49 protein-coding genes and 1 tRNA gene (1 of these 50 running past the window's edge) are annotated in these 57,671 nt (G+C 62.2%); 35 read left to right on the top strand and 15 right to left on the bottom strand.

The window, feature by feature from the left end; all coding sequences use genetic code 11:
* Positions 1-590 carry the 5' portion of a DMT family transporter gene (locus BGP02_RS04845; RefSeq protein ID WP_017231862.1) on the bottom strand. The gene continues 265 nt to the left of window position 1, outside the view, so only the first 590 of its 855 coding nucleotides appear in the window; it begins with the start codon at positions 588-590; its stop codon lies beyond the left edge, outside the window.
* A 270-nt stretch (positions 591-860) separates the two neighbouring features.
* Entirely contained in the window at positions 861-1,976 is a 1,116-nt protein-coding gene (locus BGP02_RS04840) for an aromatic ring-hydroxylating oxygenase subunit alpha (protein ID WP_017231861.1), read from the bottom strand.
* 228 nt (positions 1,977-2,204) lie between these two features.
* Between BGP02_RS04840 and BGP02_RS04835 the strand changes: the two genes are divergently transcribed.
* The 4 genes from BGP02_RS04835 (at position 2,205) to folE2 (ending at position 6,639) form a co-directional block, all read left to right on the top strand.
* On the top strand, positions 2,205-2,474 hold the full coding sequence (locus tag BGP02_RS04835; protein WP_017231860.1) for an exodeoxyribonuclease VII small subunit: 270 nt from the start codon (positions 2,205-2,207) through the stop codon (positions 2,472-2,474).
* Between the two features lie 135 nt (positions 2,475-2,609).
* Positions 2,610-3,515: a polyprenyl synthetase family protein gene (locus tag BGP02_RS04830; RefSeq protein ID WP_150562762.1), complete on the top strand. Its 906-nt coding sequence runs from the start codon at positions 2,610-2,612 to the stop codon at positions 3,513-3,515.
* A 198-nt stretch (positions 3,516-3,713) separates the two neighbouring features.
* Complete coding sequence (dxs, locus tag BGP02_RS04825) at positions 3,714-5,630, top strand: 1-deoxy-D-xylulose-5-phosphate synthase (protein WP_286798019.1); 1,917 nt, start codon at positions 3,714-3,716, stop codon at positions 5,628-5,630.
* A gap of 199 nt (positions 5,631-5,829) precedes the next feature.
* Positions 5,830-6,639, top strand: coding sequence for a GTP cyclohydrolase FolE2 (gene folE2, locus BGP02_RS04820; protein ID WP_017231857.1), 810 nt, complete (start codon positions 5,830-5,832; stop codon positions 6,637-6,639).
* Between the two features lie 82 nt (positions 6,640-6,721).
* Here folE2 and tsaD read toward each other — a convergent pair whose 3' ends face one another.
* On the bottom strand, positions 6,722-7,753 hold the full coding sequence (gene tsaD / locus BGP02_RS04815) for a tRNA (adenosine(37)-N6)-threonylcarbamoyltransferase complex transferase subunit TsaD (protein WP_017231856.1): 1,032 nt from the start codon (positions 7,751-7,753) through the stop codon (positions 6,722-6,724).
* Between the two features lie 91 nt (positions 7,754-7,844).
* Here tsaD and BGP02_RS04810 point away from each other — a divergent pair, with 91 nt between their 5' ends.
* From BGP02_RS04810 to dnaG, 3 genes are all read left to right on the top strand, one after another.
* A complete protein-coding gene (locus BGP02_RS04810; protein WP_286798015.1) occupies positions 7,845-9,095 on the top strand; it encodes a BaiN/RdsA family NAD(P)/FAD-dependent oxidoreductase in 1,251 nt (416 codons plus the stop codon).
* A gap of 260 nt (positions 9,096-9,355) precedes the next feature.
* Complete coding sequence (locus tag BGP02_RS04805) at positions 9,356-9,802, top strand: GatB/YqeY domain-containing protein (protein WP_261938313.1); 447 nt, start codon at positions 9,356-9,358, stop codon at positions 9,800-9,802.
* Between the two features lie 67 nt (positions 9,803-9,869).
* Entirely contained in the window at positions 9,870-11,753 is a 1,884-nt protein-coding gene (gene dnaG, locus BGP02_RS04800) for a DNA primase (RefSeq protein ID WP_026131579.1), read from the top strand.
* 14 nt (positions 11,754-11,767) lie between these two features.
* Here dnaG and BGP02_RS22380 read toward each other — a convergent pair whose 3' ends face one another.
* Positions 11,768-12,247, bottom strand: coding sequence for a hypothetical protein (locus BGP02_RS22380; protein ID WP_254440935.1), 480 nt, complete (start codon positions 12,245-12,247; stop codon positions 11,768-11,770).
* A gap of 97 nt (positions 12,248-12,344) precedes the next feature.
* On the opposite strand from BGP02_RS22380, the gene rpoD reads away from it, so the two are divergent.
* Together rpoD and BGP02_RS04790 are read left to right on the top strand one after the other, a co-directional pair.
* Positions 12,345-14,447, top strand: a complete 2,103-nt coding sequence (rpoD, locus tag BGP02_RS04795) for an RNA polymerase sigma factor RpoD (protein WP_017231851.1) — start codon at positions 12,345-12,347, stop codon at positions 14,445-14,447.
* A gap of 28 nt (positions 14,448-14,475) precedes the next feature.
* Positions 14,476-14,551 (top strand) — tRNA-Ile (locus BGP02_RS04790).
* Between the two features lie 132 nt (positions 14,552-14,683).
* On the opposite strand, the gene BGP02_RS04785 is transcribed toward BGP02_RS04790, so the two are convergent.
* The gene (locus BGP02_RS04785) at positions 14,684-15,403 is read right to left on the bottom strand and encodes a response regulator (protein ID WP_286798187.1); all 720 of its coding nucleotides are present in this window, start codon (positions 15,401-15,403) and stop codon (positions 14,684-14,686) included.
* Between the two features lie 234 nt (positions 15,404-15,637).
* Here BGP02_RS04785 and BGP02_RS04780 point away from each other — a divergent pair, with 234 nt between their 5' ends.
* From BGP02_RS04780 to BGP02_RS04750, 7 genes are read left to right on the top strand one after another with little or no spacing between them, the layout of a single operon-like run.
* Positions 15,638-16,276 (top strand): energy transducer TonB, encoded by a 639-nt coding sequence (locus BGP02_RS04780; protein ID WP_286798013.1) that lies wholly within the window; start codon positions 15,638-15,640, stop codon positions 16,274-16,276.
* Positions 16,277-16,329: 53 nt separating this feature from the next.
* A complete protein-coding gene (locus BGP02_RS04775; RefSeq protein WP_502688463.1) occupies positions 16,330-17,151 on the top strand; it encodes a MotA/TolQ/ExbB proton channel family protein in 822 nt (273 codons plus the stop codon).
* A 4-nt stretch (positions 17,152-17,155) separates the two neighbouring features.
* On the top strand, positions 17,156-17,590 hold the full coding sequence (locus BGP02_RS04770; protein ID WP_026131600.1) for an ExbD/TolR family protein: 435 nt from the start codon (positions 17,156-17,158) through the stop codon (positions 17,588-17,590).
* Between the two features lie 31 nt (positions 17,591-17,621).
* On the top strand, positions 17,622-18,050 hold the full coding sequence (locus BGP02_RS04765; RefSeq protein ID WP_286798010.1) for an ExbD/TolR family protein: 429 nt from the start codon (positions 17,622-17,624) through the stop codon (positions 18,048-18,050).
* Between the two features lie 56 nt (positions 18,051-18,106).
* The gene (locus tag BGP02_RS04760; RefSeq protein WP_286798009.1) at positions 18,107-19,459 is read left to right on the top strand and encodes an MFS transporter; all 1,353 of its coding nucleotides are present in this window, start codon (positions 18,107-18,109) and stop codon (positions 19,457-19,459) included.
* A 6-nt stretch (positions 19,460-19,465) separates the two neighbouring features.
* Positions 19,466-20,482: a dipeptide epimerase gene (locus BGP02_RS04755; RefSeq protein WP_286798008.1), complete on the top strand. Its 1,017-nt coding sequence runs from the start codon at positions 19,466-19,468 to the stop codon at positions 20,480-20,482.
* A complete protein-coding gene (locus BGP02_RS04750) occupies positions 20,469-22,181 on the top strand; it encodes a serine hydrolase domain-containing protein (protein WP_286798006.1) in 1,713 nt (570 codons plus the stop codon). Before BGP02_RS04755 ends, BGP02_RS04750 begins: the two co-directional genes overlap by 14 nt.
* Before the next feature lie 77 nt (positions 22,182-22,258).
* Here BGP02_RS04750 and BGP02_RS04745 read toward each other — a convergent pair whose 3' ends face one another.
* The gene (locus BGP02_RS04745) at positions 22,259-23,890 is read right to left on the bottom strand and encodes a serine hydrolase domain-containing protein (protein ID WP_286798004.1); all 1,632 of its coding nucleotides are present in this window, start codon (positions 23,888-23,890) and stop codon (positions 22,259-22,261) included.
* 30 nt (positions 23,891-23,920) lie between these two features.
* Complete coding sequence (locus tag BGP02_RS04740) at positions 23,921-26,050, bottom strand: TonB-dependent receptor (protein ID WP_017231938.1); 2,130 nt, start codon at positions 26,048-26,050, stop codon at positions 23,921-23,923.
* A gap of 516 nt (positions 26,051-26,566) precedes the next feature.
* Between BGP02_RS04740 and BGP02_RS04730 the strand changes: the two genes are divergently transcribed.
* Both BGP02_RS04730 and BGP02_RS04725 read left to right on the top strand, forming a co-directional pair.
* Entirely contained in the window at positions 26,567-27,598 is a 1,032-nt protein-coding gene (locus tag BGP02_RS04730) for an ATP-binding protein (RefSeq protein ID WP_017231939.1), read from the top strand.
* A 124-nt stretch (positions 27,599-27,722) separates the two neighbouring features.
* A complete protein-coding gene (locus BGP02_RS04725; RefSeq protein ID WP_261938322.1) occupies positions 27,723-29,180 on the top strand; it encodes a M81 family metallopeptidase in 1,458 nt (485 codons plus the stop codon).
* A 180-nt stretch (positions 29,181-29,360) separates the two neighbouring features.
* Here BGP02_RS04725 and BGP02_RS04720 read toward each other — a convergent pair whose 3' ends face one another.
* Positions 29,361-30,593, bottom strand: coding sequence for an NAD(P)/FAD-dependent oxidoreductase (locus BGP02_RS04720; RefSeq protein WP_286798001.1), 1,233 nt, complete (start codon positions 30,591-30,593; stop codon positions 29,361-29,363).
* 147 nt (positions 30,594-30,740) lie between these two features.
* Positions 30,741-31,094 (bottom strand): RidA family protein, encoded by a 354-nt coding sequence (locus tag BGP02_RS04715; protein WP_017231942.1) that lies wholly within the window; start codon positions 31,092-31,094, stop codon positions 30,741-30,743.
* Between the two features lie 185 nt (positions 31,095-31,279).
* On the opposite strand from BGP02_RS04715, the gene BGP02_RS04710 reads away from it, so the two are divergent.
* Positions 31,280-31,936: a helix-turn-helix domain-containing protein gene (locus tag BGP02_RS04710; RefSeq protein ID WP_286797998.1), complete on the top strand. Its 657-nt coding sequence runs from the start codon at positions 31,280-31,282 to the stop codon at positions 31,934-31,936.
* A gap of 232 nt (positions 31,937-32,168) precedes the next feature.
* On the opposite strand, the gene BGP02_RS04705 is transcribed toward BGP02_RS04710, so the two are convergent.
* The 3 genes from BGP02_RS04705 to BGP02_RS04695 form a co-directional block, all read right to left on the bottom strand.
* On the bottom strand, positions 32,169-32,399 hold the full coding sequence (locus tag BGP02_RS04705) for a hypothetical protein (protein ID WP_017231944.1): 231 nt from the start codon (positions 32,397-32,399) through the stop codon (positions 32,169-32,171).
* A 202-nt stretch (positions 32,400-32,601) separates the two neighbouring features.
* On the bottom strand, positions 32,602-32,805 hold the full coding sequence (locus tag BGP02_RS04700; protein ID WP_017231945.1) for a cold-shock protein: 204 nt from the start codon (positions 32,803-32,805) through the stop codon (positions 32,602-32,604).
* A gap of 318 nt (positions 32,806-33,123) precedes the next feature.
* On the bottom strand, positions 33,124-33,834 hold the full coding sequence (locus BGP02_RS04695) for an IclR family transcriptional regulator (protein WP_017231946.1): 711 nt from the start codon (positions 33,832-33,834) through the stop codon (positions 33,124-33,126).
* Positions 33,835-33,995: 161 nt separating this feature from the next.
* Between BGP02_RS04695 and BGP02_RS04690 the strand changes: the two genes are divergently transcribed.
* The 10 genes from BGP02_RS04690 to BGP02_RS04645 all read left to right on the top strand — a co-directional run bounded on the left by BGP02_RS04690 (position 33,996) and on the right by BGP02_RS04645 (position 44,193).
* Entirely contained in the window at positions 33,996-34,694 is a 699-nt protein-coding gene (locus BGP02_RS04690) for an RraA family protein (RefSeq protein WP_017231947.1), read from the top strand.
* Entirely contained in the window at positions 34,694-35,641 is a 948-nt protein-coding gene (locus tag BGP02_RS04685; protein WP_261938324.1) for an NAD(P)-dependent oxidoreductase, read from the top strand. The genes BGP02_RS04690 and BGP02_RS04685 overlap by 1 nt, the downstream gene beginning before the upstream one ends.
* Positions 35,642-35,664: 23 nt before the next feature.
* Positions 35,665-36,594 (top strand): SMP-30/gluconolactonase/LRE family protein, encoded by a 930-nt coding sequence (locus BGP02_RS04680; protein WP_286797994.1) that lies wholly within the window; start codon positions 35,665-35,667, stop codon positions 36,592-36,594.
* A 77-nt stretch (positions 36,595-36,671) separates the two neighbouring features.
* Positions 36,672-38,090: an MFS transporter gene (locus BGP02_RS04675; protein ID WP_286797992.1), complete on the top strand. Its 1,419-nt coding sequence runs from the start codon at positions 36,672-36,674 to the stop codon at positions 38,088-38,090.
* A 13-nt stretch (positions 38,091-38,103) separates the two neighbouring features.
* Entirely contained in the window at positions 38,104-39,150 is a 1,047-nt protein-coding gene (locus BGP02_RS04670; RefSeq protein ID WP_286797990.1) for an amidohydrolase family protein, read from the top strand.
* Complete coding sequence (locus tag BGP02_RS04665) at positions 39,147-40,427, top strand: MFS transporter (protein ID WP_268566532.1); 1,281 nt, start codon at positions 39,147-39,149, stop codon at positions 40,425-40,427. Before BGP02_RS04670 ends, BGP02_RS04665 begins: the two co-directional genes overlap by 4 nt.
* 148 nt (positions 40,428-40,575) lie before the next feature.
* Positions 40,576-41,901 (top strand): MFS transporter, encoded by a 1,326-nt coding sequence (locus tag BGP02_RS04660; RefSeq protein WP_286797987.1) that lies wholly within the window; start codon positions 40,576-40,578, stop codon positions 41,899-41,901.
* 118 nt (positions 41,902-42,019) lie between these two features.
* Positions 42,020-42,169: a hypothetical protein gene (locus BGP02_RS04655; RefSeq protein ID WP_017231954.1), complete on the top strand. Its 150-nt coding sequence runs from the start codon at positions 42,020-42,022 to the stop codon at positions 42,167-42,169.
* A 251-nt stretch (positions 42,170-42,420) separates the two neighbouring features.
* A complete protein-coding gene (locus BGP02_RS04650; protein ID WP_268566530.1) occupies positions 42,421-43,431 on the top strand; it encodes an asparaginase in 1,011 nt (336 codons plus the stop codon).
* Between the two features lie 18 nt (positions 43,432-43,449).
* Positions 43,450-44,193, top strand: a complete 744-nt coding sequence (locus BGP02_RS04645; RefSeq protein WP_286797984.1) for a GntR family transcriptional regulator — start codon at positions 43,450-43,452, stop codon at positions 44,191-44,193.
* Between the two features lie 334 nt (positions 44,194-44,527).
* Here the strand turns inward: BGP02_RS04645 and scpC are convergent, their stop codons facing one another.
* Positions 44,528-46,024, bottom strand: a complete 1,497-nt coding sequence (gene scpC / locus BGP02_RS04640) for a succinyl-CoA:acetate CoA-transferase ScpC (protein ID WP_017231957.1) — start codon at positions 46,022-46,024, stop codon at positions 44,528-44,530.
* Between the two features lie 195 nt (positions 46,025-46,219).
* On the opposite strand from scpC, the gene BGP02_RS04635 reads away from it, so the two are divergent.
* Positions 46,220-47,137 carry a LysR family transcriptional regulator gene (locus tag BGP02_RS04635; RefSeq protein WP_017231958.1) on the top strand — a complete coding sequence of 306 codons (918 nt, stop codon included), beginning with the start codon at positions 46,220-46,222 and terminating at the stop codon, positions 47,135-47,137.
* A 34-nt stretch (positions 47,138-47,171) separates the two neighbouring features.
* Here the strand turns inward: BGP02_RS04635 and BGP02_RS04630 are convergent, their stop codons facing one another.
* Positions 47,172-47,585: a hypothetical protein gene (locus BGP02_RS04630; RefSeq protein ID WP_017231959.1), complete on the bottom strand. Its 414-nt coding sequence runs from the start codon at positions 47,583-47,585 to the stop codon at positions 47,172-47,174.
* A 1,290-nt stretch (positions 47,586-48,875) separates the two neighbouring features.
* Here BGP02_RS04630 and BGP02_RS04625 point away from each other — a divergent pair.
* Both BGP02_RS04625 and BGP02_RS04620 read left to right on the top strand, forming a co-directional pair.
* A complete protein-coding gene (locus BGP02_RS04625) occupies positions 48,876-50,231 on the top strand; it encodes an MFS transporter (RefSeq protein WP_017231961.1) in 1,356 nt (451 codons plus the stop codon).
* Positions 50,232-50,406: 175 nt separating this feature from the next.
* The gene (locus BGP02_RS04620; protein ID WP_286797979.1) at positions 50,407-51,621 is read left to right on the top strand and encodes a multidrug effflux MFS transporter; all 1,215 of its coding nucleotides are present in this window, start codon (positions 50,407-50,409) and stop codon (positions 51,619-51,621) included.
* A gap of 34 nt (positions 51,622-51,655) precedes the next feature.
* On the opposite strand, the gene BGP02_RS04615 is transcribed toward BGP02_RS04620, so the two are convergent.
* Complete coding sequence (locus tag BGP02_RS04615; protein WP_017231963.1) at positions 51,656-54,010, bottom strand: cytochrome P450/oxidoreductase; 2,355 nt, start codon at positions 54,008-54,010, stop codon at positions 51,656-51,658.
* A 230-nt stretch (positions 54,011-54,240) separates the two neighbouring features.
* Here BGP02_RS04615 and BGP02_RS04610 point away from each other — a divergent pair, with 230 nt between their 5' ends.
* The 3 genes from BGP02_RS04610 (at position 54,241) to BGP02_RS04600 (ending at position 57,435) form a co-directional block, all read left to right on the top strand.
* Positions 54,241-55,164, top strand: coding sequence for an IclR family transcriptional regulator (locus BGP02_RS04610; RefSeq protein WP_261938328.1), 924 nt, complete (start codon positions 54,241-54,243; stop codon positions 55,162-55,164).
* A 150-nt stretch (positions 55,165-55,314) separates the two neighbouring features.
* Entirely contained in the window at positions 55,315-56,919 is a 1,605-nt protein-coding gene (locus BGP02_RS04605; protein WP_261938329.1) for an ABC transporter substrate-binding protein, read from the top strand.
* 390 nt (positions 56,920-57,309) lie between these two features.
* On the top strand, positions 57,310-57,435 hold the full coding sequence (locus BGP02_RS04600) for a hypothetical protein (protein WP_017231966.1): 126 nt from the start codon (positions 57,310-57,312) through the stop codon (positions 57,433-57,435).
* The last annotated feature ends 236 nt before the right edge of the window (positions 57,436-57,671 follow it).

Below are 57,671 nucleotides of genomic sequence, written 5' to 3'. Positions count from 1 at the left end.
CCGTCGATGGCGACCCAGCCGAGGCCTAGCAGTACCCCGCCCAGCGAGAAATAGAAGACGATGCGCCAATCGGGTTCCCCCGCCGCGCCAAGGTCCTTGACCTGCATGTACGCGATGGCCGAGAACACGCCCGAGACGACGCCCGCCACGCCGGCAGTCCACGCCTGGCTGTCGATGGTCGGCTGGAGCAACAGGGCAACACCGACGAATCCCGCAAAGATCGCGGCGACCAGGCGGAAGTCGGCTCGCAGGCTGCCGCGCATGGCCGCCGTCGCCATCACGATCAGGGAGATCCAGATCGGCGACATGTAATTGAGGGTCATCGCCGTGGAAAGCGGCAGTTGCGTCAGGGAATAGAACCACAGGCCGAGTGAGATCACGCCGGCAGTACTGCGTTTGACGTGCGCGCCGAGGTGGCGTGTTCGAATCGAATGACCGCGTGCGCGCGCCAACACCAGCAAAACGATGACACCGATAAGGCTGCGGTAGAGAATGATTTCGCCGGTGTTGTATTCGTTTGCCGCCAGCTTGATGAATAGCCCCATCAACGTGAACATGAAGGCGGAGACCAACATCCAGAGCGATTGCATGGCGAATGGGGGCCGATTGACGGCGAAGAAGCGAGCTGAAGCGCGGTGAACCGAGCGCGGGCGACGCGTGCGGCAGATGGAGTGCCCGCGCGGTCATGTCGAGAACGTTGCGACGATTCTAACGAAAACGGCGGGCCGATGGCCCGCCGTTCTCCGAAATTTCGGCAAATATTTAATTCAGTCTCGCGGGCGCCACATTGGCCGCTCGGTGGTGTCTCAGTCAGACACGCTAACCGTCTCAACCCGTGAGACGTGCTGGCGTGCCAGCGCTCAGAAATCGCCCATCTGGCGGCGCAAGAACTCATGGAAGTGCTGCATGCCGTCTTCCATCGGGCTTTGATACGGACCGACTTCCGACACGCCGCGATCGAACAAGGCACGGCGGCCGGCATCCATGCGCTCGGCGATCTCGTCGTCTTCGCGGGCGGTTTCCATATACGCGGCCCGCTCGGCCTCGATGAATTCGCGTTCGAAGAGCGCGATTTCCTCGGGGTAATAGAATTCGACGATGTTCGTCGTTTTCTGCGGTCCGCGCGGAATCAGCCAGGACACCACCAGCACGTGCGGATACCACTCGATCATCAGATGCGGGTAGTAAACCATCCAGATCGCGCCGAAGTCCGGCGGCACGCCTTCGCGGTACCGCATCAGCACGTCGTGCCACTGTCGATAGATCGGGCTGCCCGGTTTGGCAAGACCTTCGTGCACGCCGACTGTCTGAACGCTATACCAGTCGCCGAATTCCCAGCTCAGGTCTTCGCAGGAAACGAAGCTGCCCAGCCCGGGATGGAACGGCACGACGTGATAGTCCTCGAGATAGACCTCGATGAACGTCTTCCAGTTGTAATTGCATTCATGCACTTCAACGTGATCGAACATGAAGTTCGAAAAGTCGAGATGATGCTTGACGCCCAGACGGGCAAGATCGGCCTGGACGTCGCGGCCCTGCGCTTCGAACAGCAGTCCGTTCCAGCGTTGCAGCGGGAACTTGCCGAGGTTCAGGCAGGGCTTCTCCGGGAAGTGCGGCGCGCCGAGCAGTTCGCCCTTCGTGTCGTAAGTCCAGCGGTGGAGCGGGCACACGATGTTGCGTGCATTGCCACGGCCGCCCAGCATGATCGCCTGACGATGACGGCAGACGTTCGAGAGCAGTTCGATGCCGCCATGCTGGCCCGCGCCATTGCGCACCAGCATGCGACCTTCCTGTTCGGCAGGCAGCGCAAAATAGTCGCCGGCGTCGGGCACCATCAGCTCGTGGCCTACGTAGCGGGGACCATGTTCGAAGAGGACTTCACGTTCGCGGGCGAGGAGCGCCTCGTCGAAATACGTGTAGACCGGCAGTTGGCTCGAGGCCGGTTTGAGTTGCAAAGCGCTGCTTAGATTGGACATTCCCACTCCCGACTAGCTTGAAAGCAGTGAACAACCCAACCATCGAAAAATCGATTTAGGGGAACCGAGAATTATACCTTGTCTGGGCTCATGAGGGCCGCTAAGTCCATGATTTGCGTTAAATAATGTCCGAAAATTGTCAGTGCGATCGGTTTTGAGGCAATTTACGCTCTGCGAGCCGATGCGCTTTTGCCGTAAAATGGAACATTCGACCCGAATTTTGCGTTTATGGCCAAGACTGCAAAGTCGCAAGACGCGGCGCCCGACGTGCCGCAGGACCTGCCCGAGACCTATGAGGCTGCGCTCGCCGAGCTGGAAAAGCTCGTGGGGCGCATGGAAGGCGGTGAGCTGGGGCTGGAGGAGTCGCTTGGCGCCTACCGGCGTGGTGCCGTGCTGGTGAAATACTGCCAGGGCCTGCTCGAGAAGGTGGAGCAGCAGGTCAAGGTGCTCGAGGGAGAGACGCTCAAGCCGCTCGAGCCGGTGCGCGACGAGTTCTGAGCGGCGCCGGGTGATGCGGCAAGCCGACCTGCGACACGCGACACGCGACACTCGACACGCGACGCATGAGCGTAGACGTCCCAACGCGGCGCGGGGCGACTCAATAACACGCACGGCCCAATGGGCACGTGCAGGATGAAGACGATGGCGGATCAGAATATCAAGGCCTGGATGCAGGCAGTGCAGGCCCGTGTGGAACAATCGCTCGACGCCGTGCTGCCCAAGGCCGCCGATGGCGGCTCGGCACGACTGAATGAATCGATGCGCTACGCCGTGCTCGGCGGCGGCAAGCGTGTGCGTCCGCTGTTGTGCTTTGCCGCTGGCGAGGTGACCCAGGCAAGCGAGACGGCCCTGGATCGTGCCGCGTGCGCCGTGGAAATGATCCACGCCTATTCGCTGGTGCATGACGATCTGCCGTGCATGGACGACGACGATCTGCGCCGCGGCAAGCCGACGGTGCATGTGCAATACGACGAAGCGACCGGCCTGCTCGCGGGCGACGCGCTGCAAACGCAAGCGTTTGTGCTGCTCGGCGAAGCCACGGGCGATCTGAGCGCCGCACAGTCGCTCGCGCTGGTGCGCGAACTGGCGCTGGCCTCGGGGGCGCTGGGCATGGCCGGCGGGCAGGCGATCGATCTGGAGAGCGTCGGCATCAAGCTGAATCAGTCGCAACTGGAAAACATGCATCGACTGAAGACGGGGGCCCTGTTGCGCGCGTCGCTGCGCATGGGCGCCATCTGCGGCCGTGCATTGTCGGACGATGAAACGCGCGCGCTGGACACCTACGCGGCGGCTGTCGGCCTGGCCTTCCAGGTCGTGGACGACATTCTCGATACCACGGCCGATTCGGCCACGCTTGGCAAGACGGCCGGCAAGGACGCGGCCAACGACAAGCCGACCTACGTATCGCTGATGGGCCTCGACGGCGCGCGCGGCTATGCGGAGAAGCTGCGGGCCGATGCTCACGCGGCGAGTGCGACGCTTGGCAATGCGGATCGGCTGCGTGCCCTGGCCGATTACGTGGTCGATCGCATCAACTGACCGGCGAATCGCCTGACAGGCAAATTTCGAGGCGACCCAGGCGGCAAAGGATCGCGTGATCCGGGGGCGTTTGCAGTAGAAACAGGCAAGGGGCAATGAGGGTCGGCGCGGATCTCCCCACAGAACGCACCGGCAGGAGATCGGGACCGGCTCGCCAGGCAGGGCTGCCCGACCAGAACGCCTACATATGGAATGACGATGTACGAACTGCTAAATACCATCGATGACCCGGCCGCGTTGCGGCGTTTGGAGCGTCGCCAACTCTCACCGTTGGCCGAAGAGCTGCGTGCCTTCGTGCTCGAGAGCGTGTCGCGCACGGGCGGTCACCTGTCGTCCAATCTCGGTACGGTCGAGCTGACGATTGCACTGCACTACGTGTTCAACACACCGGAGGATCGCATTGTCTGGGACGTGGGGCACCAGAGCTATCCGCACAAGATCCTGACCGGTCGCCGCGACGCCATGGCGTCGCTGCGTCAGCTCGGCGGTATTTCGGGCTTCCCGAAGCGCGATGAGTCGCCGTATGACACGTTCGGCACGGCGCATTCGAGCACATCGATTTCAGCGGCGCTGGGCATGGCGCTTGGTGCGCGCACGAAGGGCGAGCATCGCTTCGGCATCGCGGTGATCGGCGATGGCGCCATGACCGCCGGTATGGCGTTCGAGGCGATGAACAATGCGGGGGTGCATGAAGACGTGCCGTTGCTGGTCATCCTCAACGACAACGACATGTCGATCTCGCCGCCGGTCGGTGCCCTCAATCGCTATCTTGCCCGCTTGATGTCGGGTCGCTTCTACGCGGCGGCGAAGAAGGGCGTGGAGAAGGTGCTGAGTGTGGCGCCGCCGGTGCTGGAGTTGGCGCGCAAGTTCGAAGAGCATGCCAAGGGCATGGTCGTGCCGGCGACGATGTTCGAAGAGTTCGGCTTCAACTACATCGGCCCGATCGACGGACACGACCTCGACTCGCTGATTCCGACGCTCGAGAACATCAAGAATCTGAAGGGGCCGCAATTCCTGCACGTGGTCACGCGCAAGGGGTACGGCTACAAGTTGGCCGAAGCCGATCCGGTGCTGTATCACGGTCCGGGCAAGTTCAACCCGGCCGAAGGGATCAAGCCGAGCACGAGCAGCAAGAAGACCTACACGCAAGTGTTCGGCGACTGGCTATGCGATATGGCCGAAGCCGACAAGCGTGTCGTGGGGATCACGCCGGCCATGCGCGAAGGCTCGGGCATGGTGGAGTTCGAGAAGCGATTCCCGACGCGTTACTACGACGTGGGCATTGCCGAGCAACACGCCGTGACGTTCGCCGGCGGTATGGCGACCGAGGGCCTCAAGCCCGTGGTCGCGATCTACTCGACGTTCCTGCAGCGCGGTTACGATCAACTGATTCACGACATTGCGCTGCAAAATCTGCCGGTCGTGTTTGCGCTCGATCGGTCGGGTCTGGTCGGTGCAGACGGTGCAACGCACGCGGGCGCATACGACATCGCCTATTTGCGCTGCATTCCGAATATGGTGGTGATGGCGCCGTCGGACGAGAACGAATGCCGTCAGATGCTCTATACCGGTGTGCAGATCGACGGCCCGTCGGCCGTGCGTTATCCGCGCGGTGCCGGCACGGGCGCGGCGATCGAATCGACGATGAGCGCACTGCCGATCGGCAAGGGTGTTGTGCGACGCGAGGGACAAGCCGAGGCGGGACGCCGTGTGGCAATTCTTGCGTTCGGCAGCATGGTGGCCCCGGCGCTTGCCGCAGCCGAGGAACTCGACGCCACCGTGGCCGACATGCGCTTCGTCAAGCCGATCGACGAGGCATTGATCTCACGGCTGGCGCAAACGCACGATTATCTGGTCACGGCGGAAGAGGGCAGCATCATGGGCGGTGCGGGGTCGGCCGTGGCGGAATCCCTGCTTGCCGGTGGGGAGATTCGGCCTGTACTACAATTGGGCCTGCCCGATCGCTTTATCGACCATGGCGACCCGGCGCTGCTGCTGGCCGCCGTGGGGCTCGATGCCGCGGGTATCGCGAAGTCCATCCGTGCCCGCTTCGACCTGCCGCTGATGCAGGCGTCGCAGGGCGCTGGCAAGGTCACGACCAAGCTCGTCGCCTGAGCGTCCGGTAGTCCTGAACCTCCGAACGATCCGGCTTGCATGCCGGATCGTTTCGTTTTGAATCGCCCTTTCCCGATACCGTGCCGGGGGCTCCGGCACGATTCCGACGACAACCGTCAGCGGCTGGCGAGCCAGGCGTCGGATACGTTTGCCTATTGCCTCCCCCAAGTCGGCTTGCCGGCAAAGAAGGAAGAATTAGATGAATCAGATGAACCCCGCTTTCGTCATGCCCGACGTGCAAAGCACCGTCGATACCCGGCAGATCCCGATTCAGCGCGTGGGTGTGCGCGGTGTGCGTCATCCGCTGTCGGTGCGTCTGGCCGATGGGGAGGCGCAGGCCACCGTGGGCTTGTTCAATCTCGACGTGCATCTGCCTGCCGATCAGAAAGGTACGCATATGTCGCGCTTCGTGGCGTTGCTGGACGCGCATCGCGCGCCGATCGACGTGGCGGGTTTTCGCGCCATGCTCGACAGCATGCTGGAAAAACTCGAAGCCGACGCCGGTCGAATTGAAGTGACGTTTCCGTATTTCATCAACAAGACGGCACCGGTCTCAGGCGTGCAAAGCTTGCTGGACTACGAAGTGACGCTCACCGGCGACGTGCGCAACGGCCAGACGCGCGTGTGGCTCAAGGTGCTCGTGCCGGTCACGAGCCTTTGTCCGTGCTCGAAGAAGATCTCGCAGTACGGCGCGCACAATCAGCGCTCGCACATCACGATCGACGCCGAAATCGCGGGCGATATCGCCGTCGAGGAACTGGTGCGCATGGCTGAGGAGGAGGCGTCCTGCGAGTTGTGGGGGCTGCTCAAGCGCCCGGATGAGAAGTACGTAACCGAGCGGGCGTATGAGAACCCGAAGTTCGTCGAGGATCTGGTGCGCGATGTGGCAACGCGACTTAACAATGAGCCGCGCGTCGTGGCCTACGCGCTTCAAGCGGAGAATTTCGAGTCGATCCATAATCACAGCGCTTACGCCGTGATCGAACGCGACAAGCGCGTGGTGGCCTGATCTTGCTGCGCCTCGCGCGGCGCATGCAATGAAAAACCGCTCCTCGGAGCGGTTTTTTCTTGGGCGCGTGCCGGGCGAGGCGCTAGACGCCGCGCACGATGTCGGCGAGATCCCAGCGCGGGCGGACCGTGTAGGCGTATTCGCTGTCCGCTTCATCTGGCCAGTACTTGAGCCGCATGGCGCCGGCGAAGGCGATCATGGCGCCGTTATCCGTGCAGAAAGCCAGGTCCGGATAGTGCACGCGATAGCCACGGCGGCGAGCGGCTTCATTGAGTCCTTCGCGAAGCTGCGTGTTGGCACCCACGCCCCCTGCCACGACGAGCGTTTTCATGCCAGTCTGCTTGAGCGCGGCCATCGACTTGGCGACGAGCACGTCGACGATGGCATCGACGAAGCCTCGCGCGAGATCGGCCTTTTCCTGGTCGCATACGTTGCCGCCGAGATTGCGCACCTGCGTGAGCACGGCGGTTTTCAATCCGCTGAAACTGAAGTCAAGGTTGCCCGAATGCTTCATCGGACGCGGCAAGTCGTAGCGTCCCGGCGTACCGAACTCGGCCAGGCGCGAGATGGCCGGCCCGCCCGGGTAGCCGAGTCCCAGCAGCTTGGCGGTCTTGTCGAAGGCTTCGCCGGCAGCGTCATCCAGTGTTTCGCCGAGCATGGCGTACTGGCCGAAGGCGCGGACTTCCATCAACTGCGTGTGGCCGCCGGAGACCAGCAAAGCGACGAACGGGAAATCGGGAGCATCCGGTGCGAGCAGCGGAGAGAGCAGATGGCCCTCCAGATGGTGCACGCCCACGACTGGACGCCCGAGCGCAAACGCGAGGGCGTTCGCGACGCTGGCGCCCACCAGCAGCGCCCCGGCGAGTCCGGGGCCTTGCGTGTAGGCGATTGCATCGACCGCGCTGAGTGGCTTGCCAGCTTGCGCAAGCACGGCTTCTGTCAGGGGCAGCGCGCGGCGGATGTGGTCGCGCGACGCCAGTTCGGGCACCACGCCACCGTATTCGCGGTGCATGGCAATCTGCGAATGCAGCGCGTGCGAAAGCAGGCCGGCCTCGGTGTCGTAAAGGGCGAGCCCGGTTTCGTCGCAGGAGCTTTCAATGCCTAAAACCAGCATGGCGGAAGGGGGAGACGTGCGGCGTCAAGGTAACGAGATAACCAAGAAGTATACCAGTCGCCCCTAACCCCTGCCGGGTACAATGCGCGCCATGGAAAAGTTCGATGTAGCAATCGTTGGGGCTGGCGCGGCCGGCCTGATGTGCGCGGCGGTGGCCGGGCAACTTGGGCTGCGCGTGGTGCTCATCGATCACGCGACGCGTCTGGCGGAGAAGATCCGGATTTCAGGTGGCGGGCGCTGCAATTTCACCAATATCAACGCCGGACCGGCCAACTACCTGTCAGAAAACCCGAGATTCTGCCGCTCGGCCCTGGCGCGCTATACGCCGCGCGATTTTCTGGATCTGCTGGGGCGTCACCGCATTGCCTGGCACGAAAAGCATCGCGGACAGCTGTTTTGCGACAACAGTGCCGAGGACATCATCGACATGCTCCGCAAGGAGTGTGCGGCGGGGCACGTGCATTGGCGCATGCCATGCACTGTACACACCGTTGCCCATACGTCCTCGGGCGGCGCGCATCCTTATCACTTGACGACAGATGCGGGGCATATCGCGGCCAAACGACTGGTGATCGCCACGGGCGGCCTGTCGATTCCCAAAATCGGCGCGACGGACTGGGGCTATCGGATCGCACGTCAATTCGGACTGGAGATCGTCGAGCCGCGTCCGGCGCTGGTGCCGCTCATGTTCGACGCGTCGACCTGGGCGCCCTTTGCGGGGCTATCGGGTTTGTCGCTGGAAGTCGAGGTGAGCGCGGGCAAGGGAAAGGACGGCGGTCGTTTCGTTGAGGATCTCTTGTTTACGCACCGCGGGTTGTCCGGTCCGGCCATCCTGCAAATTTCCAGCTTCTGGGCGCCTGGGCAGTCAATTGTCCTGAATCTGTCGCCATCGTCGGACATCGAGGCGGCATTGTTCGAGGCGAAGGCGACGTCGAAGCGGCAGTTGGCCAACCTGTTGGCGCAATGGGTGCCGGCCCGTTTGGCCGACGCCTGGGTTGCGAACAGCGGGCTTTCGCCGCAGGCGCGCGTGCAGGAATTGCCGGACAAGGCGTTGCGCTCGCTTGCCCAGGCGTTTTCCAGTTGGACGCTCAAGCCGTGCGGGTCTGAAGGCTGGCGCAAGGCCGAAGTCACGCGGGGTGGGGTCGATACGAAGGCACTGTCTTCCGCCACCCTGGAGGCACGCGAACAACCGGGGCTGCATTTTGTCGGGGAAGTGGTCGACGTGACCGGGTGGCTCGGCGGCTATAACTTTCAGTGGGCGTGGGCGTCGGCCGTGGCTTGCGCGCAAGCAATGTCCGAAAGCGTGAAGGCGGAGCGGACGGGGAGCGGCGCGTTGTCGTAGACGGCGACTTCCGTGCTGTGATAATCTCTCCCCTTCGTGGAGACGACGCACCGAGGGCGGAGCCGAGTCTCCTGCGGCCCGCTTGTGATCGCGCGTGTGATCGTTTCCTCAAGCGGGTTTTTGTGCTTTCTGCGCTCGCTAATGTCAGCGCCGAGCCGTCGGCTGCGGCCGCACGCGGCAAGTGCCTGACGACAGTCGTCCTTTCCTTTGGGGCGGCATGCACTACACTGAAACGTATTCGAAATCCGGAACCCCTGCTCATGAGTCTGAAAGAACGCATTACCGAAGATATGAAGACGGCCATGCGTGCCAAGGCCGCGGAACGACTGGGGACCATCCGGCTGCTGCTCGCGGCAATAAAACAAAGGGAAGTCGACGAGCGCATCACTCTCGATGACACGGCGATCGTGGCCGTCGTCGACAAGCTGATCAAACAACGCAAGGATTCCATCAGCCAGTTCCAGGCGGCCGGTCGCACCGATCTGGCCGACAAGGAGGCCGCCGAACTCGACGTGCTCATGGTCTATATGCCCCAGCAACTCTCGGCTGACGAGGTCGAGCGGGCGGTCAAGGCAGCCGTGGCGCAAACGGGCGCAGCGGGTCCGCAGGACATGGGCAAGGTGATGGGCGTGCTCAAAGGCCAGTTGGCCGGCCGCGCCGACATGACGGCCGTGTCCGCGCAGGTGAAGGCGGCGTTGGCTGCGTAATTGAGTGGTGCGGTGAGTTGCCGTCGCAAGCGACGGCACGGTGCCGTGCCGCGATGGTATCGATCCAGTGATCCCCCAGTCGTTCCTGCAGGACTTGCTCAACCGCGTCGATATCGTCGAGGTGGTGGGCCGCTACGTGCAGTTGAAGAAAGGCGGGGCGAACTTCATGGGGCTGTGCCCCTTTCATAACGAGAAGTCGCCCTCATTTACCGTAAGTCCCACGAAGCAGTTCTATCACTGCTTCGGGTGTGGCGCGCACGGCAGCGCGATCAGCTTCCTGATGGAGCATGCCGGACTCGGATTTGTCGAAGCTGTCGAGGACTTGGCCCGCAATGTTGGGCTGGATGTGCCGCGTGAGGCGCCGTTGCCGGGCGCGCCGGCACCTGCCGCGCAGCGTGCGCAAACCCTCGGCCTGGTCGACGTCATGACGCGTGCCTGCGACTACTACCGCAAGCAATTGCGTAGTGCGCCGACCGCCATCGAATATTTGAAGCGACGAGGATTGACGGGCGAAATCGCCGCGCATTTTGGACTCGGCTACGCCCCCGATGGGTGGCAGAACCTCGACGCGGCGTTTCAGGACTATCGCGACGATCAGTTGCTCGACGCGGGTCTCGTCATCGAGAGCGAGAAGGGCGAGGCGGGCAGCACGAAGCGTCGTTATGACCGTTTTCGCGACCGGATCATGTTCCCGATCCGAAACACGAAAGGGCAGGTGATCGCGTTCGGCGGACGTGTGCTGGACAAGGGCGAGCCCAAGTATCTGAATTCGCCCGAGACGCCGCTGTTCAGCAAGGGCAGCGAACTGTATGGGCTGTTCGAGGCGCGCACGGGGATTCGCGACGCGGGCTATGTGCTCGTGGTCGAAGGGTATATGGATGTGGTGGCGCTGGCGCAGCTCGGCTTTCCACAGGCGGTGGCCACGTTGGGCACTGCCTGCACGCCGATGCACGTGCAGAAGCTGTTGCGCCAGACCGAGACGGTGGTGTTCAGCTTTGACGGCGACGCGGCCGGCCGGCGGGCGGCCCGCCGAGCGCTTGAGGCATGTTTGCCGCATGCGGACGACAACCGGAGCTTCAAGTTCCTGTTCTTGCCGAGCGAGCACGATCCGGACAGCTATGTGCGTGAGCACGGCGCTGACGCGTTTGCCGATGAGGTATCGCGCGCCATGCCGCTGTCGCAGTTCCTGATCGGAGAAGTGACGGCAGGTAAGGAGATGCATCAGCCCGAAGGGCGTGCGCGTGCGCTGTTTGAGGCGAAGCCGTTGTTGCAGCAGATGCCGGCAAACGCGTTGCGAGGGCAGATCTTGCATGCACTGGCCGAGCGGGTGGAAAGTTCGGTCGAAGAAGTGGCCGGGTTGTGCGAGTTGTCGATCGGCGCGGCACGCCGTCAGAACACATGGGATAAGGCGCCGGCCAAGCGCGAGAAGCGCCGCGTAGTGGGAACCGAGCATCGAGCGCTGCAGAACTTGCTCATGTTTCCGGCACTAGGGAATGAATTAACCGAAGAAGAAGTCAAGATTTTGCAGGAAGGGCCCCATCACGCCGAGATTTTCTCGGAAGTGCTGGCGCATTGCCGCGAAATGGGGGCGCAGGCCGACTTTCGTTTCATGTCGGATCGGCTGCGGGTGTCGCCGAACTGGGCGAGTTTCGACGACATTCTTCGCGAAATTCTCTCGTTCGAAGAGAACGCCCGCGACCTGTTGTTGTTCGACCCGGAGGATGAGACCCAGGTCGAGCGTCGGGAGGAGCAGATCGCGCTGCGGCTTGCGGAACTGAGAAGCGCGATTCGGCGCTTGCAGTACGACGGTCTGTGCGACGCCCTGGAGACGATTTTCAAGCGGACGTCGCTGACGTCCGATGAATTGCGCCACGCTCAAGCGCTGTCGCGGCAACGCGACGAATTGAAGCGGCTGCTGGCTCCGGCCGGCACAGGGGGCACGCGAAGTTGAGGTAAGCCCGCGTGCTACAATGGAAGGTTTTCAGTGGGCTGTTTTCTGGCAAGCGAGATCGCTATGGCAAAGATGACAACGACCAGCGGAAAAAAGACGGTTATCCCTGCACCGAAGGCAAAGCGCGCGACCAGCGCGGCGGCGGCATCCGGTGGGAGGGGGGCGTCTCGTTCTGCAAAAGCTGGCGTTGCCGTGAAAGCCGATGCGGTGGGTCGAGCTACGAAGAAAACGGCCAGCCAGGCAAGTTCGGCGAAACGTACCACGCAAGTAAAGGCAGCCGCCGGCGCATCGAAGACGACCGGCAAGACGGCTGCGAAGGTGACCGATGTCACCAAGCGCAAGAGTGCGACCGCCGCTACGGTGGGGGCTGCGAAGGCAGCCAGGCCGACGGTGAAGTCCGAGGCGCCCGTCAGGGCGACGAAGGCGGAAACGACCGTGAAGGCGACGGCCGGTGGGAAACCGCAGGCCCGACAACCCGCTGAAAAAAGCGCCAAGAGCGCAACTACCGCCAAGGCATCGACCCTGGCGGGCCGCAGTAAACCTGCGACGCAAGCCCCACGCAAGACAGGGGCTTCCAGCAAACCCGAGGCTGTGGAGGTCGTGTCGGCAGCAAGCGAGCCGCTCGTCCCCAGGACGCGCGGCAAGGCCGCGAAGACCGCCGCCTCGGTGGCGCAGAGCGTCGCAGCGGATACTAGTGATCAACCCGTGAACGAAGATCAGACCAAAGTGGAAAAGCAGAAGGCGCGTGATCGCCGGGCAAAAGAGAAAGCACTGCTCAAGGACGCATTTTCCTCGCACCAGCCCGGTACGGCCGAGGAACTTGAGGAACGTCGTGGCAAGCTGCGGGCACTGATCAAGCTGGGTAAGGAACGAGGTTTCCTGACCTTTGCAGAGATCAACGACCACCTGCCCGACGACGTGGTGGAGGGCGACGCGCTGGAAGGCGTGATCGCTACGTTTAACGACATGGGCGTTGCCGTGTACGAGCAGGCACCCGATGCCGAAACGCTGTTGCTCAACGACAATGCGCCGAACGCCGCAACGGACGACGAAGTCGAGGAGCAAGCGGAAGCGGCCCTGTCGACGGTCGACTCCGAGTTTGGCCGCACGACCGATCCGGTGCGTATGTACATGCGCGAGATGGGCACGGTCGAGTTGCTGACGCGCGAGGGCGAAATCGAGATCGCCAAGCGGATCGAGGAAGGCCTGAAGCACATGGTGCAGGCGATTTCCGCGTGCCCGACGACGATTGCCGAAATTCTGGCGATGGCCGAGAAGGTCGAGCGTGAAGAAATGCGCATCGACGAGGTGGTCGACGGCCTGATCGATCCGAATGCCGAGGCGGTTGCGGCAGCGGCGGCAGCGGCTGCGGAAGACGAAGACTTCGACGCCGACGCGGAAGCGGAAGAGGAAGAAGCAGAAGAAGCGGCTGACGAGGACGACGACAGCAGCGGCGGCGGGGCTTCGGCCGCGCAGGTCGAGCAGCTCAAGCGTGACGCGTTGGCCAAGTTCGCCGAGATCGCCGACTGGTTTGGCAAGATGCGTCGTGCGTTCGAGAAGGAAGGCTACCAGTCGAAGTCGTACGTGAAGGCGGGTGAGTCGATCCAGGCGGAACTGATGACGATCCGCTTCACGGCGCGCACGGTTGAGCGTCTGTGCGACACGTTGCGTTCGCAAGTCGATGAAGTGCGCAACATCGAGCGAGCGATCCTGAATATCGTGGTCGACAAGTGCGGCATGCCGCGTGCGGATTTCGTGTCGCGTTTCCCGGGCAACGAAACCAATCTCGACTGGATCTACACGGTCGTGGCGGACAACAAGGCGTACAGCTCGGTGGTTGAGCGTAACGTCCCGGCGGTGCGTGAATTGCAGCAGAAACTGATCGACTTGCAGGCGCGCGTGGTGTTGCCGCTTACCGAGTTGAAGGACGTCAATCGCAAGATGTCGGAAGGCGAGCGCCGTGCACGCAAGGCCAAGCGCGAGATGACCGAAGCGAACTTGCGTCTGGTGATTTCGATTGCGAAGAAGTACACGAACCGTGGCCTGCAGTTCCTGGATCTGATTCAGGAAGGCAACATTGGCCTGATGAAGGCGGTGGACAAGTTCGAATACCGTCGTGGTTACAAGTTCTCGACGTACGCGACGTGGTGGATTCGTCAGGCCATCACGCGTTCGATCGCGGACCAGGCACGTACCATCCGTATTCCGGTGCACATGATCGAGACGATCAACAAGATGAACCGGATTTCGCGTCAGATTCTGCAGGAGACCGGTGTCGAGCCGGATCCGGCGACGCTGGCCGAGAAGATGGAGATGCCGGAGGACAAGATCCGCAAGATCATGAAGATCGCGAAGGAGCCGATCTCCATGGAAACGCCGATCGGTGACGACGACGATTCGCATCTGGGCGATTTCATCGAAGATACGGGCACGGTAGCCCCTGCGGACGCCGCGTTGCATGGTAGTATGCGCGACGTCGTGAAGGACGTGCTTGATTCGCTGACGCCGCGCGAGGCCAAGGTGTTGCGCATGCGTTTTGGCATTGAGATGAGCACGGACCATACGCTCGAGGAAGTGGGCAAGCAATTTGACGTGACGCGTGAGCGTATTCGTCAGATTGAGGCCAAGGCGCTGCGCAAGCTGCGTCACCCGAGCCGTTCCGACAAGCTCAAGTCGTTCCTCGAAGGCAATTGATTGCGGCTGAGCGAGCGCCGGTAGTTGAGGGCCGTTAGCTCAGTGGTTAGAGCAGGGGACTCATAATCCCTTGGTCGCTGGTTCGAACCCAGCACGGCCTACCAAAGAAGTAAAAAGCCCCTGACGGTGACGTCAGGGGCTTTTTGTTTTGAGTGAGGTCATCCCGATGACTTCTGGGGGCAGGGAGGGGCGATGGAGCGTTGCAACGAACAGAAACGCGCCTGTCTCAGGACAACCTATCCTTCGATATCTGATCGTGCGCGAACGTCAAGCATGTAGCCTTCTCCGCGTATCGTCCGTAGCAATCGTGGCTCCTTGATGTCCTCTCGCAACTTTTGCCGCAGCCTTGATATCTGTACGTCGATGCTGCGATCAAATGCATCGATCGACTTCCCTCGGGCCGTATCCATCAAATACTCACGACTCAGCACGCGCCCGGGTGCGGAAAGAAATGCGTTCAGCAGTCTGAATTCCGCGTTCGAGAGCGGAATGACGGTGTTGTCGGGCGCAATGAGATGGCGACCGATCAAACTCAGGCGCCATCCCGCGAATCGCCGCTCGTCCTTTGGCTCAGGTGTCGACCTCGTTTGCGCTCGGGTACGACGAAGAATGGTTTGAATTCGTGCCACCAACTCGCGCGGCTCAAACGGCTTTACGACATAGTCGTCGGCACCCAGTTCGAGGCCAACAATTCGGTCAGTCATTTCGCCGCGCGCGGTGAGCATGATGATGGGAATTTCCGACGACGTGCGCAATTCTCTGCATAGCGTAAGGCCGTCGCTGTCCGGAAGCATCAAATCGAGTACGACGATGTCGATATCGTTGTGCTCGAGCACGTCGTGCATCTCCTCGCCGCTCGCCGCCTGCATACAGGTTATGCCAAAGCCGGCAAGGCACTCGCAAAGCAGACTACGTATCTGTGCATCGTCGTCGACTACAAGTACGCGCGTTGCCATGGTCATGTTCCTCTCTTGGTCTCTCGCCAGGTCGAATCGAATCTCCCGATTTCCGGATTATCCGCGACAAACGTGCCGACAATCTTGCGCAATTGTTGCAGTCTCGAAACATTCGGTGCCCGTGCACCGCATCTCCTATGTATCAAACCCGATACAAAGTCGAGATGAAACAGAAATACCCGAGCCGTAACGTGACTCCACACAAGACATATGCAAGCAGGAGCCACGTAGTCCATGAATTACGCCCAACCCAAACCGCCCGCGCGGCGACTGCTCGGAATCGGCGTTGCACTGCTCGTGCACGCAGTCATTCTGTATGCCTTGCTCAGTGGGCTGGCAACCCGTGTCGCGACGATCATCCAGGCGCCCATTGAGACACGAATCATCGAGGAGATCAAACCTCCCCCCCCTCCGCCGCCGCCCCCTCCGGTAAAGAAGATCGCGCCGCCTCCACGCCCCGTGGTCCAACCGAAGGCTTACGTGCCACCGCCTGAAGTTCAGGTACAGGCGGCGCCACAACCCAATGCGATTGCCGTTCAATCCGACAAGCCCGTCGCCACGACACCGGTGGCGCCACCTGCGCCTCCCGTAAGCAAGCCGGTGGCGGGCAACGTCGGCGTCGTTTGCCCGAACTCCGCGCAAGTCCGGGCCGCCATCCGGTACCCGCGCGAAGCGCTTCGCGACAACATCACGGGCAACGTGCTCGTCGAGTTTGTTGTCGGGACCGACGGGCAGATCAAACAACTTCGTGTCGGCCGATCGGCTGCCCCGGCGCTGGACCGAGCGGCCGAGAACGCGGTCCGGCAGTTTCATTGCGTCGCGCAGGGCCAGGAGGTACGCGTTCAGGTTCCATTCGATTTTCAACTCAATTGAGGCTGTCCTCGGCAGCCCATATGCAACCCTGCATTCACGTCAAGGAGACGATCATGTTTCAGTTCCAATCTCGTGCCACAACGCGTGCGCGCGGCTCGGCGGTCTCGATGGCCGTCGTATCGATGATCGCGGCGTTCGCCTCGCTCAACGCCCATGCGGCCTCGACGGTCACCAACCCGTACGGGCTGCAAGCCCTGTGGGAAGGCGGCGACATGATCGCTCGCGGAACCCTGCTCATCCTCGTGGTCATGTCCATGGGGAGTTGGTACATCATCGTTGCCAAACTGCTCGAACAAGCGAAGGTCCTGCGTCGGGCGCGCGCCGCGGAAAAAAAGTTCTGGAACGCCGCTTCCCTGTCCGAAGGCGTCCGGTCACTCGATGCGGAAAGCCCGTTTCGCTACATTGCCGAGACCGGGCTATCGGCCCGTGATCATCACAAGGGGGCAATGCTTGACCAGGCCGATTTGAATACCTGGGTCGCGAGCGCCATCGAACGTGCCATGACCGGCGTATCGAATCGGCTCCAGGATGGGTTGTCCTTCTTGGGTACCGTCGGTTCGACGGCCCCCTTCGTCGGACTTTTCGGTACCGTTTGGGGCATCTATCACGCGCTCACCGCCATCGGTATTGCCGGGCAAGCCTCCATCGACAAGGTCGCAGGGCCTGTGGGCGAAGCGCTGATCATGACGGCCATCGGCCTGGCGGTCGCCGTGCCTGCCGTGCTCGGATACAACTGGCTTGTCCGTCGCAACAAGGCCGTCATGGAACGCGTGCGTGATTTCGGAAGTGAACTGCACAACGTGCTGCTCACCGGAAAAACGACAGCGTCCGCCGTCGTGGCGACCCGCACCTCGCAAGTCGCTCGCGTGGGGTGATGCCATGGCAATGACCGTACCTGGCGGGAGTGGCGGCGCAGAGCACGACGAGGTCATGGCGACCATCAACACGACGCCGCTGGTCGACGTGATGCTGGTCCTACTCATCATCTTCCTGATCACCATTCCTGTGGTCTCGCACACCGTTCCCGTCACTCTGCCGAAGGAAGCGGTTCAACCCCTGCAGACCACGCCTCAGAACGTTGTCCTCGCCGTCACGCGAGACGGTGAGGTCTATTGGGACGAGCGACGCATTCCCGATGCGTCAACGTTGCTGGAGAAACTCAAGACGGTCGCCGTATTGACACCCCAACCCGAAGTGCAGATTCGCGGCGACCTCGATGCTCGCTACGCCGCGATCGGACGCGTTGTCCTGGCATGCCAGCGTGCAGGCATCGCCAAGGTCGACTTCATTACGGAAGCGCCACCGCGCCAATAGCGCTCGATGCGCACCACATCAGGAGACTGCCATGGCAATGACCATGCCATCGGGCGCTGGCGAGAACAGCGACATTTTGGTGGAGATCAACACGACACCACTCATCGACGTCATGTTGGTGCTTCTGATCATGTTGATTCTCACCATCCCGATCCAGACGCATGCCGTAAAACTCGACATGCCCACGCCCTCCAACGCCGCCCCCACGATCCCGCCGCTCGTCGTGCAGATCGACGTCGATGCGAGCAGTGTCGTCGCATGGAACGGCTTGCCGCTCAGCGACCGTGGTCAATTGGAAACCCATCTCACCGAAGCCGCGACGTCAACGCCGCCGACGGAGCTGCACCTGCGTGCCGACGCGCAAGCCCCCTATCGGTCGGTCGCCATGGTCATGGCGTCCGCGCAACGGCTGGGGGTGACACGCATTGGACTGGTTGGCAACGAGCGCTTCGCAAAATGACACCTTGTCTCCCTGCCAGTGTCCTCGCGCGCTGACGCACTAAAACTGGACTTCCAATGTTCGATTCGAATACCGAAATTCCGCCGTATGCAACGACGGCACGCCGCGAAGGATATGCGCGTGTCGGGGCGTGGCTAGGGCTTTTGGCCCTCGTCATCGTGACCTTCTTCGCCAACGTTGATCGCCAGATGCTGGTGCTGTTGGCCGAACTCATCCGCACAGAGTTCGGCCTTGCCGACATTCAGGTGGGGCTTTTGCAAGGTGCCGGTATCGCGCTGTTTGCCGGTGCGGCGGCCATACCGATCGGATGGCTCGCGGACCGAGTGGACCGCCGTGTCATTCTGGCGCTTTGCATCCTTCTCTGGAGCGCCGCGACTGCCGCTTGCGGTTTGGCGACCGGATTCTGGACACTCTTCATCGCATCGATCGGCCTGGGCATCGGCGAAGCGGGACTCATGCCGATTATCTACGGCTTGCTTCCCGACCTTTTCCCCGCACGTCAGCGCATCCTCGCCAACTCCGTCTTTGCCCTGGTCAATCTATTGAGCGCCGGTGCAGGCATGGCACTTGGCGGGTTGCTGATCCAGGGGATCGACACGATGCATGGCGCATTACCGTTCCATCTGGGAAGCGTGTCCACGTGGCGTATTGCATTCTTCGCCGTCGCGGTACCTGCGCCGTTGCTGGTGCTGATCGTCGCGCTGATCCGACCGCGCTACGCGCATTCGGACATCAAGGGCGCGACGGACAACGCGCTGGCACCCGGACTCGCGGCTCGGGAATACTTCCGCCGGGAGATGCCGATGATGATCCGCTTCTTTGGTGCGATCGCATTGGTCAACATGGCCTTCGCGGGCATTACGAGCTGGATGCCGGTCGTTGCCGTCCGCTTCTTTGGCGCAACGCCGGCAACGGCCGGCGCCGGACTGGGCGGCGCCGCGATGATCGGTAGCGTCATCGGATGCTTTCTCGGCTGGCTGCTCGCTCGCCGCCTTGGCACACGACTCGGCGTGCTCGCCCCGCTGCGCGTATGCGAGTGGGGCGCCCTCGGGGCCTGCGTCGTCAGCCTCGGCTATTTGATCGCGCCATCCGTGTCGTATGTCTACGTCCTGTTTGGCGCCCAGTTCATGTGCGTCGTGGCGGGCATGATCATGTTTCCCGGCTTGATGCAGAGCATTTGCCCGCCGCATCTGCGATCGAGAGTGGCGGCCATCGGGGTCCTGGCAACGGTGCTGATGCAGTCCGGCAGTCCTGTGGCCATCGGCCTGATATCGGATCACCTGCACCGCACCGCCTCTGGTCTGATATGGGCCATCGTTGCCGTGGCGTTGACCGGATTCATCGTGGCCTGTCTCTTGATGCGCAGTGCGGCCAATGCCGTGCGTGTTGCCATCGAACGCTACGCCTGAGTTCACATGACGATTCTCTGCACACTTTCCGTCTGCATCGAACAGTGGCCGCTGGTCACGCCCTTTCACATCGCGGGTCACACGGTCGACGCGGCCCGCGTGTTAGTCGTGTCTTTGAGATCCGGCCAGTATGAAGGCCGAGGGGAGGCCGCCGGCGTCTACTACCGAGGCGAAACGCCGGACGCAATGGCCGAGCAGATTGCCGCCGTGCGCCCCGAAATTGAGCGCGGCATCTCGCGGGAGGACCTCATCAAGCTGCTGCCCGCTGGCGGTGCAAGAAATGCCGTCGATGCGGCGCTATGGTCTCTGGCCGCTCAGCGTTGTGATACGACGGTCGCGCGATTGGCCGGACGCTCACGCCTGGGCCCGTTGCGGACCTCATTCACGGTCGGTGTGGATACAGCGCGAGCCATGGCCGAGGCGGCCCGCGGTTACGAGGGCGCCGTTGCATTGAAGATCAAACTGGACGGTAGCCCGCTCGACGCAGATCGACTCCTCGCGATTCGAGCGGCTTGCCCTGGCGTCGAACTGTCTGTCGACGCCAATCAGGGATGGACACAAGCCTACATGATGCAAATGCTGCCGGTCATGCAGCGAGTTGGCGTCGACCTGCTCGAACAACCCTTGCCGGTCGGCGAGGACGAATGCCTTGAATCGATGCAGTACCCGATTCGCATGGCCGCGGATGAATCGTTTCAGGATCTGGACGATCTCGCCACCGTCGCCCGCAGGTATGACGTTGTCAACGTCAAGCTCGACAAATGCGGCGGCCTCACGCGAGCGCTTTCGCTGGTTACGCCCATTCGAGACCTCGGACTCTCGGTAATGGTTGGATGCATGCCCTGCACCTCGCTCGGCGTCGCCCCGGCCTACCTTCTGGGACAGTTGTGTGACCGGGTCGATCTCGATGGGCCCTGCTTTCTGGCAAAAGATCGCAATCCCTCGTTCCAATACCGGAATGGGTATCTGCTAAGCCCCGATAGCCACTGGGGCCGCGAGGATGCGCAGCATGAGAAAAATTGATTCAGGCGGATATGCCGTGTCGACTCGGGAGCGATTTGACGGCGAAGCGCTGACGGCGCTGTTTGATCCGTTCAACCAAAGCGATGCGCCGGGCGTCGTCGTTGCCGCCGCGATTGACGGCGAGGTCGTGTTACGCCGTGCGTTCGGCATGGCGAACACGGGATTAGGGGTTGGATTGGATGTGCGAACCCGGCTGCGTATCGGATCGACGACCAAGCACATGACGTGCCTCGCCGCCTTGCTGCTCCAGGAAGCGAATGCGCTGGACATTGATGCACCGATCCGCCGCTATTTACCGGAACTGACAGGTATCGCTGGCGAGCCGTCCCTGCGCTCGCTCATGTTTCACACAAGCGGACAGCGTTGCGCGCTCGACATCTCGCTTCTCACCAACGGATTGGCGGCGCCGCAGGCCGGCTACATGCTTGACATTCAGCGCCGGCAGACAAGTGTCAACTTTCCAGCGGGCGAGCGGATGATGTACTGCAACGGCGGATATCACCTGATTTCGTTGGCGATTGAGCGTGTCAGCGCGCAATCGTTCGCATCGTTCCTCGCTTCCGAAATCTTCGCACCGTTGGGCATGAACGATACGTTCTGCCTGTCCGACGATTTTCAGCTCCAAAGCCATATGGCCGCTAGCCACGTCAAAACCGGCGAACGATCTTACAACCGGGGAATATTTCCTTTGCGTGAGATTCTTGGCGAAGGCAGCGTCGTCTCGTGCGTGGACGACATGCTCAAATGGTGCGCCCATTTGCGCGGGGAAAAATTGGTGGGAAGCCGCGCCACTTGGGAAATGATGTTCTCGTCGCCAACGTTCTCCAGCGGCCTGCGCAGCGATTACATGATGGGGTTGAAGCGCACGCAATATCGCGGGTGCGAACTGGTCCATCACGCAGGCGGTGTCGTCGGGGGAACATGCCAAATGCTGTGCGTTCCCGAGCACGGCGTCGATGTCGTTTTGCTTAGTAATGGAGCCGTCTCAGCGCCAACTACGCTCTCACTTCGCATACTGGATGTCTTGTTGGCCGACGAGATGAAGGGCGACCCCGCGCCGAGACCTGCCAGAATGGTTCCCGCACTCGGACGAGGCGGGACCTATCGCGAAGCGAGCGGGGACATCGTGTACGACATCACCGAGCGCGACGGAATCATGACGCTCAGCGGTCCGCTGGAACCGAGCGCTCCCACGCTATATGAACGCGATTCCACCGAAACCGATACGGGCGAATTTGCACTGGAGTCGAGCGGTGACGGCACATTCCTGTTCCACTGGGAACCCGCGATCGAGCCGGACGAAGTAGAGCAGTTGTGCATCTCTCATTGCGGCCACGCGACACCCTATCGCCGCGTCGAGATGCCAGCGTCGGTGAGCATCGAGGACATCGACGTCCTAAGCGGCGCCTACGCCAGCGAAGAAGCAGATGCTCGCGCTACGCTACGCCGTTCGGAGGCGGGACAAGCTGTTCGCGGCGACGCTTGCGCGATCATGTCACTCGAGATCGTGGGCAGAGCGGGCAAATGCCGTTACGACGTCTTTCCCGTGGACATCGATCTTTTCCGCTTTTCGCCACGAGGGCCGAACGCCATCACAGGGGGAACGATTTCTATCGTCAGGCGCCCAGGCACTCGGAATGTCGACGGATTTTCGATCAATACCCCCCGGACGCGAAACCTTCTATTCGCGAAATCCTGAGCGTAAGCGTCGCCCCGCCCGCCACGCATCGGCAGGCGGCGGGAACTCACGTTTGGAGTTCCCGCCTCACGGCGACGTTATCCGATACGAGAGAACTGCAGGGCCCGCGTGCGGGACGTGTACAGGGAAAAAGCGGTAGCCTTGTCCTCGCGACGCTCAACAAGCGCAGTGCCCGAAGATAATGCCGAGGCATCGGCAGGCTCGAAGGTCCAGGCATCCCGGGTTAGCGGACTCAGGCGATAACGCGCACCTCCCGCAGCGCCACGAATGGACAGCGTCAGAAGCCCATCCTCAATCGAGACGACGGCATGTGCGTCGGCATCGTGGCTGAAGTATTGACCACAGAGCCCTTCCATCTCCAACCCAACCGGTGGGGCACCTTCATGGCGGCTCAGTGTGACGGCATATCCGCATTCGATGTAATCGATTGCCGTCACTTCGCCCGACGCCGCACGTGCATGGGGTATGACGCGAGTCTGCGCGCCTGCACCGTCTTCGATACAGTACCCACTCTCGAGCGCGATTAGCGGCTGAGGAGGATGTTGCTGGTTGTGCGTTACTGCGTGCAGACGCCCGTCCTGCTCAACGATATCCACCAACTGAAGGGGGGCGACGGACAGATACCTCCCGAGCAACCCGGGATTCTCCGAAGCCAGTTGCGCTACCGGTCGGGGCGACCCAAGCAATTCATCACCAAGGACGATATCCACAATCTCGGTCGCAAGCGCCGTGGGATCGACCGGTGCGCCGTTGCTCATCAGAATGATATCCAATGCGTGCGAGGGAACCGTCAGCATCTGGCATGTTCCGCCGAAAACGCCGCCCGCGTGATGAATGGTTTCGACATTACGATACCGTGAACGCATCAACCCCAGGGCGTAGACGCCGACTTCCCCGCTCGAATATTGAGGCATCGTCAGCATTTCACGCCACGTTTCGGGACTTCCCAGTTTGACCGGATGACGAAGATGGCCGGCCCACTTCAACATATCGTCGATCGTGGAAACGATACCGCCTTCGCCCAAGACATCGACGGTCGGAAACAACCCACGGATATACCCGCCAGCGCCGTCGGGAACATGCTGTGTGGCCATGCGCGGCCGGATTCGCAAGTCGTCGCTGACGGATTCGGTGTCGTTCATGCCCATGACGCGGAAGATCCGCTGCTCAAGAAACTGCTCGAACGACGTGCCGCTCACGCGGGCGATGATATGCGACAGCAACTGATATCCACCGTTGCAATAGAGCATGCGCTCCCCGGGGGGGAAATTGACGTCTCGTTGCCGTAGCTCGACCGCCAGCGGCACGCCCGGCCCAATCATGGAAACGCCTTGCGTGATCACCGACAAATCCAGATAACAGCGATAGCCGCTGGTGTGCGTCATCAACTGGCGCAGCGTGGGTTCACCCGCCAACTCGGGCAGTTCCGGCATATACGTGCGAACACCCGCATCGATATCCAACTTGCCGTCCTCGGCAAGAAGCAGGGCGGCAAGGCAAGTGAAATGCTTGCTGGTCGAGCCAATCCGCATCCGGGTCGCCGGCGTGTTGGCGACGCCATGTTCGAGGCTCGTCATGCCGAACCCCTTGCGGTACAGTGCCCGTCCTTCACGGGCGACCCCGACCACGAGGCCCGGCGCGTCGCTCCGATTGAACCGCGCCAGATGCGCGTCGAGGCGAGCGTGCAAGTCTTTCTGCTGCAAAGTCATTTGAAGTTCTCCAATAGTCACTAACGCGTATCAGAACGGAACGGTGAGCACCGCGCCGATCGTGCGCGGCCGTTCCACGCTGACCAGTGCCGGCCCGCCAAGCGGCATCAACGCAGTCCCCGCGGCCAGAAGGGCGCGGCGGTCAAACAGATTGCGCACGTAGAAGTTCAGACTCGCCTTGCCGAAGTCGATCCCCGCCAGGAGGTCGGTCACTGCATAGCCAGGGAGCGGATAATCCGGCCGTCCGTTGCTGGTGCCGAACCCTGCGTGGCGACGGCCGACGAATCGTTGCGCAATACCCACGTATGAGGCATACGTGCCGAGCGAAAAGTGGTACGTCCCAGTTAGCGTGGCCGAGAACTTCGCGGAGTTCGGCAGGGGATCACCCGATTGCGTCCCGGTGGCAGCATTTCCCTGCGTCAACTTGGCGTCGATGTAGGAAAACCCCGCGCCAAAATCCCAATGCCGATCGGGACGGAAGCTACTTGCCAACTCGAACCCTTTGATGCGCGCGTCCCCCGCATTGATCACCTGATTGACACCTTCCAGAGCGCCAAGCTGCTGGATGTTTTTCCACTCGATGTCATAGGCGGTTGCAGACAACGAAAGCCGCTTATCGAACAAATCTGCCTTGTAGCCTGCCTCATAGGTCCAAAGCGTATCGGGCTGAAACGTCGCACTCCCATTGCCGGGGCGCCCCGTGATGGGACTGACGAGCAGCGCGTTCGGCCCGCCCGGTCGATAGCCGCTTGCCGCGCGGACGTAGACGTTGCTGTTATCGGTCAATCCATAGCTGGCGGTCAGCATGTAGGTCTTGCTGGTATCGGACGACGGTGCGGAAATCGATTGAGGCGGTCCGCCCAGAAGGCCCGATGTGCTTTGGTTGTAACTCTGTTGGTTGTGGGCGATGCGAATACCGCCCGTGAGCGCCAGACGCTGTGTCACGTGATAGGTCAGATCTCCATATGCGGCGTATTCGGTATAGGTGCTGGGCGCCGTCAGTGCAGAGAGCGAAGGCGTGGTCCCGTCGGCAAATGCACCCACAATGCCCTGATCCGCCTCACTGCGCTCTCGGGTAAAGAAAAGCCCCCCGAGCCATTCAAGACGGCGGTTCGCGGGTGACGTCATGCGAAATTCCTGCGTCACCTTGTTCGTTGTCGCCAGGTTCATCGCGACAACCGAGTTCAGATTGAGCCCTTGCGCGGCCAGCGCCGGCACGTAGACCACTGACAGATCCTGAGGCTGGTCTGTCTTCACCGACTGATACGATGTGATCGAGTTGAAGCGCGACCATCCGAAGTCGTACTCCAAGCCGAGCGAGTAAAGTTCGACGTTTTGATGGAACGGTTCCGGCGCATAAATTCGCGTTGTCAGATCGCCATCGACGGGTTGGCCGCTCTTGTCGTATGCAACGTAATTGGGGGCGTTTCGATTGATGTTTTGCGTGATCGCGCTCAGACGCACGGTGAACTGACTCGTCGGCGTCAAGAGCAACGACGCGCGCGCGCCGTAGGTATCGCCTCTGTCGATTCGGCTACCCGCCTGCGGTCCGATGGCATCGACGTAACCTGCGTCGTGTTGGCTGAAAGCCGAAACGCGCACGGCAGCCACATCGTTCTTGATGGGAATATTCAGAACCGCGCTGGCAGTATTGCCAATACCGCCGTGCTTGGTTGCCGACATTCCCGCGCTCGCCTGGCCGGAGAATTCCTCCGTATCCGGCTCGTTGGTGACGTACTTCAGCAATCCGCCCATCGCCCCTGCGCCGTATAGCGTGCCCTGCGGCCCACGCAGCACTTCGATGTGATTCAGATCGAGCAGGCTCATGTCCAGCGCGAACGTCGCGCCTTGCGAGAAGACCGTGCTCCCACCGAAGGCGACGTCATCGACATAGACACCCACGGTCGGACCGGTTTGCTCCCCGGTCGTCACGCCGCGCATGCTGATCTGTCCGGCGCCGCTTCCGCCTTGGGAATTGAGGTCCACCCCAGGTTCCGACGAAAGATAATCAGACATCGTTTTCGCGCCGCTCTTCTGCAATGCGTCAGCCGAAATGACATTGATCTGCATAGGCACTTCGCGCGCGGGTTCACGGCGACGTGTTGCGGTCACCACCACAGTGTTGAGTGTCGCGCCGTCTTTGCCTGACGCTGGCGTCATGGTTTGCGCGTTGCCGTTCGTTCCGGCATTAGTGTCAGCCGATGATTTGGCGCTCTCGGCCTCGGCACTCACCGCCGAAGCCGCACTGGGCAGTGCGACCGTTTGCGCATGTCCATAGGCTGACGCAAGCCCCAGCAGTGAACCCACCAACCAGGTGCCCCCGCTCGGCCTAAGCCTGAATCGGCGCATAGTGACTGCGGTTTGCCTGCGATGCTGTCTGATTGCCACTGTCGTCTCCTTCGAGATTTCCGCACGTCGGCCGTCACAATCGCCTTCGCGGTATGGATCGTGTAGCGAGGGATGTCCACGCTGATTCGAGTCTTAGCTCTGGCTTCAACGTTATTTGTGCGATATTTCTGGTTCATGTGGACTTTGTATCTCGCGTGAAACATAGACCCACCGGCCGTGGCTTTCCATTGCTGCACAATCCAGGTGAGCGGTGATCCCTCCCGGATGTTTCCGTCCTGAAACAATCTGTTGACGAAGCGGCTACATAGGCGCCGGATAATAGCGACCATGTTCGCGTTTTCTTTCACGGCACCCGCCGCAACCATCATGCAAAAGCCATCGTTCGATTCCGCGTTCTATCGGCTACTGTTTGTCATGCTCGTCATGGTGGCGCTGACACAGGCTGGCACCGCGATATTGATGTACACGGTGTACTCCGCAGCGGCGTTCAAGGCGCCCCCCGGCATGTCGACCGGACTGCAGTTGAGCATCGCCGCTGCCGTGCAGATCGTTCCGCTGCTCTTCTCTTCCTGGGTCGGTGCGCGAATGCTGTCGGTACCGTTCAAGTCGCTGGCCGCAGGGGCCGCAGCCTTGTCTCGCAATATGGACGCGCCACCGATCCCGGAAGCGGGCCCGATTGAAGCGCGGCAGGCGGCTCGTGTTTTCAACTCGATGCAGGCGGCCATACGGCGCCAGGTCAACGATCGCAATCGCTTCCTTGCCGCCGTCTCGCATGATCTGCGCACGCCGCTTACGCGAATGCGTCTGCGGCTACGGACGCTTGAGCCCTCGGAGTTCAGCGATCGATTGGTTGCCGATATCGACGAAATGACGCAGTTGCTCGACGCAACGCTCTCGTTTCTACGCAATGAGGCCGTGACCGAAGCGTTCAGTCCAATTGACATCGACGCGCTCATGGATGCCATCGCGGAAGACGCGATGGAGCGTGGGCAGAAGGTCTCCGTTCACGGGGCGATCGCGCCTATGCTTGCGCAGCCCTTGGCGTTGAAACGTTGCCTGACCAATCTGGTCGCCAATGCGATTCGCTATGGAAGCGAAGCGCATATTCAATTGGTCGATGGCGATGAGCAAGTGCAGATCAACATCGTCGATCGCGGGCCCGGCATCCCGGAACGAGATCTCGAACGGGTGCTGGAGCCGTTCTTTCGACTCGAACAATCCCGTAATCGGGAAACCGGTGGTACCGGACTTGGGCTGGCCATTGCAAACGATGTCGTCAAGCGACATGGAGGCACGTTGACATTGCTCAATGGCAGCGACGTTGGGCTGATTGCACGCGTCGTGTTGCCAAGGCGATAGCCGCGAGCGCTTCGCAGACAATGCACCCGCTTCTGTGTCAATGTGGATACACACTGCTCACAATCAGGCAACGAGGTCCAAATACAGTGTGAAGGACACGCTTCTTCACACATCTGGACTCACCATGAAGATTTTCGCGGCACAACTCGCTACAGAAACCAACACCTTCGCGCCGTGCCCCACCGGGTGGGGGGGATTTCAGGAAAATGGGATTTTCCGGGGCGACGCCAGCATTCGCGCGCCGGAAGGCGTGGGCTATCTGATGGCGGAACTTCGGCGACTCGCCCGTTCGGACGGAAACGAAATCGCCGAAGGGCTCAGCGCCGAGGCGCAGCCGTCGGGCCCCGTCATTCGAGAGGTCTATGAAACGCTGCGTGACGAGATCGTCGCCGGTGTGCGCGCAGCGCTACCGCTCGACGCTGTCGTCCTCATGCTCCACGGTGCCATGGTGGCGCAGAATCATGACGACTGCGAAGGCGACCTGCTCGCGTGCATTCGTGAAGTTGTCGGCCCCGAGGTACCGATTGCCGCGACGCTTGATCCGCATTGCCACTTCACTGAGCTGATGCAGTGCGCGGCCAACATTCTTATCGCCTATAAAGAGTATCCGCATACCGATGCGATCGACCGATTGCGTGAAGTTTATCGACTTGTCACACAAGCCGCCGAGGGGGAGGTCACCCCGGTAACCGCCGTGCACGATTGCCGGATGGTGGGCGCTTGGCACACCACATCGGAACCCATGGCCGGCTTTGTGCGACGAATGCAGTCGTTCGAGGGGCGCGACGGCATTCTCTCTGTGTCGCTGGGCCATGGATTCCCCTGGGGCGATGTCCCCGAGGCCGGCGCAAAGCTTTGGGTGATTGCGGACGGTGACCCGGCGCGCGCCGGTGCGTTGGCGAAGCAACTCGGGAGTGAATTCTGGGCAATGCGACATGACGTCCAGCCCAAATGGTATGACCTGGATCAAGGGCTCGACGCCGCCTTGGCCGTCGGCCTCGGTCCGGTCGTCCTGGCAGATGTTGCCGACAACCCCGGTGGTGGCGCCCCTGGCGATAGCACCTTCATCCTTCGGCGAGTCGTCGAGCGATGCATTTCCGATGTTGCCCTGGGTTGCTTGTGGGATTTGGGGGCCATTCAAATCTGCGCGGACGCCGGCGTCGGCGCCACGCTGGATCTTCGCGTCGGTGGCAAATGCGGTGCCGCTTCAGGCGACCCCATTGACCTGCGCGTCACCGTTCGAGCCGTGCATGATACGCATTCGCAGAGCCTTGGCGGCATGTCGATTCCACTGGGCCGTTCGGTCTGGGTTGAAGGGCCAAACGGATTGGACATCGTGCTCGTTTCCGTACGAACCCAAGTCATTGGTGTGGACGCATTCACCGGCATAGGCGTTGCGATGGACGCGAAGCGACTTGTGATCGTGAAGTCGACACAGCACTTCCATGCCGAATTTGCCCCCCGGGCAAAAGCGATTCTTCACGTTGCAGCCCCTGGCGCACTGACCCCCGATTTCGCAAAACTCCCCTATCGACGCCGTAGCCTCGAGTACTGGCCTCGCGTCGAAAATCCGTTCGTCTGATCGGGTGGCGCCGCGACGCCACAGATCAATCCAATCGATCACGCGTAGGTTGACCCAATATTTTGCCGGGAATCGCCAAAACTCCGGCAAAGTTTGCCCTTCTTCTGGAAGGGCTTTTTTTCGACTGATGTGCCGCCTGGCGGCGGCACATCTCGAGTGGGGCGGCGAAGCGATACCGAGTCAGAAGCGATCGGCACGAAATGGAGAAGGGTCGACCAACGTCGGCGCGCCAGTGAGCATCTCGGCAATCAGACGCCCGGTCACGGGGCCGAGCGTCAGACCGTGATGCGCGTGACCGAAGGCGAACCAAAGATCCCGATGCCGGGGGGCCGGGCCGATGATCGGCAGCATATCGGGCGTGCACGGTCGACAACCCATCCATGGCTCGGATTCAACCGCTTTTCCCAGCGGGAACAGCCGTCTCGCCAGAGGTTCAACGGCCGCTAGCTGAACGGGCGTCCGCGGTGCATCGCGTAACGCAAGTTCGACGCCCGTTGTCAGACGAATTCCCTGGTTCATCGGTGCCAGCAAAAAGCCGCTCTCGGCATCCAATACCGGCTGATTCAGTTTTGTACCGATGTCGGGCAGGAAGTGCCGGTGATAGCCGCGCTTGACCGCCAGCGGCAGCCGGTAACCCAGCGCACGCGTAATCGTGTCGGACCAAGGCCCCATGGCCACGACGGCGTGCCGACCTTCGATTTCCCCCTCGACGGTCTGTACGCGCCAATGGGGCTTCAACGTGGTCGCATCACCGCGCATGATGTGCCCACCTATCGATGTGAAGTACTGAGCATAGCGGGCAACCAATTCGCCTGGGTCGCGAATCGAACTCGAAGCCGTATGGCGAATCGCGCCGATGAGCGTTGCCGAGAGCGACGGCTCATCCTTCTGAAGTTGCGCTGCATCGAGTCGCTCAAACGGTACGCCGTACTCACGTTGCCAGCGCTCGACATCGAGAAGCGCTGCGTCGAACGCATCACGCCGATGGAAGACCTTAAGCCACCCGCCTTCGCGTAGCAGATCATCCGCACCCGCACGTTTGATGAGTGCCTGGTGCTCGGTCAAGCAATGCTCGATCAGTGTGCTGTATTGACGGGCGATGCGGGCATGGCGTTGCGGCGCGGAGTGATGCCAATATCGTGCGAGAAATGGGGCGATGCTCGGCAGCGCCGACGGGTGATAGCGCACATCCGTGGATTGATTCCGCGCATAGTGAAGCAGCGTTCCGATGTCGCGAGGAAACGCGTACGGATACACGCCTTCACGCTGTATCAATCCGGCGTTGCCAAATGACGTTTCCCGACCGGGCGTGCTGCGGTCGACGAGCGCGGTCGAAAGGCCACGGCTCTGCAAATGGATAGCCGTCGAGACGCCGACGATCCCGGCGCCGAGTACGAGAACATCGAATTTCATGATGGAGACACTGTCGTTATCCCATTGCTGTGGCTAGCCGCGTGGTCGCGTCGCAATGCCACAGTGGACAGTTTGAATAGGTCAACCGATTCGCAATGGCGTCGTGAACGCCAAATCGTGGATGTCGCCTGGCAAATGTCGCACGGCCTAGGCCAACGCCGTCACGGCAACTTCCACGTCGAAGCCGGCTCTCATCAACAGCGATTGAACACACGCGCGCGTTGGTGCATGTCCCTGCGGAATCCAGGCGTCCCATACGCGGTTGAATTCGTCAAAATAACGAGCATCGGAAAGCCAGATGTTCGCCGTCAGAAGACGTGTTTTGTCGATGCCCGCCTCGGCGAGTAGCCCATCGATTTGCGTCAAGACTTCGTTCGTCTGCTCGGGAATCGTGGCGTATTGCGTCATCGGCACTTGCCCGGCCAGATATACGACACCCCCCGCAATGACCACCTGACTCATGCGGACATTGGTATGCAAACGTGTGATTTCTTTGTTCATTTTTTGGGCTCGGAGAAGAATGACAATGCGTCGGTCAACGCAGACGCAAGGCGTCCGTGACTGTTCCGGTTATCATATATGAGAATTTAAGTTCTCGTATACGAGAAAATGTCAAAAAATCAACGCAATCGGTTTCATGTGTTCGGTTCGTATTGTCTGGACCGTACACGCTCAGTGAAAGTCCTATGACGCCATCTACACCAAAGAAGCCTGCGTCGTCAGGCAAGCAGAAGCGCGACGACGGCCAGGTCAGTCATGAAACGGTGGGCGCCCGGCTGCGAAGCGCGCGCAAGGAGAACGGGCTGACACTCAAGACGTTGAGCGAGCGCTCAGGCGTCGCTGTATCGACCATCTCAAAGGCGGAGCGCGGCGACATTGCGCTCACCTACGACAAGTTTGGCGCGCTTGCCCGTGCACTCGGCCTGGATTACTCGGCCATCTTCGGGCATGGCAACGCCGAACTCAGCGCAGGGATGAGTCCATCGTTCACTGAAGCGGGAAAGCAAACGATATACGAGACTTCCAACTATCGCTATGGCATGATCGCTTCCGACCTTGCCAATAAGCGCATGGTGCCGATGCGTGCACACATTCGCGCGCGCAAGCTGGAAGATTTTCCTGACTATATTCGCCACGCGGGCGAAGAGTTCGTGTTTGTTTTGTCAGGCAGTTTGTTGCTGCAGTTTGAAAATGGCAGCGAATTTCGGGTGGCGCCAGGCGATAGTCTTTATTTCGACAGTGGCGTGGGGCACGTCTATCTGAGCGAGCACGATGCTGGCGTCGACGCCATCGTCTGCTGTGTAGACATGCATGTTCCACCCGCAATGTCGCGCTCGCGATGAGGGTCGCCAGGGACTCGCCACCCGTTGTTGAATCGGACACGCCGGCCGGACTGAGCGAACCTTTTCCGGTGGATCTCCACGTTTTTGTGGACGCCTATCGTCGGGTGCCGATCATCTGGGACTTCTGAGTGCTCGGGTATCCAGGCGGTGAAACGAAGTCAGTGAGCCCGCGACGGTGGCGTCAAGGGCTTTTTGCTTTTTGACTCAATCCGCTGCGAAATCGAAATGCGGTCTAGCCGCGATTGTCGACCCAGTCGCGCGCCCACGTGGTGGCGTGTCCCAGCGCCTGCGTTTCGTTGTCGAAATAGTCGAGCGCGTAGAAATTGTACGAAACCGGATCGGCGTCCAGGGGGCCGCCTCTGACGAGCACGAGGTTGGCCGCAAACCAGCCGTCCGATAGTTGGTGCGCGGATGGGGAAATTGAGTAGCCGTTGTATTGGTGGTGATGTTCGATATTTTGCATTAGCGATTGTCGAGCGCACACATGGCATTCGCGCCATACAAGCAAGACAATTTGAAAGTTGGGGGGAGACGGATTGTGTCTAAACGACAAACGATGCGCGCGTTGAGGTGTGGCGATCGGATCGGGGGGAGCGTCGCTGCGCGAGGAAGCGCGCGCGTGAGGCAGACAAGCAAAGGGCCGGAAGACCGGCCCTTGAAATACGTTACAGCGGGGTGATATTCGAGGCTTGCATGCCCTTCGGGCCACGCTTCGTCTCGTAGCTTACCTTCTGGTTCTCCGCGAGCGTCTTGAATCCATCGCCGCGAACTTCCGAGAAGTGAGCGAAGAGATCATCGCCGCCAGCGTCAGGAGTAATGAAGCCAAAGCCCTTGCTATCGTTGAACCACTTAACAGTACCGGTATCCATATTGAATCCTTGAAATAAAAAAATACAGCTCCACCGCGGAGCGACAAAAACTTCAAGGAAGAGGAGAGGACAACGAGTACCGCGCAGACAAGGCGGAAAATGGTGATCAGCAATCGAGCTTCTTGAATATTTCGAGGCCCACAATACAGGGGCGGATCGGGAATGTCAAAGCATATCGTTATCCGCTCTCGCTATTGGGCAATACATTGTTTTGCGTAAGTCGTGCGCCAGAAAGGGGGGGGCGGGCATCCACCGGCACCACACACGCGCATTTGATTGCGCTGCCGGCGTCAACAAGGATCCCACGTCCCACCGCGCTCATACGCCGTAGAACCGCTCGCAAAACGCGGCACTCGCCCCGAGCTTCCGCGACAAATCGGCCGCGGCGCGCAATTGCGGGACCACCAGCTCGCCGGATTCATGCGCAGCATTCAGTCTCGAGGCCGGACCGGAGAGCGTGAGTGCCGCCATGAACTTGTCATCGGTACCGAACACCGGCGTCGCAAACGCCGCGGTATGCACGTCGCGCGCACCCGACGTGAAGATGGGGATCGTCGGCGGTTGCTCGTACAGCGGCTCGTTCAACCCCCAGAACCGAATGACCTGGCCGATGGCCGTGTCGTCCAGCGGCAGCGACGTGCCCGGAAGGCGCGTCTCGCGCAGCCCCTCGGACGGCTCAACCCGGAACAGGCAAAGCCGGTTGCCATTCTCGTGCACGTAGTACGATGCGCTTTCCTTCGCCAGCGCAGCCAGATCAAACAACACCGGCTCGACCACCGTCGACAGGTGAAACGATTGCTCGAACAGCTTGCCCAGATATAGCAGTCGATGGCCGAGCGCATAGTTGCCCGATGACGAGCGCACCACATAGCCCATTCGTTCAAGCGAGTTCATCAGTCGGTACACGGTCGTCTTGTGCATCCCGGTCGCCTGCGAAAGCGTACCGAGAGAATGCGATTCCGCACCCGGCTTGAAACAGTCGAGCAGCGATAGCGCTTTCTCGACTGCGGCGACCCCGTCGTTCCCCATCCCGTTCCCCTGTCAAATAGATGTCATTGTACATGGTACAGCGACAATTTACCCAGTAAAGGGGTAAACGCTAGTGCCGGTCATGCGTCGCCTGTCTTATAGTTATTTCACTCTGTACATTAGCTCTGTACATCGTACAGCGCATCATTTGAGGTCAAATTATGAGCACGACTCCCGCAGGCACTTCCATCCAACGAAACATCGAGCGCGTCTCGCCCGAACTTGTCGAGGCGGCAGCCAAGTATCAGGCCGCCATTCTTGCCGACGTCGCTGGCCGTCGCGGCACGGTGCACGGGCGGGTGAAACCGCTGTCCCCCAAGATGAAAGTCGCGGGTCCGGCCATTACTGTCGAAGTCCGCCAGGGCGATAATCTGGCTATCCATGCCGCGTTGGCGATCGCCCAGCCGGGCGACGTCATCGTGGTCGACGGCAAGGGCGACGTGAGCTGCGCGCTGCTGGGAGAAATCATGGCCACTCAGGCAAAGGCGACCGGCATCGCGGGCATCATCATCGACGCTGCCGTGCGCGACGCGCACGAACTCGCCAACGGCGACTACCCGATTTTCTCGGCAGGCCTGAATCCGTGCGGCCCGACCAAGAGCGTGGCCGGCCTGGTGAACTCGCCCATCTCGCTGGGCGGCACCGCGGTGAATCCTGGTGACCTCGTGGTCGGCGATGCCGATGGCGTCGTCGTCATTGCACGGCAGGACGTGGCGCGCATCATCGATCTGGCGCAAAAGAAGCTCGAAGCAGAAACGGCGCGCATCGACGGCATTCTGCGCGGCGAGCAGTTGCGTCCGGCGTGGGTCGAGAAGGAATTGCGGGCCGCCGGCATGCTGGCCGAAGGTGAGACGCTGTAATGACTGCCGTAACGCAAAAGCCGGTTCTGCTGGTCACCGCCGCTGACCTCGCCCCCGAAGCTATCGCCATGCTCGATGCCTTCGAGCTGATCTTCGCGGGCAAGCAGCCCACGGAAGACGACATCGTCGCCCTGTGTGAACACCACAAGCCCGTTGCCATCATCGTGCGCTACGGGAAGATCAACGCCCGGATCATGGACGCGGCAGCGAATCTGCGCGTGATCTCCAAGCACGGCAGCGGCATCGACGTCATCGACCAAGCGGCGGCAAAGGAGCGGGGTATCGCCGTGCTGGCCGCCGTCGGGGCGAACGCCGCCGCCGTCGCCGAGCATGCCTGGGCGCTCATCCTCGCTTGCGCCAAGGCGGTCCCCCATCTGGACGCTCGCCTGCGAGCTGGCCATTGGGACAAGGCCACGCACAAGTCGGTCGAACTGGAGGGCCGCACGCTCGGTCTCGTGGGCTTGGGGGCCATTGGGCGCAGGGTCGCCGCCGTGGGCTTGTCATTCGGGATGACGGTCGTGGCGTTCGACCCGTATGCGAAAGAGGCACCGCAAGGCGTCAAGCTCGTGTCGCTCGAGGCGCTGTATGCGGCGTCGGACGTCGTGTCGCTGCACTGTCCGCTCACCGCTGAGAACCGCCAGATGCTCAACCGCGAAACGCTCAGCTGCTTCAAGCCGGGTGCCATTCTCGTCAACACGGCGCGCGGTGGCCTCATCGACGAAGCGGCGCTCGCGCAGGCACTCGCCAGCGGGCAACTGCGTGCGGCGGGTCTCGATAGTTTCGATGTCGAGCCGATGACCATGCCCCATCTGTTCCAGGGCATTCCCAACGTCATCTTGTCCCCGCACATCGGCGGCGTGAGCGACGCGGCTTACGTGAACATGGGGAAGGGCGCTGCCGCCAACGTGCTTGCCGTCTTCAACGCACAGGCGCGCGACGCCGCCTAGCGTTCGAATCCGGAGGGCAGAGCATGTTCTTTCTCACAACACCCGAAGTGCGCGAAGCGGAAGTCTTCACGCGCATGCCGGTGCGGTTCCGCAAGCCCGATGTCCAGACCGACTGGGCGCTAGCGAATCGCGGCGGCATGGCCACCGACTCGTTCCTGGAAGGACCCGTCTGGGATCCGGCCGGCTACCTGTTCGTGACCGACATTCCGCACGGGCGCATTTTCCGTATTTCGTCCTCGGGCGAATGGGATCTCGTCGTGCAGTACGACGGTGAACCGAATGGGATGAAGCGTTTCGACGACGCGCATCTGCTCATCACCGACTATCGCAACGGCCTGATGCTGCTCGATATCGCGCGCGGTGAGGTTCGTCCGTACCTCGAGCGTCGCAATACCGAGCGCTTTCGCGGTGTGAATGATCTCACCTTCGATTCGCGCGGCAACCTGTACTTCACCGATCAGGGACAGACCGGCCTGCACGACCCCACGGGCCGCGTCTATCGCCTCTCGCCAGACGGCAAGCTGGACACGCTGCTGAGCCAGTGCCCGAGCCCCAACGGGCTGGTGCTCTCGCCGGACGAAAAGGTCCTCTTCGTCGCCATGACGCGGGGCAACTGCGTCTGGCGTGTGCCATTGCAGCCCGACGGCTCGGTCAGCAAGGTCGGCCAGTTCTTCACCTCTTACGGCCCCAGTGGGCCTGATGGCCTGACGGTCGACGTCAACGGGCGGCTCTTTATCGCGAATCCGGGCCTCGGTCGCGCATGGGGGCTCAACCACCGCGCCGAGCCGGAGGTCATACTCATCAGCCCGGAAGGGGCGTCGCTCACGAATCTGTGCTTCGGTGGCCCCGACATGCAAACGCTGTTCATGACGGAGTCGGTCACGGGCACCGTGCTGAAAGCCGAGATGACGATTCCCGGGCCGTTGCCCAAACAGGCGAAGACGAAGTCCTGACGTTTGATCACCGGGTGGTCTGCCCGGTGCCCCCTATATCGATATCGCACCATAAGTAGTGCGGTGGAGGAGCAAGCATGACCCTTTCGCAAACCATCACCGCCGCGCCCGCCGCCACCGGGTGCGACACGCCGCACAGTCAGCACTTCGCGAGCGACGAGTATGCCGCGAGCGAGCGAACGCTTGCCAAGGCGTTCTGGCGGATTCTGCCTTTCATCTTTCTCTGCTATGTCGTGAGCTACCTCGACAGAACCAACGTCGGCTTCGCCGCGTTAACGATGAACAAGGATCTGGGGCTGACCGCAGAACAGTTTGGCCTTGGCGCAGGGTTGTTCTTCATCGGGTATTTCCTCTTCGAAATCCCGAGCAATCTCATCATGCAGAAGGTCGGCGCGCGCGTGTGGATCGCGCGCATCATGATTACCTGGGGCTTGTTCTCGATGGCCACGGCCTTCGTCGTCGGCCCCAAGAGCTTCGCGGCCGCGCGCTTTCTTCTCGGCCTCGCCGAAGCGGGCTTCACGCCCGGCATTTATCTCTATTTCACGCACTGGTTCCCGGGGAAATGGCGCGCGAAGGTCACCGCCGCGTTCCTCGTCGGCATTCCCGTCGCGAACATGATCGGCTCGCCAATTTCGGGGGCGTTGCTGCAACTGGGCGGCCTGCACGGTCTGCGCAGTTGGCAATGGCTGCTGCTCATGGAAGGCCTGCCAGCGGTGGTCCTCGGTGTGGTTTGCCTCTTCGTGCTGGCCGACCGGCCGGCGAAAGCGAAGTGGCTGACGCAGGCCGAGCGAACGCTCCTGGAGCGGCGCATCGCGCACGAGCAGCGCGACATCGGGACCAAGCATGGCAGCAGCCTGCGTGACGCCATGACGAACTGGCGAGTCTACGTGCTGGCGTTCATCAACTTCTGCGGCATCGTGGGGTCGCTGGGTGTCGGCCTCTGGATGCCGCAGATCATCAAGCAGTTTGGCGTTGCGCACTCGGTGGTGGGCTGGCTGACCGCGATTCCGTACGCCATCGGTGCGGTCGTCATGATCGTGTGGGCGCGCGTCGCGAATCGTGCGAAGCACCGCATTCCGTATGTCGCTGGCGCCCTGGGCGTCGCGGCGATGGCGCTTTGCATCAGCACGTTCGTCGACGCGCCGGTGCTCAAGCTGATTGCGCTGAGCTTTACCGTGAGCGGCATTCTCGCGTTCCAGGCGACTTACTGGGCCATTCCGTCTGGCTTCCTCACAGGACGCGCCGCCGCCGGTGGCCTCGCGCTGATCGTCTCGGTCGGCAATCTCGGTGGGTTTGTCGGACCCTCGATGATCGGTGCGCTCAAGCAGTTCTCGGGCGGCTTCACCGCACCGTTGATTGCTGTGTCGGCCTTCTTGCTGGTGGGCGCACTGACCACGGCATGGCTGGCCGACCCCGGGGCGAACGCAGGCGAAGCGGTGTCCGATCCCGGACACGATCCGGTCGACGCCGCAAACGGCATGCGCTCGAACGGCTGACGGGGACCGCGCCATGCAAATTGTCCATGCGCCTCACCTGACGGTTCGCGAAGCGTGGCTGGCCTTGCGCGAAGAAGCCGCGCTCGAACCGGCGCTGCCCATCGTCGACGCGCATCACCATCTCTGGGACCGTCAAACCGGGCGGTATCTCGCCGATGAATTCGGCAAGGATGTCGCGAGCGGGCACCGCATTGTGTCGACGGTCTATGTCCAGTGTCGATCGATGCTCCGACGCGATGGTCCGGAGCCGATGAAACCGCTCGGAGAAGTCGAGTTCGCCAACGGTGTCGCGGCCATGTTCGCCAGTGGGGCTTACGGGCCGACGAGGGTCTGCCAGGCCATCGTCGGGGGCGCGGACCTGACGCTGGGGTGGCATCTGGAGGGCGTACTCGAGGCCATGCTGCAGGTGTCCGGGGGCAGGCTGCGCGGGATTCGCAATCCGCTCGCGTGGCACGAGAGTCCTGCGGTCAGTTCCAGTCCCGTCACGCCGCCGCGCGACCTCATGGAAAACCCGGCGTTTCAGCAGGGCGTGCGAACCCTCGCGAAGTACGGCCTGTCGCTCGATGCCTGGGTTTATCACACGCAACTCGATCAGCTGTATGCGCTGGCGCTGAGTGCACCGGAGGTGACTGTCGTCATCGATCACTTTGGCGGCCCCCTGGGCGTTGGGCCTCACGCCAACACCGCAGAGGACGTTTGGGCGCGCTGGACGCGCGGGCTGGCGCGACTGGCCAGTCTGCCGAACACCGTGATCAAGTTGGGTGGTGCGGGCCTGAGCGTGTTCGGTTTCGGGTTTGCCGCAAACGAATTGCCCCCGTCGTCCGACATGCTCGCCGCCGCATGGCGGCCGTATTTCGACACCTGCCTCGACCTCTTCGGTGCGAACCGCTGCCTGTTCGAGAGCAATTTCCCCGTCGACAAGGGGATGTTCAGCTACGGCGTTCTGTGGAATGCCTTTAAAAGATTGGCGAGTGCGATGTCGGCCGATGAAAAGGCGGCGCTGTTCAGCCGCACGGCCGCGTCAGTTTATCGCTTAGATATGTCAGGAGACAAAGAATGAAGACTAGTGCAAGCCTCTCCGAGGCAAGCCTCACCGATACGGGACACGGGAGCGGCTACAAGGCGATCACCAAGGGCGAATGGCGCTCGCTCTCGCTGGCTGGCCTGGGATGGACGTTCGAGAGCTACGACTCGTTCCTGCTCTCGCTTTTGCTGCCGACGCTGGCCCTTCAGTTTGGATTGAGCAAGGCGCAGCTCGGCCTGTTCACCAGCATCACGGCGGCCGGGCAGATCGTCGGCGGCATTCTCTTCGGCTACGTCTCCGACCGCTTGGGCCGCGTGCGCACGGCGCTGCTGTGCATTGGCATCTACTCACTGTTTTCCGGCTTGCTGGCGTTCGCGCCCAACGAGCATTGGTTTGCGACGCTGCGCTTTTTCGGGGCGTTGGGCATGGGCGGGACATGGACTGCCGGCGCAGCCCTCATTGCAGAGACCTGGCATGCGAGCCGTCGCGGCAAGGGTGGGGCGCTTATGCAGATGGGGCTGCCCATCGGCGCCATTCTCGCGATTGCGATTTCCGGCATCGTGAGCGCCGCGTACGGCGGTCTTGTCGACAGCGGTTGGCGTCTGCTTTTCCTGATTGGCGCGCTGCCGTTCTTCATCCTCTTCTGGGTGGCACGCAAGACGCCTGAGTCGCCCATCTGGCTCGAGCGGCGGCAGGCGAGCGCAACGCCCTCGAGTGGCACCCAGGCGGGCGACGAGAAGCTCAACGTTCGCGGTCTTCTGCTCGCGTTCACGTTCATCTTCTTCCTGCAATACCTCTACTGGGGTGTGTTCACCTGGACGCCGACATTCCTCGTCACGGTGAAACACATCGACTTCGTGCATAGCTTGAAGTTTGTGCTCGCGCTTCAGTTCGGCGCCATCACGGGGTTCCTGCTGTTCTCGGCCTTTGTCGACCGCCTTGGTCGCCGTCCGATGTTCCTGGCCTATCTGCTGGTGGGCGCGGGGGCTGTGCTCGTGTACATCCTGTCGTCGAACGCGATGCTGCTCATGGCGGCGATATTCCTCACGGGGTTCAGCGTCAACGGGATTTTTGCCGGCGCCGGGCCGTTCCTCGCAGAAATCATCGGAAACACCGCGAAGCGCGGTTTCTTCATGGGACTCGCCTACAACGGCGGACGACTTGGTGGCTTCATCGCACCGCTGGTCATCGGCGCGCTAGCGTCGACGTCGGGCGGCTTTGTCCTTGGGCTGTCCACGACGATCGTCGCCTTCATCGCCGCTGCGATCGTCGTCTTCTTCGCGCCGGAAACCCGCGGAACGACGCTTTCATAACGGCGTCGGACGCGCCAGGCGTGGGGACACCCATCGCGGCGATGGCTGCCGTATGGGACACCGTACTGGCCGCCGCGGGCGTGTCCGCTATCGCCACGCAACGACTCAGACAATAGCGCTCCGGTGCACAATAAATTGGGAGACAACGATGCAACTCACGGGTGTTAGGGAGCAATCCGCGATCGAGCGCCAGACCGTACGGAAGGTCGTGTGGCGTCTCGTCCCGTTCTTGATGGTGTGTTACCTGCTCGCCTTCATCGACCGAGGCAACGTCGGCATGGCCTCGCTCCAGATGAATCACGATCTTGGCATGTCGGCGCGCGTGTTCGGATTCGGTAGCAGCCTGTTCTTCATCTCCTACTTCTTCTGTGAAGTGCCGAGCAATCTCGCGCTTCAGAAGTATGGCGCGCGACTCTGGATCGCTCGCATCATGATCACGTGGGGCATTGTGTCGGCGGCGATGGCGTTGGTGCACAACGCGACGAGTTTCTACGTTCTTCGATTCCTGCTGGGTGCGGCCGAAGCCGGCTTCTTCCCGGGGGTCCTGCTGTACCTCTCGTACTGGATTCCGACGTCGTATCGCGCGCGTATCGTGGCAACGTTCATGGTCGCCATTCCGGCAGCAAGTTTCATCGGTTCGCCGATTTCCGCGCTACTGCTTCAGATGGACGGTATCGCCGGTCTGCGCGGTTGGCACTGGCTCTTTATTCTCGAGGGTGTGCCCACGATCCTGCTGGGCATTGCCTGCCTGTTCTTCCTGGCCAACAAGCCGAAAGACGCGAAATGGCTAAATGAGGACGAGCGGACATGGCTCGCGAGCACGCTCGCCGCCGAGCACAAGGCGCCAAAGAAGGTCTTGTCGATGCCGTTGACGAAGCTCTTCCGCAACCGTTACGTGCTGTGCCTGGCACTCGTCGACACCTGTGCCTCGGCGGCGGGCAGCACGTTGTCCGTCTGGCAGCCGCAGTTGCTGAAATCGTTCGGCCTCACCGTCATGCAGACCGGCCTGCTGAACTCCGTGCCTTACGCGCTCTCATCCGTGCTGATGGTGTATTGGGGCCGCCGTTCGGACCGGCTCGGCGAACGCCGTTGGCATACGGTCGTGCCGATGCTGCTGATCGGTCTCGGGTTGTTTGGCACTTCGTTGAGCGGAACGCTGGTGCCGACGCTCGGTATGCTCTGCGCGGTGTTGGTCGGTGCGTACTCGTTCAAAGGCCCGTTCTGGGCACTGGCGACCGACATGCTTTCGAACAGTGCGGTTGCAGCCGGTCTTGCCACCGTCAACGCCATCGCCAACCTGCTTGGCGGCGGATTGATGGTGAATGTCTACGGATGGGTGAAGGCCGCGACGGGCAGCTATTCGCTCGCGCTGATGCCGCTCGCCGTGTTGACCCTCATCAGCGTGACGACGCTGCTGTTGCTGACGCGCAAGGGCGATGAAACACAACCGACCGGAAAGGCCGAGGTGGCTTGAGCCTGACGCACGGACATCGGCGTTATCGGTTCGCGTGACGGAGCAGTCCCCGTCACGCGCGGGCTTGCGAGACAGGTCACGGGTAGAATGACGACACATCATTCGGAGATACCCCCCAATGCGCAAGCTCTCCTTTCTGCTCGTCGCTACCACGGTCCTGCTGGCAAGTTGCGCCGTCTATCTTCCTGACGATGGCGGTTATGGCGGGCGTGGCGGCCCGGGGAATGGCTTCTGTCCGCCGGGACAGGCGAAGAAGGGCAACTGCTAAATGGCGTGAAGCGCCCGCCCCCGCATCGGTGGGCGGGCGCTTCACGTCGAATCAGGCCGATGCGTCCTGGCATCGCGCCGTCCCCCTTCCGGTCCAGCCCTTGACCGCACCGGCACAGCATCGCCAACACGCGCCCACCGCAGTCGCCACAAACATCAACGAATAGCCGTATCTGGCCGACAGCATGCTGACGAGTGTCGATTATATATAATGCATAATGCATATCGACTGAAATCAGATACCGATCCCCGATGCCCAATTCGCTTCCCGTGGTTGCCGTCGCCTCGCTTGGCGGCACGATCAGCATGACCCCCTCAGACGCCGCCGGTGGCGTCGTCCCCACGCTTGACGCCGCGCAACTGGCCCGCTCGGTGCCCGGATTGTCCGACGTGGCGATGATCACGACGGCATCGCTTCGACAACTGCCGAGCGCGTCGCTGCGCTATGACGACCTGATGGAGGCGCTCGCCTGGGCCGAGCAACAGGTCGCGGCAGGGGCAGTGGGCGTCGTGCTTACGCAGGGCACCGACACGCTCGAGGAAACGGCCTTCCTGCTGGATTTGTTCTGGACACTGCCCGCGCCGCTGATCCTCACGGGGGCGATGCGCGCGCCGCAGGCCGCAGGCGCGGACGGTCCTGCGAATCTGCTGGCGGCCGTCAGGGTGGCGGTGCATTCCGAGAGCGTCGAGCGCGGCGTGCTCGTCGTGATGAACGACACGGCGCATTACGCGCGGTGGGTCAGCAAGGGCGATTCGCTCGCGGTGCAGGCGTTTGTGTCGCGCGACGGCGGCGTCGCCGCACGTCTCGTCGAAGGCGGCCCAGCGTTCTTTCATGCACGCCAGGCGCGCCCGCACGCCCTTACGCGACCCGTGCGTGCGTGGCCGAAGGTCGCGCTGGTGGCAGCCGTGCTGGGCGATGACGGCGAACTGGCGGAGCTGGCGGTGAAGGGCGGCTACGAGGCCGTCGTGATTGCGGGGCAGGGCGCGGGACACGTCTCCTTTGGATTCGCGCAGCGCATCGGTGCGCTGGCCGAGCAAGTGCCGGTGGTGGTCGCCAGTCGTGCGGCGAGCGGGCCGACGGCGTGTGAAACCTATGGGTATGTCGGTGCTGAAATCGACCTGGTTCGGCGCGGCGCGCACATGGCCGGTTGGCTCTCGGCGCTCAAGGCCCGGCTTCTGGTGGCGGCGCTCATCGCGTCGGGCGTTGCGCCCGGCGCCGTTGGGGAAGCGCTGGCGAACTGGAGTACACTCGCGCGTCGATAATCCACACACGGCACTCCTTTGAAAAGCACGCCTTCTGCATCGGCCAGCGTGTCCGGCACACCGAGCCTATCGAGCGCATCGAGCGTCTCCGGCACGTCAGGCCGTCGCCGGCTCACGGCCTACCAATATGCCATCGAGACGTTGCGTGCTGAGATTCTGCAAGGCAAGTTGAAGGCGGGCGACCGGCTTCGGCAGGACGATCTCGCGCGGCGTCTGGAGATGTCGACGACGCCTGTGCGCGAAGCGCTGCGCACGCTGGTGTCCGAGGGGCTCGTGTTTTTCGACGTTCACCGTGGTGCCGTGGTACGCGGTCTTACGATAGACGACGTCAACGAGCTGTACCGTCTGCGCAAAACGCTCGAACCGATGATGGTCGAGCAAGCGATGGCCACGCTTCGGGAGGGGGACATCGCCAACGCCCAGGCGCTGCACACCGAGATGCTCGCGACGTCGGACGTCGCCACATGGACCGAACTGAACCAGGCGTTTCACGCGGCGCTATGGGCGTCGCAGGACAACTCCCGACTGGCGCACCTGATCAAGACCCTGCGCGATGCGTCGGGCCCCTACATTGCGTTGTCGCTCCATATGCGTCCCGCGCATGTCGACGTGAGCAATGGGGAACACCAGACGATGCTCGACGAGTACCGCGCCCGCGACGTGGATGCGGCCCGGCGGCACATGCAAGCACATCTCGACGCCACGCTGCGCATCATCGTCGAAGCCATCGAACAGACTGAGGCCGAGGCGGCCAACGAGTGACGGTCGCCGGTAGGACCTTCATGTGACGAAAGTGGCGACGCGGTGGAGAATTACCCACCCGCTGGATCGTCGAAGCAATGGCCGGTGCTTCCAGTTTCGATAACGACGCCACGCGCACACATATAAAAAGCGGCTCGCCTGCGCACGCCGGCGAGCCGCGAATGCCTGAACGCCCGCATCGGCGTTCGGCCCACAGGACCGCATGCGTCCCATGTTCTTCCCCGGCGTCGACAATGCGCGTCGGCGCCATCGCAATGGTTGAGCCCGTCGCATCCATCGCAACGGTCGTCGCATCCGGTCGCCCGCCCGTCGGCGTTGGCGACCGTCGGCGATGTCATCTGCCCGCCAGCATCGAGCCACGCTCGCGCAAGTTGACGTGCATGTCGAACGCGTGTTCCAGCGCGTGCGGCGTCTGCCCGCCATAGCGCAGGGCGTCGCGATAGTAGTCGCGCAACACTTCTCGGTAGCTCGGGTGCGCGCAATGATCGATCACCAGGTTCACGCGCTCGCGCGGGGCGAGCGTGCGCAGATCGGCCAGGCCTTGCTCCGTCACGAGGATGTCCACGTCGTGCTCGTTGTGGTCGACGTGCGGCACCATCGGCACGATGCTCGAGATCTTTCCGTCCTTTGCAATCGACTTGGTGGCGAAGATCGCCATGCGGGCGTTGCGAGCGAAGTCGCCCGAGCCGCCGATGCCGTTCATCATGTGCGTGCCACCGACGTGCGTGGAATTCACGTTGCCGTAAATGTCCGCTTCGAGCGCGGTGTTGAGTGCGATCAACCCCAGCCGTCGAATGACTTCAGGATGGTTGCTGACCTCCTGCGGACGCAGCACGAGCTTGTCGCGATAGCGCTCGAGATGCTTGAAAACACGATCCTGCACGGCTTGCGACACCGTGATCGACGACCCCGACGCGAACACCATCTTGCCCGCATCCATGAGTTCGAACGTCGAGTCCTGCAGCACCTCGGAGTACATCGTGAGGTTCTCGAACGGCGAGTCGATGAAGCCCGTGAGCACCGCATTGGCAATGGTGCCGATGCCCGACTGAATCGCAGGCAGCGTGCGCGGCAGGCGACCGCGCGAGACTTCGTGCTGGAAAAATTCGATGAGGTGGCCGGCGATGTTCTGCGTGTCCGCATCGGGCGGCAGCGCGTTGGAGGCGCTGTCCGGCGTGTCGGTGATAACGATGGCGGCGATCTTCTCCGGCGCAATCTTCACCACGTTCGTGCCGACGCGATCGCGCACGTCGACGATGGGCAACGGCGCGCGATGCGGACGCTGACCCGGAATCCAGATGTCGTGCATGCCTTCGAAGGCGAGCGGCTGCGCGAGGTTGATCTCGACAATCACCTTGTCCGCGAGGATCGCAAAGCTCGCCGAATTGCCGACCGACGAACTCGGCACGAGCCCGCCGTCTTCCGTGATGGCGACCGCCTCGATCACGGCCACGTCGAGCGCGCCGAACTGTCCGGTGCGCAGGAATTCGACAGTCTCCGACAAATGCTGATCGACGAACATCACGTCGCCGCGATTGATCGCGCCGCGCAGCGTCGTGTCGACCTGGAACGGCAGACGCTTCGCCAGCACGCCCGCTTCGGTCAGCGTCTTGTCGGAATCGTGTCCGAGCGACGCCCCCGTGATCAGCGTGATCTTCATCGGGTGGGCCTTGGCCCGCTTGGCCAGCGCGATGGGCATGTCCTTGGCGTCGCCGGCGCGGGTGAACCCGCTCATGCCGACCACCATGCCGTCTCGCACCAACATTGCCGCTTCGTCGGCACTCATCACCCGGTCGCGCAGCGACGCCAGGCGGATGCGGTCTTCAAACATCTTCAGGCTCCTCGTCTCTCTTATTCGAATCCCTTGATCTTTCGGCGTGGCAGCTAAGGGCAAGCCTGTCCGCGCCTGATTCGCAGTGTATTGACCCATCGGTCACATTTCCAATATATTCAAGACGCTATTTGGATACCTTTTATGTATGAATGACGGGAACCCCAATGGGGCCGGGCAGACAGAGGAGCGGTCATGGAATTGCGACATTTGCAATATTTCATTGCGGTCGCCGAAGAACGCCACTTCACGCGGGCGGCGGCGCGTGTCGGCATTCAGCAACCGCCGTTGAGCTTGCAGATTCGGCAACTCGAGGCCGAATTGGGCGGGCCGTTGTTCGTGCGTCTGCCGCGCGATGTCGTCCTCACGGAGCTGGGGGAGGCGTTCCTTCCGGAAGCGCGGCAGGTGCTGGAGCGAGTAGAGCGCGTCAAGCGCCGGATGCAGCAGATCTCACGCGGCGAGGCGGGGCAGATCCGTATCGGGTTTGCGGGCGCGACCTACTTCGAGCCCCGCATTCCGGCGTGGATCCGTGACTTCCGCGCACGCTATCCGGACGTGCAACTGCATCCGCAACAGAGCAACACGGCCAGTCTGCTCACGGCGCTGGTCGACGAAGCGGTCGACGTGGCGTTTGTGCGCACGCCGTTCGAGGTGCCGCCCGGAATCGTCATGGTGCCGGTCGTCGACGAGCCGATGGTGCTGGTGTTGCCGCTCGGCCACGCGATGTGCGCGCGCAAGCGCGTGCCGCTGGCCGCGCTCGCCCGCGACGAGTTCATCCTGCTGCCGCGCGAGATCAGTCCCGCGCTGTATGACCGCACGATTGCGGCCTGCGAGTCGGCTGGATTTCACCCGAAGCTCGGGCAGGAGGCGCCGCAGATCACGTCGATCGTGCCCATGGTCGCGGCGGGGTTCGGGGTGTCGCTCGTGCCCGCGTCGGTCAGTCAGATCCGCACGCCCGGCATGGGGTTCTGGCCGATCGAGGGTGACGTGCCGCTCGCACCGATCAGCCTCGCTTATCGCGCCGAACACGCCTCGGCGGCGATCGATCGATTCATTGCAATGTCGCCGCAGGCCTCACCTGACACTGGCGACAGCGTAACGTCGCCCGTCTGATCGCCTCGGTGCTGTTCGGGCACGGCTTGTCGCGTTACGCCGACGACTCGCCATCGTTGGCGGCAGGGCGTGGCGTCGCGGGGAGGGGGTGGCCTGCGTCCGCGCGCCGGAGGGCCGGCGCATCGCCGTACACGTCGTAGCCGCGCTGGCGAGGGCTGGGCACGGCGTCGTCGCGCGTGGGCAGCCAGCCATTGGCGCGCAGCTTGCCGATGAGCAGCGGATGAATCATCAGCGAGTAGAGCAGGCAAGTGGCGGGCAGCGAAAACGCTAACGCCGATTCCTTCCAGATCAACGCGGGTCCGATGGCGAGGAGGGTCCAGGCGAGCGCATGCCACGTGAATCCGTAGGCCATGAGGTAAAGCGGACCGAGGAAGAAGGCCGCGACACACGACAGACGCGTGATCTCGACGACATCTCCGTTCGCCGGATTGCGAAATTTGAGCGTCATGGCGAGGTCGTGGGAGGGAGGACGGGGAGCCTAACGTTACCGTAGCGCCGACCCCATTTCGTCCCCCCCTGTTTTGCGGTATCGGCTTGCCGGATTGTCGAGTATCTGCGGGCGATGTTGGCCGATGCGTTCCCTTCCGAGGACACGGCGAGCGAGCGTGGCAGTCTCGCTTCGAGAACGACGTCGCGATGTCGACGGCGGACAAACTATTTACGCCGGATCCGGACAATTACCGAGAATAGCGACAGTGATTCGGGGCTAGAGTGGAGTTGCCGTGGCTCAGATGTGCCCCCGACCTCCACGGACTATCCGGCTCGCCGATCAGGCGGGCCGCTTTTTTTTCGACCGTTTGTCGAGATTCCTTAACATGCTAGGATTTCCTGAAAAACAGCATCGGTCGGCAGCGTGATCGCTGCCGCTGGATTGAAGGGGACTTGTGATGCAATCTTTTCGGTTTTCCTGGCACTACGTCAGCCACACGCCGCCGGGGCGCCCGTTCGACTTGGAGGGGGCGGTTACGCCGCGTACCGACGAACGTTTTGATGGTGCCGTCGATGCCTATTGTGAGGGGCACTACATCGGACGTTGCGAATTTTCGAGCATCGATGCCCATGATGCGTCCGAGGCCGCGGCAATGGTCCGAAAACGGATCGAGCGCCGCATCGAAGATCGCGTCGCGCACGAGAGTCAGACATCCCACTGAATGCCACTAAGGGCAGGATCGGCGAGCAAAAAAAACGGCCAGCAAGTTGCTGGCCGTGAAATCCACCAGGAGGAGGTGGAGGAGACAGGTGTAACTATATCAGGGAAATCCCTAGACGGGTTAACCTTCGTAAGAAAATTTGTAGAAAAACGCCAACTGCGACAATTCGTCGCTTTTCGTCGCATCCATCGCCCAATTCCCCCGCCTGTATAGCCCACTGGCATTTTGCCAGGGCGGCTCCCATCGTTCCGATGGAGAAAAACCACAAAGCTGAACGCCGTGTCCGTGAGCCGAGGTTCCACCGATCTCGCTCGGATTCCCGCACCCGTCGCGTTTGCATGTCCTGAAAATCTCAGTGTTAACACTAAGCATTGATTTACGTTTGGCGATATAAACTTCCGCAAAGCGTAATTTCATGCGCGACGGAATTGGGTGGATTCGCCGTTCGATCCGGCGCATGACATGCCTTGTTTGCTGGATTCGGGCAACGAGGCGCCTGGGACGAGGCCGCGACGGGAATATGCCGTCGCCAGCCCCTCGACCGGGAACGCAATGCCACGAAGTTGCGAAAAACGTTGGGAGACAAAATGAAAGCAGCAGAAGTGAATGTGGGCGCACTGATCGACGAGAGCCGTCTGGGCGCTTATCAGTGGTGGGTGATTGCATTGTGCGCGATGTGCCTGGTGGTCGATGGCTTCGATGTCCAGTCGATGGGGTATGTCGCGCCGGTGGTGATTCGGGAATGGGGCATTGCCAAGGAAACACTCTCGCCGGTATTCGGCGCGGGGCTGTTCGGCATGCTGGTCGGCTCGCTGACCTTTTCGGCGCTGGCCGACAAGCTGGGCCGTCGCCCGGTGCTCATTGGCGCGACCCTGTGCTTTTCGGCGTGCATGATCGTCACCGGTTTCGCCAACACGATTACGGAACTGGTCGTCTGGCGCTTTGCGGCCGGGCTGGGCCTGGGGTGCATCATGCCGAACGCGATGGCGCTTGCCGGCGAGTACAGCCCGCGCCGCATTCGCGTGTCGCTCATGATGATCGTGTCGTGCGGTTTCACGCTGGGCGGTGTGCTTGGCGGCCTCATCACGGCGGCGATCATTCCGAGCCTGGGCTGGCGCGCGGTGTTCTACATCGGTGGCGCCATTCCGTTGGTGCTCGGTGTGCTGATGTGGATCTCGCTGCCCGAGTCGATCCAGTTCCTGATGTTCGGCAAACGCGACAACGCACACATTCGCAAGCAACTGCTGCGCGTGGCACCCGGTGCCAACGTGCCGGTCGACGCCCGCTTCGTACTCGATGAGCAAAAGGCGAAAGGCGTGCCGTTCGTCGAGCTGTTCAAAGATGGCCGCGCACGGGTGACGCTGCTGCTCTGGGTCGTGAACTTCGCGAACTTGCTCGACATGTACTTCCTGTCGAACTGGTTGCCGACGGTGATTCGCGATGCGGGCTATTCGACACAGGTCGCCGTGATGGCGGGCACCGCGCTGTGGGCAGGCGGGGTGATCGGCACGCTACTGCTCGGCCGCGTGATCGATCGCGTCGGCTTCACGAGCGTGCTGGCCGTGACGTTCCTCATTGCGATGGCGGCGACGGCGGCGATCGGCAATCCGATGGTCATGGTGTCGATGGTCGCGGTGTTCATCGCCATATTCTTCGCGGGCTTCTCGATCATCGGCGGGCAACCGGCGCTCAACGCACTCGCCGCGACGTATTACCCCACCTCGTTGCGTTCCACCGGCATTGGCTGGAGCCTCGGTATCGGCCGCATCGGTTCAGTGCTCGGTCCGGTGCTGGGCGGCGCGCTGATGCATTGGCAATGGTCGTCGTCATCGCTGTTCCTGGCGGCGGCGGTGCCCGCGTGCGTTTCGTTGATCGGCGTGCTGGCGATTGCCCGCACGCAGCGCAGCGACGGCGGCAACCTGCAGGCGGCAACGGCCGGATGAGGTGGCGATGTCAAAAGATGCCGGACCCGAACGCTGCGCCATAAGCATTGGTTAGGGATCCGATAACCATCGAGTATGAAAGTGCGACGCCCGCCAGCGTTATCATGGCGGGCGTCGTTTTTTTGCGGCGTCTCCCGCGGCGCGACAGCCATTGCGCCGACTCATCAGAACGATCATGACATCGACGTCCGAACTCTCTCCTGCGTTGCCTTCCGAGCGTGTGTTGCTGGGCATTCTCGGCCTGTTCATGATGATCGCGCCCGCCTCCACGGACATGTATCTGCCGGGACTCGTGACGTTGCGCCACGAACTGGGTGCGAGTGTCGCGACCACGCAGCTCACGCTCTCCTACTTCTTCCTGGGGTTCGCCTTCGGGCAGCTCCTGTGGGGGCCGCTCGCGGACCGATTTGGGCGTCGTCGGCCGATGGCGGCGGGGATCGCGCTGTACATCTTCGGCAGCATCGGCTGTGCGTTTGCCGACACCATCGATCACATGATGGTGTGGCGCTTCGTGCAGGCGCTCGGTGGATGCGCCATGCCCGTGATTGCGCAAGCCATCGTGCGTGACGTCTACGGGCCGCGCCACAGTGCGCGCGCCTTTTCGATCATGCTGCTGGTGATGAGCGTTGCGCCGATCGTGGCGCCGCTCGTTGGCGGACAGATGCTGCGCGTCACGACGTGGCGCGCGATCTTCGGCATTCTCGCGGTGTTCGGCGCGGTGGCGATGCTGGCCTTGTGGCGTTTGCCGGAGACCGGGGCGGTGCATGCGCGTCAGTCGGGTGGACCGCGTGCCGTCCTGATGTCCTATTGGCATCTGTTGCGCGACCCGCATTTCGTCGGCTACATGCTGGCGGGCGGCGCGGTCTTTGGCGCGTCGTTCACCTACATTACGGGCACGCCGCTGGTGTACATGGAGTACTTCCATGTGTCGCCGCAGTTTTTCGGGGTGCTCTTCGGCATCAATATCGTCGGCATGGCCGCGATGACCATGTTCAACTCGCGCCGTGTGGGGCAGTTGGGTGCAGATCGCCTGATGCGTGCCGGCATTGTGGGCTGTGCGATCGTCACGACCGTGTTGTGCGCGAGCGCGTGGCTGGGGGGCGCGCGGCTGCCGTTGATGGTGGCACTACTGTTTCTGTTCATGTCGCTGCGCGGCATCATCACGGCGAATTCGGTGGCGGGGGCGCTCGCCAATCACCCGACCCGCGCCGGCGCGGCGGCGGCGCTCGTGGGCAGTGTGCAGTATGGTTTCGGCTTCGCGGCGGGCGGGCTGCTCGGCGTGCTCAACGACGGCTCGCCGCGTCCGCTCGCAACGCTCATGTGCGGTTTTGCATGGCTCGCGCTCGTCGCGCTGTTGGCGATGCTACGCAAGCCGCGGCACGCCCACTGAACCCATTGGGCGCGCCGGGCGCCGACGCGGCGACCTATAACGCCAGCACCAGCGATTTGCCGCAGGCGCGCGAGCAGCACGACATCATCTTCGTGTTCGCGTCGCGCTCGGCGCGTGTAAGCACCACATCGCGGTGATCCACGTCACCCTCCAGCACCTGCACCTCGCAGGAACCGCACAGTCCTTCCTCGCAGTCGCTCTGGACGTCGATGTTCGCCGCACGCAGCGCCGTGAGCAGCGTCTGATCGGCCGGCACCGTCACCGTAATGCCGGAATCCTTGAGCGTGACGTCGAACGCATGCTCCTTTGCGGGATCGAGCGTGCTCAGTTGCGACTGGAAGTGTTCGACGCGCAGCGTGTCGTCAGGCCAGGGCGCACAGCACTGTGCGAGGGCGTCGAGCATTCGCAGCGGGCCGCAGGCATAGACTTGCGTGCCGTCTTGCGGCGTGGCGAGCAGGCTGGCGTAGTCGGCGCGCTGGCCCTCGTCTTTCACCCACAAATGCAGGCGCTCGCCATGCAGCGCGTGGAGTTCGTCGATCAGCGCCATCGTGCGGCGGCTGCGGCCGCTGTAATGGATCACGTAGTCGATGCCCAGTGCTTTCGCGCGCCGCGCCATAGCGGCAATCGGCGTGACGCCGATGCCGCCCGCAACAAAGATGGCACGACGCGTCGTTTCATCGAGCCGGAAGTGATTGCGCGGACCGCGAATGCGCAGGCGGTCACCGACTTTCACTTGCGTATGAACCCAGTGCGAACCGCCACGGCCTTGCGGTTCGTGCAGGACGGCGATTTCCAGCGCGCCGGTGTCGGCCGGATCGCCGCACAGCGAATACTGACGCGACAGCCCCGTGTCGCCGCATTCGATGTCGATGTGCGAGCCCGGGGCCCAGCGCGGCATCGCGCGGCCGTCCGGGGCGACCAGGCGTAGCTTCACGATGCCGTCGGCCACCGGCAGCACGGACTCGACCACGACCGGACGCGTCACGCTGTGTCCCGAGGGTTCGCCAATGCGCACGGGCGAATGACGCGTGAGCACGGTGGGGTCGCGGCGCTCGGGGTTCTGCGCCGGATCCCACTCGACCCACACATGCTCCGGGCCGCGGAACGAGGTGTTCGGCACATACGTGAAGGTCTGCTTTGCCAGCGTCATGTGCGGCAGCCGGCGCGTGAATTCTTCGAGGAAGATCTGCATTTCCATGCGGGCGAGGTTCTTGCCCATGCATTGATGCGAGCCGTAGCCGAACGTCAACTGATCGCTCGCGTTTTCGCGGCGAATGTCGAACAGGTCGGCGTCGGCGAAGTGCGCTTCATCATGGTTTGCGGACGAGGTCACGATCAGCAGCTTCGCACCCGCGGCGATGTCGATGCCGCCAATGTTGACGTCCCGAGTGACCAGCCGGCGCCATGCGGCGACCGAGCCGTTATGACGCAGACACTCTTCGACGGCGTTCGGAATCAGCGATGGGTCGTCGCAGATCTCGCGCCAGACGTCCGGATGCTGGAGCAGCAGCTTCATGGCGTTCGCGGTGGCGTTGGCCGTCGTCTCGTGCGCGGCCACGATGCCCGCCATCATCATCGAATGCAGGTACGAATCGGTGACGACGTCGGGATAATCCTTTTGCTTGCGAATGCCGTACTGCATCCAGCCCGACCCCTCGGGGTGCTGGCGCATCTTGTCGAGAATCTTGCCCGCCAGTTGCCAGAAATTGCCTACGGCGTGGGCCACGGCCACCTGCTCTTCGGGCTTGGGGCGTCCCCATGTGTTGACCGTGTGCGCGATGGAATACTCGCGCAGCTTGTCCATGTCTTCCTCCGGCACGCCGAGGAAGTGCAGCGCTACCGTGAGCGGCACTTCCCACAGCATCTGGTCGACGAGATCGGCGCGGCCGTCGTTGATGAAGCGATCCACATAGTCGCGTGCGAGTTGGCGCACCAGCGGCTCGTGATGCTTGAGATGCTCGGGCGTGAACGGCTCCATCAACACGCGACGACGCGGCATGTGGGCGGGTTCGTCTTCGTTCACCAGCGTGCGGTTGAGCGCGAAGCCGTAGGAGGCGAGCACGGCATTCGCCTCCGGTCCGGTCGGCGTGATCTTTTCCAGCGCAATCGACGGGCTGAACGTGAGGTTGTCGCGGAAGATCGCCTTGATGTCGTCGTAGCGCGTGACAACCCAGTAGCCGAGCTTCGGGCTGTAGAACACCGGCTCTTGCTCGCGCGCCCAGCGCACGTACTCGGGCGGGTCTTGCTGGTAGCCGTCTTCGAACGGGTCGAAGTCCGCGGCACGGGCGCTCACAGGGCATCCGTTGGGGGCCGTGGCGGCAGGCGTCTGATGAAAGGGGCAGCCGCCGGCGGCGGCCGTGTCGGGGGTGGGGGCAATCGGTTGGCTCATCCGTTCACGCTCTCTGGGTCCGGTGTGACGAGCGCCGCGTTGGGCTCGCGACGACACGCGCAATATGGAACAAGTGTAGAGGAGCGATCACGCGATCGGGCGGTGCGCCTCTCCTCCCTGGAATTTATTAAGCGTAAATATAATACGCATTGCGTAATTTGGTGGACTGGGGTTAACCTCTAGCCTTGCCGATGCCGGACAATATCGCTTTGCATCATAAAATCTCGGCGATGACGACAAGCAAACGACCCACCGCAGACCTCCCGCGCAGCGCCGATACGCCTGTACGCGCGACGACCGGCCTCACGCCATCGCGCACCGATGCCCCTCATGACGACGATGTTACCGACGCACCGCGCGAGCGCGGGCGCCGTCAACGCGTGCAATCGGCCGAGACCGGCATGGTCGTGCTCAAGGGGCTGGCCCGGCTGGGCGGTCGCGCGAGCCTGACCGCGCTCGCCCAGCATGTACAGCAAAGTCCGGCCAAAGTGCATCGGTATCTAATGAGTCTCGTGGAGGAGGGCCTCGTCGCGCAGGACACCGACTCGCAGCACTACCATCTCGGACTCGAAGCGATGCTCATCGGCGTGGCGGCCATGCGGCAGGCCGACCCGGTGCGTGCGGCCGAACCGGCGCTCGTGCGCTTGCGCGAAGCCTTCGATGTCACCTGCTTCATCGCCGTCATGGGCAACAAGGGACCGACCATCGTGCGTTTCGAGGAGCCGGGCCTGCCCGTGACGATCAACGTGCGCATCGGGTCGGTAATGTCGATGCTCTGGTCGGCCGCCGGCCGTGTTTTTCTCGGATGCCTGGACGATCCGCAAGTGATGGCGATGGCCGAAGCCGAGTTGGCCCATGCCTCGCCGGAGCAACGCGCACAGCTCGATGCGTCCGATCCCATCGGCGCGCTGCGTGCCGAGGTGCGCGCCGCGCAGGGGGCAAGCGTTCGCGACACCAACCTGACGGGGATCAGCGCGCTGGCCGCGCCGGTCTTCAACTACGACGGCCGCTTGGTCGGCGTCGTCACCGCGCTGGGTGCCACGGGCGGGTTCGACGCGCGCATGGACGGCCCGATTGGCGAGGCGGTGCGCCGCGAAGCCTTGTCCGCAAGCCATGCGCTGGGCTATCGTCCGACGCTGCCGTCCGGCGCCTGATGGGGCGGCGTTTCGCAGAACTGACGATCGGTTTCAGGATTCGGGACAGCGAGTGTCGGCGCGGGCCCCAACGCAAGGGCGATTGGCCTGAATCTGCGCTATTCTGACCCGCTGTTTTTCACCGTCATCGACTTCCTGGAGGAGACACCCATGCGTCGTCGCTCGCGCCGTATTTTCGCTGCCGCTCTGACGGCCCTGTCGCTGCCGATGGTGCCGCTCGCCGTGCATGCCAAGGCGCTCACCGTATGCACCGAAGCCAGCCCCGAAGGCTTCGACGTCGTGCGCTACAACTCGCTGACGACGACCAATGCGTCGGCCGACCCGGTGTTCAATCGCCTGGTCGAGTTCGATGCGGCGCAACGCAAGGTCGTGCCCAGCCTGGCGACCCAGTGGAGCGTCAGCCCCGACGGCCTGACCTACACGTTCACGCTGCGCCCGAACGTGAGCTTCCACAGCAACAGCCTGTTCAAGCCGACGCGCGCGTTCAATGCCAACGACGTCGTCTTCACGTTCGAGCGCATGCTCGACGACAAGGCGCCGTGGCACAAGCTCACGCCGTCGGGCTTCCCGCATGCGCAATCGCTCTCGCTGGGCAAGCTGATCAAATCGGTGCAGAAGGTCGACGACCACACCGTTCGCTTCACGCTGTCCGAGCCGGATGCCGTGTTCCTGTCGATGCTCTCGATGGGCTTCGCGTCGATTTATTCGGCCGAGTACGCCGACAAGCTCATCGCGATCAACAAGCCGGGCGAGATGAACGCGCGGCCCATCGGCACGGGCCCGTTTGTCTTCCGTAGCTATCAGAAGGACAGCGTCGTGCGGTACGACGCCAACAAATCGTACTTCGGCGGCGCGCCGGCCTCGGATCGTCTCATCTACACGATTGTGCCGGACGCAGCCGTGCGCGCGCAGAAGGTGAAGGTGGGCGAGTGCCAGATCGCGCTCTCGCCCAAACCGGTCGACGTGCAGGCAGCGCGCAGCGACAAGGCGCTCCGGGTGGTCGAGACACCGGCATTCATGACGGCGTTCGTCGCGATCAACACCCAGCACAAGCCGCTCGACGATAAGCGAGTCCGTCAGGCGCTGAACATGGCGTTCGACCGCGCGAACTACGTCAAGCAGGTGTTCGAAGGGGCCGCAACGCCAGCCACCAACGTGTATCCGCCCAATACGTGGAGCTTCGCGAGGAATGTGGTCGCGTATCCGCTGGACATCGCCAAAGCGAAGCAGCTGCTCGCCGACGCGGGCTTCCCGCAAGGGTTCGAGACGACGATCTGGACGCGCCCGACGGGCAGTCTGTTGAACCCGAACCCACGTCTGAGCGCCGAGATGCTGCAAAGCGATCTCGCCAGGATTGGTGTTCGGGCGCGGATCAAGACCGTGGAGTGGGGCGAGCTGATTCGTCGCGGCAAGGCGGGAGAACATGATTTGCTCTTCATGGGCTGGTCGGGCGACAACGGCGACCCCGATAACTTTCTGACGCCGCAGTTCAGTTGCGCGGCCGTGCAATCAGGCACCAATTTCGCGCGCTTTTGCGACAAAGACCTTGACCAGTTGATCAGCGAAGGCAAACGCTCTCATGATCTCGCCGCGCGAACCGTGAAGTATCAGGTCGCGCAGCGCATGATCAAGGACGATGCGCTCTGGATTCCATTGGCGCACCCGATTGCAGCGGTCATCACGCGCGCGGACGTGACCGGATACGAGGTGAGTCCGTTCGGCCGACAGGACTTCTCCGCCGTGCAAGTCAAGTAAGCCCCACGCCGATGGTTCGACCATGCCCGCCGTCGGGGCATGGTCGAGCCGTTGGGTCCTTAAGGGCATTGTCGCGGCATCCCCCCCTCTGGCGAGCGCTCTGCTTCGCCAAACTGCACATCTGAAACCTTTCTGAATTCCACCATTTCGCGTTGAACGGCTACCGGGCGTTCGGTGACGCGAGCCGCTCATCATGCGCGCCTCATGCACCGCTCAACCTTGCCTCATGAACCGGTCGTCCGTGCGGTGGATTGCCACAATGATGGGGCGTGTTGTAGGCGTTTCAGGAACGATACGTTTTCGGCGCACCGCTTCACGATGTCTCGCAAATTAAGGTATTAATTTGTTTTAAATCAATAGTTTACAGTGATTGGCACGGAAATCGCGTATATGAATCGCGTATGGCGAAGCGCCAACCCGAACTTCCAGCAGGCTGTTGGCGAGGTACTCCTGTGCTCGCGTGCATGGGACGGCCAGCTATTGCCCGCGATTTTCGCTGACGTGCTCGCGCCGTAACGCAGCCTATGTTGGCCGAGGGGTGCGTGTGTCGAAGTGAGTGTGCGCGGGGAGGGAACCATGAACGGGTTCAAGGCGACTTTGGTGACGGCAGCCGCAGCGGTTGTGCTGTGCGGCATTTCGATCAACGCATTACATGCGGCGGGAGGCGGTGGGCACGGTGGTGGCGGTGGCATGGGCTTTGGTGGCGGCAGTAGCGGCGGGCTGGGTGCCTTTGGTGGCCCCGGAGGATTTGG

The sequence above is a fragment of the Pandoraea sp. 64-18 genome, assembly GCF_001899225.1.
Lineage (GTDB): Bacteria > Pseudomonadota > Gammaproteobacteria > Burkholderiales > Burkholderiaceae > Pandoraea > Pandoraea cepalis.
This window is presented reverse-complemented; position numbering and strand designations above follow the sequence as displayed.

Excerpts from the sequence above, each read along its gene's own strand:
- BGP02_RS04635 (WP_017231958.1), top strand. The coding sequence starts at position 46,220 with ATGGAATTGCGACATTTGCAATATTTCATTGCGGTCGCCGAAGAACGC.
- dxs (WP_286798019.1), top strand. The coding sequence starts at position 3,714 with ATGTACGAACTGCTAAATACCATCGATGACCCGGCCGCGTTGCGGCGT.
- BGP02_RS04725 (WP_261938322.1), top strand. The coding sequence starts at position 27,723 with ATGAAGATTTTCGCGGCACAACTCGCTACAGAAACCAACACCTTCGCG.
- BGP02_RS04705 (WP_017231944.1), bottom strand. The coding sequence starts at position 32,399 with ATGCAAAATATCGAACATCACCACCAATACAACGGCTACTCAATTTCC.
- tsaD (WP_017231856.1), bottom strand. The coding sequence starts at position 7,753 with ATGCTGGTTTTAGGCATTGAAAGCTCCTGCGACGAAACCGGGCTCGCC.
- BGP02_RS04710 (WP_286797998.1), top strand. The coding sequence starts at position 31,280 with ATGACGCCATCTACACCAAAGAAGCCTGCGTCGTCAGGCAAGCAGAAG.
- BGP02_RS04620 (WP_286797979.1), top strand. The coding sequence starts at position 50,407 with ATGACATCGACGTCCGAACTCTCTCCTGCGTTGCCTTCCGAGCGTGTG.
- BGP02_RS04715 (WP_017231942.1), bottom strand. The coding sequence starts at position 31,094 with ATGAACAAAGAAATCACACGTTTGCATACCAATGTCCGCATGAGTCAG.
- BGP02_RS04650 (WP_268566530.1), top strand. The coding sequence starts at position 42,421 with ATGCCCAATTCGCTTCCCGTGGTTGCCGTCGCCTCGCTTGGCGGCACG.
- BGP02_RS04670 (WP_286797990.1), top strand. The coding sequence starts at position 38,104 with ATGCAAATTGTCCATGCGCCTCACCTGACGGTTCGCGAAGCGTGGCTG.
- scpC (WP_017231957.1), bottom strand. The coding sequence starts at position 46,024 with ATGTTTGAAGACCGCATCCGCCTGGCGTCGCTGCGCGACCGGGTGATG.
- BGP02_RS04610 (WP_261938328.1), top strand. The coding sequence starts at position 54,241 with ATGACGACAAGCAAACGACCCACCGCAGACCTCCCGCGCAGCGCCGAT.
- BGP02_RS04695 (WP_017231946.1), bottom strand. The coding sequence starts at position 33,834 with ATGGGGAACGACGGGGTCGCCGCAGTCGAGAAAGCGCTATCGCTGCTC.
- BGP02_RS04840 (WP_017231861.1), bottom strand. The coding sequence starts at position 1,976 with ATGTCCAATCTAAGCAGCGCTTTGCAACTCAAACCGGCCTCGAGCCAA.
- BGP02_RS04765 (WP_286798010.1), top strand. The coding sequence starts at position 17,622 with ATGGCAATGACCATGCCATCGGGCGCTGGCGAGAACAGCGACATTTTG.
- BGP02_RS04605 (WP_261938329.1), top strand. The coding sequence starts at position 55,315 with ATGCGTCGTCGCTCGCGCCGTATTTTCGCTGCCGCTCTGACGGCCCTG.
- BGP02_RS04745 (WP_286798004.1), bottom strand. The coding sequence starts at position 23,890 with ATGACTTTGCAGCAGAAAGACTTGCACGCTCGCCTCGACGCGCATCTG.
- BGP02_RS04615 (WP_017231963.1), bottom strand. The coding sequence starts at position 54,010 with ATGAGCCAACCGATTGCCCCCACCCCCGACACGGCCGCCGCCGGCGGC.
- folE2 (WP_017231857.1), top strand. The coding sequence starts at position 5,830 with ATGAATCAGATGAACCCCGCTTTCGTCATGCCCGACGTGCAAAGCACC.
- BGP02_RS04810 (WP_286798015.1), top strand. The coding sequence starts at position 7,845 with ATGGAAAAGTTCGATGTAGCAATCGTTGGGGCTGGCGCGGCCGGCCTG.
- BGP02_RS04675 (WP_286797992.1), top strand. The coding sequence starts at position 36,672 with ATGACCCTTTCGCAAACCATCACCGCCGCGCCCGCCGCCACCGGGTGC.
- BGP02_RS04755 (WP_286798008.1), top strand. The coding sequence starts at position 19,466 with ATGACGATTCTCTGCACACTTTCCGTCTGCATCGAACAGTGGCCGCTG.
- BGP02_RS04760 (WP_286798009.1), top strand. The coding sequence starts at position 18,107 with ATGTTCGATTCGAATACCGAAATTCCGCCGTATGCAACGACGGCACGC.
- BGP02_RS04630 (WP_017231959.1), bottom strand. The coding sequence starts at position 47,585 with ATGACGCTCAAATTTCGCAATCCGGCGAACGGAGATGTCGTCGAGATC.
- BGP02_RS04700 (WP_017231945.1), bottom strand. The coding sequence starts at position 32,805 with ATGGATACCGGTACTGTTAAGTGGTTCAACGATAGCAAGGGCTTTGGC.
- BGP02_RS04685 (WP_261938324.1), top strand. The coding sequence starts at position 34,694 with ATGACTGCCGTAACGCAAAAGCCGGTTCTGCTGGTCACCGCCGCTGAC.
- BGP02_RS04770 (WP_026131600.1), top strand. The coding sequence starts at position 17,156 with ATGGCAATGACCGTACCTGGCGGGAGTGGCGGCGCAGAGCACGACGAG.
- BGP02_RS04720 (WP_286798001.1), bottom strand. The coding sequence starts at position 30,593 with ATGAAATTCGATGTTCTCGTACTCGGCGCCGGGATCGTCGGCGTCTCG.
- BGP02_RS04625 (WP_017231961.1), top strand. The coding sequence starts at position 48,876 with ATGAAAGCAGCAGAAGTGAATGTGGGCGCACTGATCGACGAGAGCCGT.
- BGP02_RS04665 (WP_268566532.1), top strand. The coding sequence starts at position 39,147 with ATGAAGACTAGTGCAAGCCTCTCCGAGGCAAGCCTCACCGATACGGGA.
- BGP02_RS04805 (WP_261938313.1), top strand. The coding sequence starts at position 9,356 with ATGAGTCTGAAAGAACGCATTACCGAAGATATGAAGACGGCCATGCGT.
- BGP02_RS04655 (WP_017231954.1), top strand. The coding sequence starts at position 42,020 with ATGCGCAAGCTCTCCTTTCTGCTCGTCGCTACCACGGTCCTGCTGGCA.
- BGP02_RS04750 (WP_286798006.1), top strand. The coding sequence starts at position 20,469 with ATGAGAAAAATTGATTCAGGCGGATATGCCGTGTCGACTCGGGAGCGA.
- BGP02_RS04740 (WP_017231938.1), bottom strand. The coding sequence starts at position 26,050 with ATGACGCCAGCGTCAGGCAAAGACGGCGCGACACTCAACACTGTGGTG.
- BGP02_RS04785 (WP_286798187.1), bottom strand. The coding sequence starts at position 15,403 with ATGGCAACGCGCGTACTTGTAGTCGACGACGATGCACAGATACGTAGT.
- BGP02_RS04680 (WP_286797994.1), top strand. The coding sequence starts at position 35,665 with ATGTTCTTTCTCACAACACCCGAAGTGCGCGAAGCGGAAGTCTTCACG.
- BGP02_RS04690 (WP_017231947.1), top strand. The coding sequence starts at position 33,996 with ATGAGCACGACTCCCGCAGGCACTTCCATCCAACGAAACATCGAGCGC.
- BGP02_RS04730 (WP_017231939.1), top strand. The coding sequence starts at position 26,567 with ATGTTCGCGTTTTCTTTCACGGCACCCGCCGCAACCATCATGCAAAAG.
- BGP02_RS04600 (WP_017231966.1), top strand. The coding sequence starts at position 57,310 with ATGAATCGCGTATGGCGAAGCGCCAACCCGAACTTCCAGCAGGCTGTT.
- BGP02_RS04835 (WP_017231860.1), top strand. The coding sequence starts at position 2,205 with ATGGCCAAGACTGCAAAGTCGCAAGACGCGGCGCCCGACGTGCCGCAG.
- BGP02_RS04660 (WP_286797987.1), top strand. The coding sequence starts at position 40,576 with ATGCAACTCACGGGTGTTAGGGAGCAATCCGCGATCGAGCGCCAGACC.
- BGP02_RS04830 (WP_150562762.1), top strand. The coding sequence starts at position 2,610 with ATGAAGACGATGGCGGATCAGAATATCAAGGCCTGGATGCAGGCAGTG.
- BGP02_RS04780 (WP_286798013.1), top strand. The coding sequence starts at position 15,638 with ATGAATTACGCCCAACCCAAACCGCCCGCGCGGCGACTGCTCGGAATC.
- BGP02_RS04775 (WP_502688463.1), top strand. The coding sequence starts at position 16,330 with ATGTTTCAGTTCCAATCTCGTGCCACAACGCGTGCGCGCGGCTCGGCG.